This window comes from Microbacterium hominis (assembly GCF_013282805.1).
In the GTDB taxonomy this organism is placed as follows: domain Bacteria; phylum Actinomycetota; class Actinomycetes; order Actinomycetales; family Microbacteriaceae; genus Microbacterium; species Microbacterium hominis_B.
The window spans coordinates 3,839,288-3,894,212 of record NZ_CP054038.1; the positions used below are offsets into that span (position 1 = coordinate 3,839,288).

General features: G+C 70.6%; 59 protein-coding genes (2 of these 59 cut by a window edge). 15 read left to right on the forward strand and 44 right to left on the reverse strand.

Going from position 1 to position 54,925, the window contains the following annotated elements; all coding sequences use genetic code 11:
* Window positions 1–283 carry the beginning of a S8 family serine peptidase gene (locus tag HQM25_RS17210; RefSeq protein ID WP_172991348.1) on the reverse strand. 3,425 nt of this gene lie to the left of the window's left edge, so 283 of the gene's 3,708 nt are visible here — the first part of the coding sequence; it begins with the start codon at window positions 281–283; its stop codon lies off the left edge, out of view.
* A 148-nt stretch (window positions 284–431) separates the two neighbouring features.
* On the opposite strand from HQM25_RS17210, the gene HQM25_RS17215 reads away from it, so the two are divergent.
* Entirely contained in the window at window positions 432–1,505 is a 1,074-nt protein-coding gene (locus HQM25_RS17215) for a hypothetical protein (protein ID WP_172991349.1), read from the forward strand.
* Here HQM25_RS17215 and HQM25_RS17220 read toward each other — a convergent pair.
* From HQM25_RS17220 to HQM25_RS17230, 3 genes are all read right to left on the reverse strand, one after another.
* Window positions 1,490–2,893 carry a hypothetical protein gene (locus HQM25_RS17220; protein ID WP_172991350.1) on the reverse strand — a complete coding sequence of 468 codons (1,404 nt, stop codon included), beginning with the start codon at window positions 2,891–2,893 and terminating at the stop codon, window positions 1,490–1,492. The two genes, HQM25_RS17215 and HQM25_RS17220, sit on opposite strands and share 16 nt — an antisense overlap.
* On the reverse strand, window positions 2,890–3,186 hold the full coding sequence (locus tag HQM25_RS17225; protein ID WP_172991351.1) for a hypothetical protein: 297 nt from the start codon (window positions 3,184–3,186) through the stop codon (window positions 2,890–2,892). The genes HQM25_RS17220 and HQM25_RS17225 overlap by 4 nt, the downstream gene beginning before the upstream one ends.
* Before the next feature lie 109 nt (window positions 3,187–3,295).
* On the reverse strand, window positions 3,296–6,616 hold the full coding sequence (locus HQM25_RS17230) for an ExeM/NucH family extracellular endonuclease (RefSeq protein ID WP_172991352.1): 3,321 nt from the start codon (window positions 6,614–6,616) through the stop codon (window positions 3,296–3,298).
* A gap of 198 nt (window positions 6,617–6,814) precedes the next feature.
* Between HQM25_RS17230 and HQM25_RS17235 the strand changes: the two genes are divergently transcribed.
* On the forward strand, window positions 6,815–7,321 hold the full coding sequence (locus HQM25_RS17235; protein WP_172991353.1) for a low molecular weight protein-tyrosine-phosphatase: 507 nt from the start codon (window positions 6,815–6,817) through the stop codon (window positions 7,319–7,321).
* Window positions 7,322–7,369: 48 nt separating this feature from the next.
* Complete coding sequence (purB, locus tag HQM25_RS17240) at window positions 7,370–8,752, forward strand: adenylosuccinate lyase (RefSeq protein ID WP_172991354.1); 1,383 nt, start codon at window positions 7,370–7,372, stop codon at window positions 8,750–8,752.
* Between the two features lie 196 nt (window positions 8,753–8,948).
* Here purB and HQM25_RS17245 read toward each other — a convergent pair whose 3' ends face one another.
* From HQM25_RS17245 to HQM25_RS17265, 5 genes are all read right to left on the reverse strand, one after another.
* Complete coding sequence (locus HQM25_RS17245) at window positions 8,949–9,254, reverse strand: amino acid transporter (RefSeq protein WP_172991355.1); 306 nt, start codon at window positions 9,252–9,254, stop codon at window positions 8,949–8,951.
* Entirely contained in the window at window positions 9,251–9,973 is a 723-nt protein-coding gene (locus HQM25_RS17250; protein WP_172991356.1) for an acyl-CoA synthetase, read from the reverse strand. Before HQM25_RS17250 ends, HQM25_RS17245 begins: the two co-directional genes overlap by 4 nt.
* A gap of 147 nt (window positions 9,974–10,120) precedes the next feature.
* Window positions 10,121–10,474 carry a VOC family protein gene (locus tag HQM25_RS17255; RefSeq protein WP_172991357.1) on the reverse strand — a complete coding sequence of 118 codons (354 nt, stop codon included), beginning with the start codon at window positions 10,472–10,474 and terminating at the stop codon, window positions 10,121–10,123.
* Between the two features lie 3 nt (window positions 10,475–10,477).
* Window positions 10,478–11,278, reverse strand: coding sequence for an alpha/beta fold hydrolase (locus HQM25_RS17260; protein ID WP_172991358.1), 801 nt, complete (start codon window positions 11,276–11,278; stop codon window positions 10,478–10,480).
* A 166-nt stretch (window positions 11,279–11,444) separates the two neighbouring features.
* On the reverse strand, window positions 11,445–11,684 hold the full coding sequence (locus HQM25_RS17265; protein WP_172991359.1) for a hypothetical protein: 240 nt from the start codon (window positions 11,682–11,684) through the stop codon (window positions 11,445–11,447).
* A 31-nt stretch (window positions 11,685–11,715) separates the two neighbouring features.
* On the opposite strand from HQM25_RS17265, the gene HQM25_RS17270 reads away from it, so the two are divergent.
* Window positions 11,716–12,165: a MarR family winged helix-turn-helix transcriptional regulator gene (locus HQM25_RS17270; RefSeq protein ID WP_172991360.1), complete on the forward strand. Its 450-nt coding sequence runs from the start codon at window positions 11,716–11,718 to the stop codon at window positions 12,163–12,165.
* Between the two features lie 186 nt (window positions 12,166–12,351).
* On the opposite strand, the gene HQM25_RS17275 is transcribed toward HQM25_RS17270, so the two are convergent.
* The 3 genes from HQM25_RS17275 to HQM25_RS17285 all read right to left on the reverse strand — a co-directional run bounded on the left by HQM25_RS17275 (window position 12,352) and on the right by HQM25_RS17285 (window position 13,880).
* A complete protein-coding gene (locus HQM25_RS17275) occupies window positions 12,352–12,639 on the reverse strand; it encodes a SelT/SelW/SelH family protein (RefSeq protein WP_172991361.1) in 288 nt (95 codons plus the stop codon).
* 53 nt (window positions 12,640–12,692) lie between these two features.
* On the reverse strand, window positions 12,693–13,298 hold the full coding sequence (locus HQM25_RS17280) for a DUF305 domain-containing protein (protein ID WP_172991362.1): 606 nt from the start codon (window positions 13,296–13,298) through the stop codon (window positions 12,693–12,695).
* A gap of 87 nt (window positions 13,299–13,385) precedes the next feature.
* Window positions 13,386–13,880, reverse strand: coding sequence for a hypothetical protein (locus HQM25_RS17285; protein WP_172991363.1), 495 nt, complete (start codon window positions 13,878–13,880; stop codon window positions 13,386–13,388).
* Between the two features lie 419 nt (window positions 13,881–14,299).
* On the opposite strand from HQM25_RS17285, the gene HQM25_RS17290 reads away from it, so the two are divergent.
* Window positions 14,300–15,319 carry a zinc-dependent alcohol dehydrogenase family protein gene (locus tag HQM25_RS17290; RefSeq protein ID WP_172991364.1) on the forward strand — a complete coding sequence of 340 codons (1,020 nt, stop codon included), beginning with the start codon at window positions 14,300–14,302 and terminating at the stop codon, window positions 15,317–15,319.
* Between the two features lie 356 nt (window positions 15,320–15,675).
* On the opposite strand, the gene HQM25_RS17295 is transcribed toward HQM25_RS17290, so the two are convergent.
* Complete coding sequence (locus HQM25_RS17295; RefSeq protein ID WP_172991365.1) at window positions 15,676–17,160, reverse strand: MATE family efflux transporter; 1,485 nt, start codon at window positions 17,158–17,160, stop codon at window positions 15,676–15,678.
* Window positions 17,161–17,325: 165 nt separating this feature from the next.
* Here HQM25_RS17295 and HQM25_RS17300 point away from each other — a divergent pair, with 165 nt between their 5' ends.
* On the forward strand, window positions 17,326–18,165 hold the full coding sequence (locus HQM25_RS17300; protein WP_172991366.1) for an SDR family NAD(P)-dependent oxidoreductase: 840 nt from the start codon (window positions 17,326–17,328) through the stop codon (window positions 18,163–18,165).
* Between the two features lie 231 nt (window positions 18,166–18,396).
* Here the strand turns inward: HQM25_RS17300 and HQM25_RS17305 are convergent, their stop codons facing one another.
* The 9 genes from HQM25_RS17305 to HQM25_RS17345 all read right to left on the reverse strand — a co-directional run bounded on the left by HQM25_RS17305 (window position 18,397) and on the right by HQM25_RS17345 (window position 24,679).
* Complete coding sequence (locus tag HQM25_RS17305) at window positions 18,397–18,819, reverse strand: GIY-YIG nuclease family protein (RefSeq protein ID WP_172991367.1); 423 nt, start codon at window positions 18,817–18,819, stop codon at window positions 18,397–18,399.
* Complete coding sequence (locus tag HQM25_RS17310; protein WP_172991368.1) at window positions 18,812–19,864, reverse strand: zinc-ribbon domain-containing protein; 1,053 nt, start codon at window positions 19,862–19,864, stop codon at window positions 18,812–18,814. The genes HQM25_RS17305 and HQM25_RS17310 overlap by 8 nt, the downstream gene beginning before the upstream one ends.
* A 71-nt stretch (window positions 19,865–19,935) precedes the next feature.
* Window positions 19,936–20,364, reverse strand: coding sequence for a TA system VapC family ribonuclease toxin (locus HQM25_RS17315; protein WP_172991369.1), 429 nt, complete (start codon window positions 20,362–20,364; stop codon window positions 19,936–19,938).
* Window positions 20,361–20,591 (reverse strand): hypothetical protein, encoded by a 231-nt coding sequence (locus tag HQM25_RS17320; protein ID WP_217275165.1) that lies wholly within the window; start codon window positions 20,589–20,591, stop codon window positions 20,361–20,363. The genes HQM25_RS17315 and HQM25_RS17320 overlap by 4 nt, the downstream gene beginning before the upstream one ends.
* Window positions 20,592–20,615: 24 nt before the next feature.
* Window positions 20,616–21,344: a Pr6Pr family membrane protein gene (locus tag HQM25_RS17325; RefSeq protein WP_172991371.1), complete on the reverse strand. Its 729-nt coding sequence runs from the start codon at window positions 21,342–21,344 to the stop codon at window positions 20,616–20,618.
* A gap of 10 nt (window positions 21,345–21,354) precedes the next feature.
* Window positions 21,355–22,314: an NAD(P)-dependent alcohol dehydrogenase gene (locus tag HQM25_RS17330; RefSeq protein ID WP_172991372.1), complete on the reverse strand. Its 960-nt coding sequence runs from the start codon at window positions 22,312–22,314 to the stop codon at window positions 21,355–21,357.
* 624 nt (window positions 22,315–22,938) lie between these two features.
* Window positions 22,939–23,625: a Type 1 glutamine amidotransferase-like domain-containing protein gene (locus HQM25_RS17335; RefSeq protein WP_172991373.1), complete on the reverse strand. Its 687-nt coding sequence runs from the start codon at window positions 23,623–23,625 to the stop codon at window positions 22,939–22,941.
* Window positions 23,622–23,873, reverse strand: a complete 252-nt coding sequence (locus tag HQM25_RS17340; protein ID WP_172991374.1) for a YkvA family protein — start codon at window positions 23,871–23,873, stop codon at window positions 23,622–23,624. Before HQM25_RS17340 ends, HQM25_RS17335 begins: the two co-directional genes overlap by 4 nt.
* A gap of 110 nt (window positions 23,874–23,983) precedes the next feature.
* The gene (locus HQM25_RS17345; protein WP_172991375.1) at window positions 23,984–24,679 is read right to left on the reverse strand and encodes a Pr6Pr family membrane protein; all 696 of its coding nucleotides are present in this window, start codon (window positions 24,677–24,679) and stop codon (window positions 23,984–23,986) included.
* Window positions 24,680–24,963: 284 nt separating this feature from the next.
* Between HQM25_RS17345 and HQM25_RS17350 the strand changes: the two genes are divergently transcribed.
* The gene (locus tag HQM25_RS17350; RefSeq protein WP_172991376.1) at window positions 24,964–27,417 is read left to right on the forward strand and encodes a transglycosylase domain-containing protein; all 2,454 of its coding nucleotides are present in this window, start codon (window positions 24,964–24,966) and stop codon (window positions 27,415–27,417) included.
* 15 nt (window positions 27,418–27,432) lie between these two features.
* Here HQM25_RS17350 and HQM25_RS17355 read toward each other — a convergent pair whose 3' ends face one another.
* The 4 genes from HQM25_RS17355 to HQM25_RS17370 are packed head-to-tail and all read right to left on the reverse strand — an operon-like array spanning window position 27,433 to window position 29,839.
* Window positions 27,433–28,209 carry an MBL fold metallo-hydrolase gene (locus tag HQM25_RS17355; RefSeq protein WP_254359435.1) on the reverse strand — a complete coding sequence of 259 codons (777 nt, stop codon included), beginning with the start codon at window positions 28,207–28,209 and terminating at the stop codon, window positions 27,433–27,435.
* A gap of 7 nt (window positions 28,210–28,216) precedes the next feature.
* A complete protein-coding gene (locus tag HQM25_RS17360; RefSeq protein ID WP_172991378.1) occupies window positions 28,217–28,876 on the reverse strand; it encodes a VOC family protein in 660 nt (219 codons plus the stop codon).
* A gap of 17 nt (window positions 28,877–28,893) precedes the next feature.
* The gene (locus tag HQM25_RS17365; protein WP_172991379.1) at window positions 28,894–29,481 is read right to left on the reverse strand and encodes a GNAT family N-acetyltransferase; all 588 of its coding nucleotides are present in this window, start codon (window positions 29,479–29,481) and stop codon (window positions 28,894–28,896) included.
* Window positions 29,482–29,500: 19 nt separating this feature from the next.
* On the reverse strand, window positions 29,501–29,839 hold the full coding sequence (locus tag HQM25_RS17370; RefSeq protein ID WP_172991380.1) for a hypothetical protein: 339 nt from the start codon (window positions 29,837–29,839) through the stop codon (window positions 29,501–29,503).
* A 121-nt stretch (window positions 29,840–29,960) separates the two neighbouring features.
* Between HQM25_RS17370 and HQM25_RS17375 the strand changes: the two genes are divergently transcribed.
* Complete coding sequence (locus tag HQM25_RS17375; protein WP_172991381.1) at window positions 29,961–30,599, forward strand: hypothetical protein; 639 nt, start codon at window positions 29,961–29,963, stop codon at window positions 30,597–30,599.
* Between the two features lie 6 nt (window positions 30,600–30,605).
* On the opposite strand, the gene HQM25_RS17380 is transcribed toward HQM25_RS17375, so the two are convergent.
* The 3 genes from HQM25_RS17380 to HQM25_RS17390 form a co-directional block, all read right to left on the reverse strand.
* On the reverse strand, window positions 30,606–31,307 hold the full coding sequence (locus HQM25_RS17380) for a hypothetical protein (RefSeq protein ID WP_172991382.1): 702 nt from the start codon (window positions 31,305–31,307) through the stop codon (window positions 30,606–30,608).
* Window positions 31,297–31,818, reverse strand: coding sequence for an RNA polymerase sigma factor (locus HQM25_RS17385; protein ID WP_172991383.1), 522 nt, complete (start codon window positions 31,816–31,818; stop codon window positions 31,297–31,299). Before HQM25_RS17385 ends, HQM25_RS17380 begins: the two co-directional genes overlap by 11 nt.
* 63 nt (window positions 31,819–31,881) lie before the next feature.
* Window positions 31,882–33,462 (reverse strand): DHA2 family efflux MFS transporter permease subunit, encoded by a 1,581-nt coding sequence (locus HQM25_RS17390; protein WP_217275166.1) that lies wholly within the window; start codon window positions 33,460–33,462, stop codon window positions 31,882–31,884.
* A 91-nt stretch (window positions 33,463–33,553) separates the two neighbouring features.
* On the opposite strand from HQM25_RS17390, the gene HQM25_RS17395 reads away from it, so the two are divergent.
* Window positions 33,554–34,132 carry a TetR/AcrR family transcriptional regulator gene (locus HQM25_RS17395; protein ID WP_172991385.1) on the forward strand — a complete coding sequence of 193 codons (579 nt, stop codon included), beginning with the start codon at window positions 33,554–33,556 and terminating at the stop codon, window positions 34,130–34,132.
* Window positions 34,133–34,172: 40 nt separating this feature from the next.
* Complete coding sequence (locus HQM25_RS17400) at window positions 34,173–34,535, forward strand: hypothetical protein (RefSeq protein ID WP_172991386.1); 363 nt, start codon at window positions 34,173–34,175, stop codon at window positions 34,533–34,535.
* On the opposite strand, the gene HQM25_RS17405 is transcribed toward HQM25_RS17400, so the two are convergent.
* Window positions 34,532–35,785 carry an ROK family protein gene (locus HQM25_RS17405; protein ID WP_172991387.1) on the reverse strand — a complete coding sequence of 418 codons (1,254 nt, stop codon included), beginning with the start codon at window positions 35,783–35,785 and terminating at the stop codon, window positions 34,532–34,534. The genes HQM25_RS17400 and HQM25_RS17405 overlap by 4 nt on opposite strands.
* Before the next feature lie 122 nt (window positions 35,786–35,907).
* Here HQM25_RS17405 and HQM25_RS17410 point away from each other — a divergent pair, with 122 nt between their 5' ends.
* The 4 genes from HQM25_RS17410 to HQM25_RS17425 are packed head-to-tail and all read left to right on the forward strand — an operon-like array spanning window position 35,908 to window position 40,748.
* On the forward strand, window positions 35,908–37,212 hold the full coding sequence (locus HQM25_RS17410) for an ABC transporter substrate-binding protein (RefSeq protein ID WP_172991740.1): 1,305 nt from the start codon (window positions 35,908–35,910) through the stop codon (window positions 37,210–37,212).
* Window positions 37,209–38,120, forward strand: a complete 912-nt coding sequence (locus HQM25_RS17415) for a carbohydrate ABC transporter permease (RefSeq protein WP_172991388.1) — start codon at window positions 37,209–37,211, stop codon at window positions 38,118–38,120. The genes HQM25_RS17410 and HQM25_RS17415 overlap by 4 nt, the downstream gene beginning before the upstream one ends.
* Window positions 38,120–39,031 (forward strand): carbohydrate ABC transporter permease, encoded by a 912-nt coding sequence (locus tag HQM25_RS17420; RefSeq protein WP_172991389.1) that lies wholly within the window; start codon window positions 38,120–38,122, stop codon window positions 39,029–39,031. The genes HQM25_RS17415 and HQM25_RS17420 overlap by 1 nt, the downstream gene beginning before the upstream one ends.
* A 34-nt stretch (window positions 39,032–39,065) precedes the next feature.
* The gene (locus tag HQM25_RS17425; RefSeq protein WP_172991390.1) at window positions 39,066–40,748 is read left to right on the forward strand and encodes a glycoside hydrolase family 13 protein; all 1,683 of its coding nucleotides are present in this window, start codon (window positions 39,066–39,068) and stop codon (window positions 40,746–40,748) included.
* A gap of 87 nt (window positions 40,749–40,835) precedes the next feature.
* Here the strand turns inward: HQM25_RS17425 and HQM25_RS17430 are convergent, their stop codons facing one another.
* The 12 genes from HQM25_RS17430 to HQM25_RS17485 form a co-directional block, all read right to left on the reverse strand.
* Window positions 40,836–41,063, reverse strand: a complete 228-nt coding sequence (locus HQM25_RS17430; RefSeq protein WP_172991391.1) for an RNA-binding S4 domain-containing protein — start codon at window positions 41,061–41,063, stop codon at window positions 40,836–40,838.
* Window positions 41,064–41,101: 38 nt separating this feature from the next.
* Entirely contained in the window at window positions 41,102–42,475 is a 1,374-nt protein-coding gene (gene dnaB / locus HQM25_RS17435; protein ID WP_172991392.1) for a replicative DNA helicase, read from the reverse strand.
* A 441-nt stretch (window positions 42,476–42,916) separates the two neighbouring features.
* A complete protein-coding gene (gene rplI / locus HQM25_RS17440) occupies window positions 42,917–43,369 on the reverse strand; it encodes a 50S ribosomal protein L9 (protein WP_172991393.1) in 453 nt (150 codons plus the stop codon).
* Window positions 43,370–43,380: 11 nt separating this feature from the next.
* Window positions 43,381–43,635: a 30S ribosomal protein S18 gene (gene rpsR / locus HQM25_RS17445; RefSeq protein ID WP_005054609.1), complete on the reverse strand. Its 255-nt coding sequence runs from the start codon at window positions 43,633–43,635 to the stop codon at window positions 43,381–43,383.
* Window positions 43,636–43,704: 69 nt separating this feature from the next.
* Window positions 43,705–44,208, reverse strand: a complete 504-nt coding sequence (locus tag HQM25_RS17450; protein ID WP_172991394.1) for a single-stranded DNA-binding protein — start codon at window positions 44,206–44,208, stop codon at window positions 43,705–43,707.
* A 4-nt stretch (window positions 44,209–44,212) separates the two neighbouring features.
* Window positions 44,213–44,581: a 30S ribosomal protein S6 gene (gene rpsF / locus HQM25_RS17455; protein ID WP_172991395.1), complete on the reverse strand. Its 369-nt coding sequence runs from the start codon at window positions 44,579–44,581 to the stop codon at window positions 44,213–44,215.
* 163 nt (window positions 44,582–44,744) lie between these two features.
* Complete coding sequence (locus tag HQM25_RS17460; RefSeq protein ID WP_172991396.1) at window positions 44,745–45,878, reverse strand: CaiB/BaiF CoA transferase family protein; 1,134 nt, start codon at window positions 45,876–45,878, stop codon at window positions 44,745–44,747.
* Window positions 45,875–47,074 (reverse strand): acyl-CoA dehydrogenase family protein, encoded by a 1,200-nt coding sequence (locus tag HQM25_RS17465; protein WP_172991397.1) that lies wholly within the window; start codon window positions 47,072–47,074, stop codon window positions 45,875–45,877. The genes HQM25_RS17460 and HQM25_RS17465 overlap by 4 nt, the downstream gene beginning before the upstream one ends.
* Window positions 47,075–47,214: 140 nt before the next feature.
* The gene (locus HQM25_RS17470; protein ID WP_172991398.1) at window positions 47,215–47,616 is read right to left on the reverse strand and encodes a DUF779 domain-containing protein; all 402 of its coding nucleotides are present in this window, start codon (window positions 47,614–47,616) and stop codon (window positions 47,215–47,217) included.
* 4 nt (window positions 47,617–47,620) lie between these two features.
* Window positions 47,621–49,168: an acetaldehyde dehydrogenase ExaC gene (exaC, locus tag HQM25_RS17475; RefSeq protein ID WP_172991399.1), complete on the reverse strand. Its 1,548-nt coding sequence runs from the start codon at window positions 49,166–49,168 to the stop codon at window positions 47,621–47,623.
* 185 nt (window positions 49,169–49,353) lie between these two features.
* Entirely contained in the window at window positions 49,354–50,676 is a 1,323-nt protein-coding gene (locus tag HQM25_RS17480) for a transcriptional regulator (protein WP_172991400.1), read from the reverse strand.
* Window positions 50,677–51,081: 405 nt separating this feature from the next.
* Window positions 51,082–52,275 (reverse strand): mechanosensitive ion channel family protein, encoded by a 1,194-nt coding sequence (locus HQM25_RS17485; RefSeq protein ID WP_172991401.1) that lies wholly within the window; start codon window positions 52,273–52,275, stop codon window positions 51,082–51,084.
* Window positions 52,276–52,390: 115 nt separating this feature from the next.
* On the opposite strand from HQM25_RS17485, the gene HQM25_RS17490 reads away from it, so the two are divergent.
* Entirely contained in the window at window positions 52,391–52,747 is a 357-nt protein-coding gene (locus HQM25_RS17490; protein WP_172991402.1) for a hypothetical protein, read from the forward strand.
* A gap of 51 nt (window positions 52,748–52,798) precedes the next feature.
* On the opposite strand, the gene HQM25_RS17495 is transcribed toward HQM25_RS17490, so the two are convergent.
* Both HQM25_RS17495 and HQM25_RS17500 read right to left on the reverse strand, forming a co-directional pair.
* On the reverse strand, window positions 52,799–54,226 hold the full coding sequence (locus tag HQM25_RS17495; protein ID WP_172991403.1) for a CCA tRNA nucleotidyltransferase: 1,428 nt from the start codon (window positions 54,224–54,226) through the stop codon (window positions 52,799–52,801).
* 24 nt (window positions 54,227–54,250) lie between these two features.
* Window positions 54,251–54,925: the final stretch of a DUF7059 domain-containing protein gene (locus tag HQM25_RS17500; RefSeq protein WP_172991404.1), read on the reverse strand. Its footprint extends 852 nt past the window's final position; the window shows 675 of its 1,527 coding nt (coding positions 853–1,527); the start codon falls outside the window, past its right edge; the stop codon is at window positions 54,251–54,253.

Genomic DNA, 54,925 nt, shown 5'->3' on the forward strand with positions numbered 1-54,925 from the left:
CGTCGGGGATCACGTACAGGTCGCCGCCGATCTCGGCGGTCTCGTACGACGTCGGGTCGCCGGAGACGGTGTCGACGTCGACCGTCTCGCGGCCGGCGATCGCGCGCACACGCACGACGTCGCCGGTGATCAGGGTGACGGTGGTCTCCGCGGGGGCGGCGGATTCGTCTGGGACGGCCGGCTCGTCGGAGCCGGTGCTCGCGGAGGCGGGGGCGATCGCCCCCAGCACGAGCGCCGCGGTGGCCGCGGCCGCGGCGATCCCGGCACGAGGGGAAGAAAGCATCGTGATGCCTTTCCTGGGGAGGGGTGGGGGTGCGGCAACTTTTCCATGGAGGCCCTCCTCGGAGGTACGGTTCTGCGTGGCGGATACGCGCCATGACGGGAACCCGCACTGGGGGCGGCAGCCCGGCCGAAGCAGAAGGCAGTGAGAGATGACACGCAACCCCAGGCCATCCCCCCTCGACCTCCTCGTGGGCGCCCCCGGGCTGTCCGAGCCCCTGCTGCGCGCATATCGCACGCTCGTCGCGGCGTCGTCCGCCGATGCCGCCCAGCTCGCCGCCGTCCTGGATGCGACCCCGGATGCCGCGCACGGCTGGCTCGCCGAGCTGCAGCGCCTCGGGTTCGTCACCGCCCTCCCGGTCGATCCGTCGGCCCCGTCGACGGCGCCGCGCTTCGTGGCCGTGCCCCCGACCGTCGCGCTCGGCCCCACCGTCGCCGCCCACGAGGAGGCGGTGCGACGCGCGCAGAGCGAGCTCGGCCGCCTCGAGGAGCTCTACCGCAACGTCTCGATGGAGGGCGGCGCCGACGACGTGGTGCAGGTGGTCCGAGGCGCCGACGCCGTCGCGCAGTGGTTCACCCGCGTGCAGGCGGGGGCTCGCCGCGAGGTATGCGCCTTCGTGCAGCATCCGGTCGCCGTCACCTCGGCGGACCAGAACGCCGTCGAAGATGAGCTCGTCGCTCGTGGCGTGCAGTACCGCGTGCTCCTGGAGCGGCCGATGCTCGAGGAGCACCCCGGCGGCCTCGACGGCTTCGCCGCCTCGCTCGCCGCCGGCGAGCAGGCGCGCGTCGTCGACGCGCTTCCGCTGCGCATGATCCTCGTCGACCGGGAGGTCGCCTTCATGCCGGTGCTCTCCGACCGCGAGCGCGCCTTCGCGGCGGCGCTCGTCGTGCGCCCGAGCGCCCTGCTCACCGGCCTGAGCGCGCTCTTCGACGCCCTGTGGGCGACGGCGGCCCCCGTGGTGCTCGACGCGTCGGTCGCCGATCCCGCCGTCGGCGTGACCGACGACCTCGACGCACGCCTGCTCTCGCTGCTGTTGGCCGGCCAGACCGACGAGGCCGCGGCGTCGTATCTCGGTGTGTCGCTGCGCACCGTGCAGCGACGTGCGCGCGAACTGATGGACCGCGCCGGGGTGCGCACGCGCATGCAGCTGGGCTGGCACGCCGCGCGCGCCGGGTGGAACGCCGGGCCGGGCCCCTCGCCCTCGACCGCTCATCCGGCCCCCTGAGCGGGACCGCTGATGCGACCTCCGCCGGCATCACCCCCGCCGGTGTCGCCCTCGCGCGTGCGCGTGGCGACGTACTCCGTCACCTCCACCGACACGGCCTCGTCGAGCCCGGCGAGCATGCTGTGCACGGCGCTCACCCGCGGGTCGCCCGTCTCGTCGACCTGCGAGGCCGTGGCCGTGTACGCGTCGAGCGAGTGCGCCGGGATGCCGGTGGCCGCGGCGACCGGGCTGAGCTCACCCGTCTCGCGCTCGGCGATGAACCCGCCGGGCGCGCCGACGCCGGCCGCATGCCCGCCCCCGGCGAGCGCCGAGACCGGATCGTCGGTGTGTCTGACCGCGATGCTCAGCGTCGATGCGTCGACGTCGGCTTCGACGGGCGATCCGAACGACACGAGCGTGCGGGTGTCGTAGGTCTCGTCGAGTGTGAGGTGCGCAGCGATCATCGCACCCTGCGAGTGCCCGACCGCGTGCACCACGTCTCCGGGCCTCGCCCCGGCCGCCTCGAGCGCCGCCACCGTCGCCGCATACGACGCCGACTCGCGCCGCGTGTACAGCTCGACGTTGGACTGGTTGTCCCACGGGTCGTCACCACCCGCGCTCCACTCGCGCATGCCCGAGACGTATACCGCGTACTGCCGGCTGCCGTCGGTCATCGTGTAGCGCTCGACGCGCACCTGCTCGGCGCGACCGGAAGGGATGCGCGCGGCGACCGCGGCCAGGGACTGCGGCGCGCGCGTGGCCTTCTCGACCGTCGTCGGTCGCAGGGTCACGCGCGCTCCCGTGTCGGTCAGGCGGGCGTCGCGCGGAACGCGCCCCCATCCGCCCACCCCCAGCGCGGTGACGACCGCCGCTCCGGCCCCGGCGCCGACCGCGGCCCCGATGAGGTCGGCGCCGGGCCGCTTGAACAGGCCGCCGACGTCGTGCCCGGCGAGGGTCGCCGCGCGCACGTACGGATCGCCCCAGAGCAGCGCCCGCCCGGCCTCCAGGGCTCGAGCCGCGTCCATCGCGTGCGGGTGATCGGCCATGAGGGCGGCGCGCATTCCGCTGAGCCGCTCCAGCTCGCCGCGGTCGCCGGCCGCGAAGGCGGCGGCGTGGCGTGCGTTCAGCTCGACGAGCTCGTAGATCGCCGCGACCTCGCCGAGCCGTTCGGCGATGCGCTGCGCACCGCGCACGACCTCCTGCAGGGCGAAATGAAGGGTGGATGCCGCGCCCGCCGCGCTCCACGCACGGTCTCGCTCGATGAGCAGCATGTTCTGCAGCGCGCCGAGCCGCTCGCCGATGTCGGCGAGGTCGGAGGACGCGCGGCGGAACAGCCCCGCGGTCTGCCACAGCGTGGCGGTGTCTACCGCGATCACCCCGCCTCCGCGCAGGTCGAGGTCGTCGCTCACCCGCAGAGCTCCCCGCCGAGGGTGGCGCGCCATGCGAGGTCGTCGCGTGCACGCAGGGCCTCATCGCGGGCCCACTGCGCCTGCACCCAGACCGCGCCGACCTCGTCGGACCATCGTCCTGCGCGGCTGTGGAACTCGCGCGCACTCGGCGAATGCCAGTCGGTCTGGTCGCCGAGCCCCCGGGCGACGGCCGCAGCATCCATCAGCCGGTGCACGAGCGTCGACAGCTCCCGCGCGACGATGTCGAGCTGGTGGGCGGAATGGGCCAGATCGGGGTTGCAGATGAGCGGCATGCGCCCATCGTCGCGACCTCGACGGTCGCGGAACGAGGGATGCCGCCCGATGTGGTGAATCGGGCGGCATCCCGTGGCTGGGGAGGAGACTCGCCCCCCGATCAGCCGATCAGAACAGGCTCGGCCCGCGCGCCGGGCCGACCGTCACCACCACCTGGGCCGTTGCGGTGTTGCCCGCGGCATCCATCGCCTCGTAGGTGATCGTGTAGATCGCTCCGATCGCCGCGACGACCCGGAAGGTCGTATCGTCGATCGTCTGGATCGCGGCCTTGTGCGAGCCCGCGGCCTCGGCCCCGGTCAGGGTGACCGTGACCTCGCCGCTGTCGTCGGTCGCCTCGATGGACACCGTGACGTCGGTCCACTTGTTGTTCGGCGGGAAGATCGACGACGGCGTGGCCGTCGCGCTGATCTCCGGCGCCGTCGTGTCGGGCGTCATGTCCAGACCGACCACGACGGGATCGTGGTCGCTCGACCGGTACGGGTCTGCCGCGAACAGCGCGTCCTGGGCCGGCTGCTTGAACGACATGTCGTAGTCGAGGATGTCGGCCTCGTCGGCGTTGATGTGCCAGACGGCGGTGCCCGTCACGTCACCGGCCAGCGCGGTGCCGGCCAGGGCGTAGTCGAGGTAGCCGAGCATGCCGTCGAACACGTACGAGTACGCGTTCTCGCCGCCGAACCGCGCCACGAGGTCGGTGTACCCGGCCGCCACCAGCGCGTCGATCGGGTCCTCCTTGTCGTAGGAGTTGAGGTCGCCGATGATCAGCTCGCGGCCCGCGCCCTGACCGGTGGGGTCGCCCGCCAGCCAGTCGGCCATCGCCAGCGCCGCCCGCGTGCGCACGCCGTTGCAGTTGCCCTGACCGTCACCGGCGTCGGGATCCTGCACGTCGGTGCAGGCGGAGCCCTTCGACTTGAGGTGGTTCACCACGACGGTGACCGTCTCGCCCGTCTCCACGTCGGCGAACGTCTGCGCGAGAGCGGGACGGTTCTTGTCATCGAGCCAGCGCGGGTCGTCGGCCTGCGTGAGCGTCGCGAACGCGCCGACGGGCTGCACCGCGGCGGGCTTGTAGACCATCGCCGTGGTGATCGCGTCGGTTCCCACCGGCCCGGTCGCGAGGTACTCATAGGTGCCCGCACCCACCGCGGCGTTCAGCGCCTCCGTGAGCGTCGCCACTGCCGTGTCGGGAGCCGCGGTGCTGTCCTCGAAGCCCACGACTCCGCTGTTCTCGATCTCGATCAGGCCGTAGACGTCGGCGTCGATCGCGGCGAGCGCCGCCACGATCTTCGCCTGCTGGCGCGCGAGCTCCTCCGCCGTGTCCGCACCGCGCGTGTAGTCGTCGTCGTTGCTGTTCGTGGGCGTCGGATCGATGGTGGTGAAGTAGTTGAGCACGTTGAAGCTCGCCACCGTCACGTCGCCGCCGACCTCGGGCACCTCCGGCCGCGGGTTCACCACGGTGAACTCCGCCCCCTGCGTGGGCTGCACGGCCCACGTCGAGAAGCGCCAGTCGAGCACGCCCGTGACGTTCTTCACCTGGTCGCCGCCTCGGAACGTGTTCGACAGCGTGAACTCGTCGCCGTTGGGGTGGATCGCGGGGTCGGGGTTCTGGCTGGAGCGACCATCGTCGATGGTGATGCGCTCGGCGAGGTTCTTCTCCAGAAGCGCCGTGTACTCGGCGGAGCCGGGCTCGACCACGGCGGTCGGCGTCATCTGGCGGCCGAGGCCCACCTCGATGGTGCCGAAGCGGTCGAAGTCGAAGTACTCGAGGATCGACAGCGACTGCGGCAGCGTGACGCGCATGCCCTCGAGCGGCTCATACGCGGCCGGGTCGACCGGCAGCTCCAGCGCGACCGGCTCGGGCAGAGCCACGCCGCTCGCACAGATCGCCACGTCGGCGGCGGTGATCTCCGTGAGCCCGTTGAACTCGCTCACCTCGCCGAGCACGTGCACCTCGTCGCCGGTGGCTACCTCCGCGCCGCCGGGGGCGAAGACGAAGATGCCGTCGGAAGTCGCGGGATCGCCGTCACCGGCATCCTGCACGTAGTACCCCTGGAACCCGCCGACCTGGAAGTCTCCGGTGACGACACCCTCGACGCGCACGGTCTGACCCTGCACCGGGGATGCCGCACCCGACCCCTGCACCGAGCCGATGGTCACCGGCGCGATGTCGCAGTCGGCCTGCTCCTCGGGCTCGGGGTCCGGGGGCAACGTCAGTGCGTTCGCCGTCCCGGGCGTGTTCACGGCTTCGCCGTCGACCAGCGTTCCTGTGAACATCGGGATGCCGGCCAGGTCGAAGTCGTTGACCACCCAGTCCGCGGACGTGTCGGTGTCGGTCCCGTCCGGGAAGCGCGAGGCTCCGCCCGGCGCGAACGCACCCCCGGCGAACGCGGGGTCGAGCACCGGGATGCCGTAGGTGAGGTCTCCGGCGCCGTTGTCGCTGATGGCGACGGCATCCACGATCTCGAACGAGAATCCGTCGTCGAGCACGCCGTCGTTGTCGACGTCGAGGTCGGTGCCGGCGGTCGGGGCCGTGCCGGTCACCAGCAGGAGCGTCATGGTGCCGTTCTCGAGTGCGTTGTTGCGGAAGCCCGTCCAGGAGCGACCTTCCGCGTCGGGGGCGCCGAAGGTGAAGGCGGCGTCGACGACGCCCGTCGGCGAGTTGGTGGCCGTCGCGTCGCCTTCGATCGAGAGCACGGAGTAGCCCGAGAGATCGGTGGCGCCGGAGGTCACGAGCAGCTCGATGTACTCGTTCGTGTCGGTCCCGACGTGGTTGGCGACGAACTCGTTGATCACCACGGTCGGCGGGTTGTCGCCGCAGACCGCGGTGTGCGCACCCAGACCGTCGAAGTTGTCCGTGGGGAACCCGGTCCACTCGGCCGAGGGGACGAAGACGTCGGCGCCGTTCGGGTCGCCGACGCAGATGTCGGCGTTGCGGCGGAGGGTGCTGTTGAGCGTCGAGACGCCGTTGCTCACCCACGCCGTTCCGGGGTCGAAGCCGATCTGTCCGATGACGTCCACCAGCGCGCCGGCCTTGGCGAGCGCGACAGCGTCGTCGCCGTTGAAGAAACCGCCACCGGCGGTCTGATCGACGACCCCGTTGGGGTCTGGAATCTCGGGGTTCGCACCGAAAACGGCCGAGGAGTGCGCGAAGACGTAGACGTCGCCGGGCGCCACGGTTCCCGTGAGTGCGATCGTGAGACCGGCCGTCGTCGACCCGTTGAAGTACTGCTGCAGCGCGTACCCGCCCGCGGCGAGGTCGATCGGCGCAGTGGTCGGGTTGTAGATCTCGATGGCCTTGTTGTTCGACGAACCTTCGACGTACTCGCTGATGAACAGTTCGGTGGGCTCTGCTGCCGATGCCACGGGTGCCACCAGGCCGACCAGGCCCAGGGATGCGACGACGACGGCGGCCGCGGGGCGGATGGATCTGCGCACGAAACCTCCTGATGAATGAAGGAGGCCTTCTGGGCCTCCACCCGCTCACGCTAGGGGAGGACGGCGCCCGTGTCAGGAGGTGCACGTGAGATTTCTGTGAACTCTTCGCGACGACCAGGAACTTTCGCCCGCCGAGAGGGGAGATCTGCAGGAATCTGCATCTGTGCAGAACGGCGCGACCGTCACAGAATGGTGTCCATGACCGCCAGCGCCGCCGAGCCCTTCCGGGTGGTGTTCGTGTGCACGGGAAACATCTGCCGCTCGCCCATGGCGGATGTGGTGTTCCGCGAGTTCGCCGCCACGGCCGGGCTCGCCTCGCGTGTGGCCTCCACCAGCGCCGGCACGGGCGACTGGCATGTGGGGGAACGCGCCGACCAGCGCACCCTCGAGGCGCTCGACCGCCGCGGCTACGACGGCAGCCACCATCGGGCGCGGCAGTTCACCCACGGCGACTTCGCGCGCAGCGACCTGGTCATCGCGCTCGACCGCACCCACGAGCGGATCCTCCGCGGCTGGGCCCACGACGAGGTCGACGCGGACAAGATCGCACTGCTGCTCTCCTTCGACCCGTCCGCCCGCTCGCTGGACGTGCCCGACCCCTACTACGCCGGTCCGGGAATGTTCGACGAGGTGCTCGGTATGATCGAAAGCGCGAGCCGGGCGCTCTTCCGGCAGCTCGAACCAGCGATCCGGCCGGCGATGTGACGTCGGCGGCATCCCGCGCGCGCCGCGCGTCCTCACGACGGGAGCACCGTGACCTCTCTCCCCCCTCAGCCCCTGAGCCCCCTCGACGGCCGTTACCGAGCCGCCGTGACCGGACTCGCCGACTACCTCTCCGAGGCGGGCCTCAACCGCGCCCGCGTGGAGGTGGAGGTCGAGTGGCTCATCGCCCTCACCGATCGCTCGCTCTTCGGCTCGTCGCCGCTCAGCGATGACGACAAGGCGCGCCTGCGGGCGCTCTACCTCGAGTTCGGACAGGACGAGATCGACTGGCTCGCAGCCAAGGAGGCGGTGACCCGCCACGACGTCAAGGCCGTCGAGTACCTGGTGCGCGACCGGCTGTCGACCCTGGGCCTGGACGGCATCGCCGAGCTCACCCACTTCGCCTGCACGAGCGAGGACATCAACTCCACCTCGTATGCGCTCACCGTCAAGCGCGCGGTCGAGGGCGTGTGGCTCCCGAAGCTGCGCGAGGTCATCGCCGCCCTCACGGCGCTGGCCGTCGAGCATCGGGATGCCGCCATGCTCAGCCGCACGCACGGCCAGCCGGCCACGCCCTCGACGATGGGCAAGGAGATCGGCGTGTTCGCCTGGCGTCTGGAGCGCGTGGCCGCCCAGATCGCGGGCGGCGAGTACCTCGCGAAGTTCTCCGGCGCGACCGGCACCTGGTCGGCGCACCTTTCGGCGGCGCCCGACGTGGACTGGCCGGAGCTGTCGCGCTCGTTCATCGAGGGCCTCGACCTCGACTTCAACATCTTCACGACCCAGATCGAGTCGCACGACTGGCAGGTGGAGCTGTACGACCGCGTGCGGCACGCCGGCGGCATCCTCCACAATCTCGCCACCGACGTGTGGACCTACATCTCGCTCGGGTACTTCTCACAGATCCCCGTGGCCGGCGCCACCGGATCTTCGACGATGCCGCACAAGATCAACCCGATCCGCTTCGAGAACGCCGAGGCGAACCTGGAGATCTCGGGCGGCCTGCTGGCCACGCTCTCGCAGACGCTCGTCACGAGCCGCCTGCAGCGCGACCTCACCGACTCGACCACGCAGCGCAACATCGGCGTCGCGTTCGGCCACTCGCTGCTCGCGCTCGACAACCTGCTGCGCGGGCTCGGCGAGATCGCCCTGGCGCAGCCGGTGCTCGACGCCGACCTCGACGGCAACTGGGAGGTTCTCGCCGAGGCGATCCAGACCGTCGTGCGCGCGGAGATCGCCGCCGGTCGCTCGCAGATCACCGACCCCTACGCGCTGCTGAAGGACCTCACCCGCGGCCGCCGCGTCGGCGCTCCGGAGCTGGCCGAGTTCGTGCGCGGGCTCGACATCGGCGACGAGGCTAAGGAGCGCCTCATCGCCCTCACGCCCGCGACCTACGCCGGCCTCGCGTCGAAGCTGGTCGACGAACTGGCCTGATCCCCGCCCTTCGCAGAAGCCGTCCCACGTCTCGTGGGGCGGCTTCTGCGGCATCCAGGCCCTGCAACCCGCGCACAGCGCCCCACGAACGCCGGGCCTCCCGCTTCGTGGGGCGCGTTGCGCGGCATCCACCGCCCGGAAACGGCGAAAGGCGCCCCACGAAACGCGGGACGCCTTCCAAAGAGTGGATGCCGCGTCAGGGCTTGTCGGCGGGATCGGTGTCGTCGTCGAGCAGCACGGGCTTGTCGATCTGCTTCGTGATGTCGGCGGGGTCGACCGCCAGCAGCAGCAGCGCCATGATCAGCAGCACGGCGATGAACGAGACCCCCGCGATCACCAGGGCGAGCACGATCGCCGCCTGCGCCTCTTCAGCGGTGCGCTGCTGGAAGAAGCCCATCGAGACGAGCGTGACGATGCCGGCGAAGATCGCGGCGCCGAAGGCGAGCCCGAGCAGCTGGACGGGCTTCATGAGGTCGCGGCGGGTGGGGCGTTCGTCGGTCACGGGTGGTTCTCCTGATCGGCACGGGCGACAGCCGGCGCCTCTGCGGGGGTGGTGGGTCGCGGCGAGAAGCCGGCGATGGCGAGATAGACGGCGATGATCGCGGCGTAGCCGCCGAAGATCCCGACGCCGATCGTGATGCCCGTCAAGGTGAAGCTCTGTCCGGCTTCGGCGATCGTGTAGTCCAGCGCGTAGGTCTGGGGCACGAGCAGCATCGCGGCGGCGAGCACGAGGGTGAGGATGCCGACGGTGAGCGCATCGCGGGACTGGCTGCGCGGGATGGCCGCGGCGGCGGCGAGCGCCTCCTCCTGGGACGGGTGTGCCGCCTCGAGCGTCCCCTTGTCGGCGCGGGATGCCAGACGCAGCCCCCGCACGCCGGCGACGAGCTCGATCACGCCGGTCGCGGCCGCCCACAGGATGACCATCCAGAAGTAGCCGTCGATCGTGCGCAGCGGCGGCAGGCCGCCTGCCATGCCCGCCGCGAGGGTCGCGAGAGCCATCAGCCCAGGGATGACCCGCTGCCCGGCGGGGTAGACGAGCCAGAGCGACACCGCCCACACGAGACCGGTCGCGATCGCGAATCCGCTGAAGACCGCGGCGCCGACGGCGGCGGAGTGGTCGGGCGAGAACGTGATCATGATCGCCGCGAGTGCCGCGAAGGCGGCGCGCGCGAACTGCACGTGGCGCACCTCGAAAGTGCGGGCGGCGGGGGAAGGGGTCACGGCGTTCCTACGCGGGCAGACGGGTGCCCGGAAGGGCACAGGGATGCCTCCAGTCTACGTCGGGTCTCCCTGAGCGAACGCGCCGCCGATCAGGCGGTTCTTGTGCAGGAGCGGCCGGTCGCGCGATCGGCGGGGTGCGGCATCCGCTCAGCCCGCGTCGATGACGCAGAAGCGGTTGCCCTCGGGGTCTTCCATGATCACGTAGTCGGCGTCGGCGGGGCGCCCCGCCCACTCGACACGCGCCGCGCCCAGCGCCTCCAGTCGCGCGATCTCGGCCACCTGGTCATCGGCGTACAGGTCGAGATGGATGCGCGGAGGGAGCACCCGCGGTGCAGGGACCGCGTCGAGCGACACGTTCGGCCCCGCGCCCTCGCGCGGGCGCAGCAGGGCGAAGTCGGCCGCGTGAGGCTCGCGGGCGACGTAGTCGAGCGCCTGTGTCCAGAACGCGATCTCGCGCTCGAGGTCGTCGACGCGGATCACGATCGAGCCGACGGTCAGCATCGCTCAGTCCTCAGCGAGGAATGCGAGCGCCGCCTGCCGGAAGTCCCGCGATCCGGGCGCATTGAAGTGGTGCCGACCGGGCAGCTCGATGAATCTGCCGTGGGGAGTGGATGCCGCGAGCGCGCGCGAGCGCTCGAGGATCGCGTCTTCGCTGCCGGTGGCGAACAGCGCCCGCTGCTGGGGCGGACTGGCCGGATCGGGGTCGGAGTCGCCGAGACGCATACCTTCGGCGAGAGCGACGAGAGCGCGCAGGTCGTTGCCGGCAACACGCTCGGCGAGGGTCACGTAATTGCGCGTGACCGGGTCTTCCACGGGTATTCCGCTTTCGGCATAGGCGCGGGCCTGTGCGATCTGAAGCCGGGCGAGCGGCCGCCCGTCGGGGATGCCGCCGAGCACCGCGCGATCCACGTGCTCGGGCGCGTCGAGCGCGAACTGCCAGCCGACGCGCGCACCGAGCGAGTATCCGACGTAGCGCACGTCGCCGACCAGATAGGTGTCGAGCACGACGAGCAGGTCGGCGACGAAGGCATCCATCGTGTAGTCGCGGGGGTCGTGCGGCTTGTCGCTCGCGCCGTGTCCGCGCTGGTCGACCCCGATCACGCGGAACCCGGCGCGCGTGAGATCTCGCACCCAGCCGGTGCTCACCCAGTTGTCACGGCAGCTCGACGCGAAGCCGTGCACGCACAGCACCGGCTCCCCGTCGTCGGGCCCCCACGTGTAGGTCGCGATGCGGTGCCCCTCCTGCGACATCACGAACTGCGGTGCGGGCATCTCGGTCAGATCGAGGCGGGGCGCGGCATCCATGCCCCCATTCTGGCCCCGCTGTCACAGCGGGGGCGGGCACCCGGCCGGATCGGTCGGCGGCCGGCCCTTCGTCTCGCTTCGCTCGCTCAGGGACCTCGGTTCCTCGACATCGGCCCCTGAGCGAGGGAGCGCAGCGAGCGAGAGGAAGGGCGGTTGTCACGCCGCCCTAGGGGCAGAACATCCGCGGCTTCGGGCCCGAGCGGTCGAACGTGTGCGCCGACATCGCGTGCCCGCACAGCGGGCACGCGCGCTCGGTGCGCACGGGCTCCGGCTCGGTGTCGTACGGGCCGACCGACGCCGGGCCGGCAAGCGAGATGAGCCGCGCGTTGACGTAGGCGTACCAGCCGCCGGCATCCCGCACCCGCTCGCGCAGCGGAGGTCGATCGGATCGGTTATCGCGTGGCATGATGATTAGTGTACTAACAGTTAGGGATCTGATGGACCAGTCGGCCGACGACCTGCTCGCACTCGACAACCAGGTGTGCTTCGCCATCGTCACGGCGGCGCGAAACGTCGTCGCGCTGTACCGTCCCGTGCTGGAGCCGCTGGGGCTCACGCACCCGCAGTACCTCGTGATGCTCGCGCTGTGGGAGCGATCGCCGCGGTCGCTGACCGACCTGGCCGACGAGCTCGCCCTCGAGCCGGCCACCGTCTCACCTCTGGTGAAGCGCCTCGAAGCGGCGGGGAACGTGGCGCGCACCCGGCGCCCTGGAAACGAGCGGATGCTCGACATCGCCCTGACGCCGCAGGGCGTGGCGCTGCGGGAGCGGGCCCTCGCCGTGCCCGGCCAGATCATGGCGCGCGTCGGGGTCGCGGCATCCGATCTGCTCGCCCTCCGCGACGCGCTGCAGCCCTTCGCGGGCAGGAGTCCGGTGTTCGCGGACTGACGCGGCGGCGCCCGGCGCCCGGCGCCCGGCGCCCCGCGCCCCGCCCGCTGGCCGATCCGGAAACCGGAGGTCCGCATGTTTTCCGGACCGGTACGCGGATTCCATCCGGAAAGAGGGCCCGGGTCCGATTTCCGGAGAGTGGATGCCGCGGGCACGGGCACCTCAAGGGCACTACGGGCCGCGCGGCTATGCGCGCGTGGCGTCGGTGTGGCCGAGAGTGCGATCGGGGGCGATGCGGTCGCGCACGCGCCGCTTGAGCACCGTCACCTCGGGGAACCCGCCGTCGACCTTCCGCGACCACACGAGCTCGTCGTCGGCGTGTACCTCGAAGATCCCACCGGTGCCCGGGACGAGGGTGACCCCGCCGCCGCGCAGCTCCTCCTGGAAGGTCGTGAGCAGTTCCTGCGCGGCCCACGCCGCGCGCAGCAGCCAGCCGCACTGGGTGCAGTACGTGATGCGAACGTGGTGGGACATGCGCTCCAGTGTAGGAAGGCGGGACGCACCCCGGGCGCGCCCCGCCTCGCGGCCTACTCGGCGAGCATCTCGCGCATCGTCTGGATCTCCGCCGTCTGCCCCGTGATGACGTCCTCCGCCAGCGCGATCACGCCGGGATGGATGCCGCGCTCGACCTCGCGCTCGGCCATGTCGATCGCCCCCTCGTGGTGCTCGATCATCTGCTCGAGGAAGAGCCGCTCGGCCTCGGCGCCGGTCGCCGCCTCGAGCGCTTCCATGTCGGCTCCGCTCATCATGCCGTCGCCGTGGTGCATGTCCTCGGAGCCGCCGGTCATCGGCAGGCCCCACTCCTCGAGCCAGTCCTCCATCTGCGCGATCTCCGGCCCCTGCGCGGCCTCGATCTGCTGAGCGAGCTCGCGAGCCTGGGCGCTGATGCCGTCCTTCCCGAGCAGCACGGCGCTCATCTCGAGCGCCTGCTCGTGGTGGGGGATCATCATGGCGGTGAACATGGCGTCGGCGCCGTTGAAGCCGGTGGCGGGGGGCGACGCGGATGCCCCGCCCTCGTGCATGGTCGCGGGCATCGTGCCGCCCGCTCCGGTCTGCGCCGCGCAGCCGGTGATCGCGAGCGCGGCGGTGAGCAGCAGTGCCGCGGAGGTCGCGGCAAGCGTGCGTGTGTTCATGGATCTGTCCTTGTCTCGTGTGAGGGTGAGCGCCCCGCGGCGCGGGGCGTGCGCATGCCGGCCGCACGGAAGCGGCCGTCAGGCGCCTCACGTGCGCAGGAGGGACAGTTCTTCGAGGGTGAGAGCCCAGCGGCGGGCGGGCGTCGCGGGCGGACCGCTCGACGCAGGCAGAACTGCGGCGCGGCGCAGGACGAGCTCCGAGCCCGGGCGGATCGCCAGCAGCATCGCCGACAGAAGGGCGAGGACGCACAGCATCGCCAGGGCGTGGGCGTCGGCGGGCGCCGGATCCCCGTCGAGGTCCGCGCCGCCGTGGTGCGCGCCGTCGGCGCCGTGGTCCGGGCCGTGGGCGCCGTGGTGCGCGCCGTGGGCGTCTCCGGCGTGCACAGCCACGGGGTCGGCGGCTTCGGCGGAGCCGCCGGTGACCGCGACCGCGGCCGGCGCGGCATCCATCGGCATGCCGACGTGCCCGACCGACAGCGCGTGCATCCCCACGAGACCCACGACCACGGCGAGCGCGAACAGCGCGGACAGCGCCCAGCGCACAGTGGCGGCGGCGCGGCGAGGGTCGGTCGATGCGATCATGGGTACGCGCCCAGCATACCCCCGGCGGGTATCCCGTGGAACGTTCAGCATCCCCGTCCACCGCGGCAGCAGCGCCGTCAGTGCGTCGGATACCCGGCCGCTCCGCGTGGCGGCGCGCCCCCGGTGGGCACCGCGGGGGCCTTCACCCTCCTGCCCCTGGGCATCGTGACCCTCGCGGCGGTGACCCTGGCGGCCGTATCGTTCTTCGTGCTCGTCCCCCGCAGTGCCGGCGGCGCTCACGCCGCCCGGCCGGACGCGGCGCCCGAGGCATCCCTGGTCACCGAGCCCTGGTCACCGAGCCCTGGTCACCGAGCCCTGATCCCCGGAACCCTCACCCCCGGGCCCGATCCGCAGGACCCGCACTCGAACCTCGATCCGACCCCGACCCCGACCCCGACCCCGACCGAAGGAGACACTCCATGCGTGGAGTCATCATGTACGCACCCGGCGACGTCCGCGTCGAAGACCGCGAGATGCCCGCCATCGTCGAGCCGACCGACGCGATCCTGAAGCTCTCAGCCACCTGCATCTGCGGATCCGACCTGTGGCCGTACCGCGGCGCGGAGCGCGTCGACCACACCCCGATGGGCCACGAGTACGTCGGCATCGTGCACGAGATCGGTTCGGACGTGAAGAACGTGCAGGTCGGCGACTTCGTCGTCGGATCGTTCTTCGCGAGCGACAACACGTGCGAGATCTGCCTCGCCGGCTATCAGACGCACTGCGTGCACCGTCAGCCCGGCGCGGCCACCGGCGCGCAGTCGGAGTACGTGCGCGTGCCGCTGGCCGACGGCACGCTCGTCGCGACGCCGGGGCAGCCCGATCCCGACCTCATCCCGTCGCTGCTGGCGGCCTCCGACGTGCTCGGCACCGGCTGGTTCGCCGCGGTCGCGGCGGAGGTCGGCCCCGGCAAGACGGTCGCGGTCGTCGGCGACGGCGCGGTGGGCCTGCTCGGCATCCTCGCCGCGAAGCAGCTGGGCGCGGAGCGCATCATCGCGATGAGCCGTCACGCCGACCGCCAGGCGCTCGCGCGCAGATTCGGCGCGAACGACATCGTCGAGGAGCGGGGTGCGGAGTGCGTCGCGCGCATCAAGGAGCTCACCGACGGGCTCGGCGCGCACTCGACCATCGAGGCCGTGGGCACCCAGGAAGCCATGGACCAGGCCCTGCGCGCCACCCGCGCCGGTGGTCACGTCGGCTTCGTCGGCGTCTCGCACGGCGTCGAGATCGAGGGCCGTCAGCTGTTCTTCTCGGGCGTGCACCTGCACGGCGGGCCGGCGCCCGTGCGCCGGTTCCTGCCCGAGCTGATCGACCTCATCTGGCGGCGCGAGATCGACCCGGGCGTCGTATTCGACCTCGTGCTCCCCCTCGAAGAGGCCGCCGAGGGCTACCGCGCCATGGACGAGCGTCGCGCCACGAAGGTGCTGCTCACCGTCTGAGTCCCGCCCGCCCCGCAGCCCCGGCCCGCTCGCGCCCCAGCGCCGGCACCCCCGCGCCCGCACCCCCGCGCGCGTGCCCGCACCCCCGCGCCCGCACCCCCACGCCCGCGTGCCCGCACCCCGCGCCCGCACGATCCGGAAACCGGAGGTCGCGGCGTTTCCCGGACTCACGTGGGCGTTGAGTCCGGAGAGCGTCCCGGGGTCCGGTTTCCGGATCGTGCAGGCGCGGCGGGGCCGCGGAGCCAGCGGGGCCTGGGCGCCCGCGGGGCCACGGGGCCGCGGGCCGGGGCCGCGGCCGGGCGGAGAAACGACAGAAGAGTGGATGCCGCGTCTGCGGCATCCACTCTTCTGTCGTCTCAGCGGCGGACGGTGATCCGCTCGCGGAGCGTGCGCGTGACGGGCCGGGGCAGCGGGATGGGCGCGGTCACCACGGCGTCGACGGTCATCGACCCGTCGACCGGCCCGACGATCGCGATCGGGGTGGTCGGGGTCACCACGTTCGGCGCGACAGGCGCCCGGCCGAGGCGACGGTGTGCGGCGATGTAGGCGGGCACGAGGATCACGACCGCGCCGATCCAGGCGAGCGGGTTCGACCAGACGACGCCGACATATCCGAAGGACGCGCCGAGCGCGACGGCCGCTCCCACCCGCGCGACGAGCTCGACGACGCCGGTGATCGTCGGGGTGATCGCGTCGCCAAGGCCCTGGAGGGCTCCGCGCAGCACGAAGAGGATGCCGAGCACCCAGTAGGTGAGGCCGTTGATGACGAGCATGAGCGCCGCCAGGTCGACGACCTCGTCGGAGCCCTCGCCGACGAACAGGCGCACCATCGCCGCGCCGCCGAAGATCAGCGCCGCGCCGAGCACGACCGAGACGCCGACCGCCAGCCAGGTCGCCTGCACGACACCGCGGCGGATGCGGTCGGGGCGTCCCGCGCCGAAGTTCTGCGCCACATACATCGAGGCGGCGAGTCCGATCGACTGCAGCAGCGCGACGGCCAGGCCGTCGACGCGGGAGGCGGTCGTGTACGCGGCGACCGCGTCGGCCCCGAGATCGTTGAGCGCGATCTGCACGACGAGGGTGCCGAGGCCGATGATCGACGCCTGGAACCCCATCGGCAGACCGAGCCGCAGGTGGGCGACGTGGTCGGCCCTGGTGACCTTCCAGTCGGCGCGCCGCACGCGCAGCACCGGGATGCGCCGGCGCACATAGGCGAGCGTAAGCGCGACCGACACGGCCTGCGAGATCACGGTCGCCCACGCGGCCCCGCCCACGCCGCCCTCGAGCGCGGCGACGATGACCACGACGAGCACGATGTTGAGCACGCACGCGATCGTGAGGAACACCAGCGGTGTGCGGGAGTCCCCGATCGCGCGGATCACCGCGGAGAGGTAGTTGAAGAACAGCATCGTCGAGATGCCGACGAGGCTCACCTGCGCGAACACGGTCGCGTCGTCCATGAGCTCGGCGGGCGTGTTCATGAGCTCGAGGGCGGGACGCGCCAGGAGCGGTCCCGCGATCGTGACGAGGGCGCTGGCGACCGCCGTGAGGATCGTGCCGGTCGCGACGGAGCGGCGAACCGCCGCGATGTCGCCCGCCCCGAAGGCCTGCGCGGTCGGGATCGCGAAGCCGCTCGTCATGCCCCACACGAACCCGAACAGCAGGAAGATCAGGCTCCCGGTCGCCCCGACCGCGGCGAGCGCGTCGACGCCGAGATGCCGCCCGACGACGACCGCATCGGCGAAGTGGTAGAGCTGCTGCACGACGTTGCCGATGAGCAGGGGCACCGAGAACGCGAGGATGACCCGCCACGGGCTGCCGGTGATGAGGGATCGGGACACAGCGATTCCTAGGAGAACGAGAAGAGTGGATGCCGGTGGCCGGCCGAAGATCGTGGGCGGCGTCGAATCGATTCGACGCACGGCATCCATTCTCGCACGCGCGAGCCGGGAACCACCACTCGCAGGGTCGCCTGTGGCGACCCGCGCGCCGGATACGATCACCACATGAGCCCCCACCCGGTCGCCGGCGCCCTCGTCCTCGTCACCGGAGGCGCGCGCGGAATGGGCGAGATCTACGTGCGCCGCGCCATCGCCGCGGGAGCGCGTGCGGTGGCGATCTGGGACATCGACGCCCCCGCAGCCGAGTCCCTCGCCGCATCGCTCCGGCCCTCGGGAGTCGACGTGCGCGCCTATCGGATCGACGTCGGCGACCTCGACGACATCCGCAGGGGAGTGGATGCCGTGCGCGCCGACCTCGGCGACCCCGACGTGCTGGTCAACAACGCCGGGATCGTGCGGGGCGCGCCCTTCTGGGAGCACGACCCGGTCGCCGACATCGAGGCGACGATGCGCATCAACACCCTCGCCGCGATGTGGCTGACCCGCGAGCTGCTCCCCGCGATGATCGCCGACGCCTCGCGGCCCAAGCGCGTGCTCACCATCGCCTCCGCCGCCGGAACGGTCGCGAACCCCGGAATGAGCGTCTACGCCGCCTCGAAGTGGGCGCTCATCGGCTGGAGCGAGTCGATGCGGCTGGATCTCGCGAAGGCGGGGCACCGGCACGTCGGGGTGACCGTGTTCTGCCCGAGCTTCGTCTCGACGGGCATGTTCGAGGGTGCGCGCGGTCCGCTGCTGACTCCGATCCTCGCCCCGCGGACGGCGACCTCGGCCGCGTGGCGCGGGATGCTGCGCGCGAAGCCCGTGGTCATGCGCCCGTGGACTGTGAAGCTCGGTGCGGCCCTGCGCGGCATCCTCCCCACCCGCGTGTGGGATGCGATCGCCGGCCCCGTCTTCGGCGTCTATCGCTCGATGGACCGCTTCACCGGCCGCGCCGGCGCCCGCTGACGCTCCCGGCCGCGGGCCTTGCTCGTGCGCGGTGCCGCGCGCCCGAGCGTGCGCGGTGCCGCGCGCCCGAGGCTTCGTGGGGCGCTTCGCGCGGCATCCATCACGGCGAAGCCACAGTTCTCGCCCCACATACCCCGCGCCCGACCGAGACGGGATGCCACACCAAAGGGGATGCCACAACAAGGGGATGCCGCGCTCAGCCGCGCTCGGAGCCCGGGCGGGATGCGGCGCTCAGCTCACCGTGCGGCGGAGCTCCTCGGCCATCCACCGGGCGTACTGACGCCAGGGGTCGGCGGTGCCGGGAATCGACGCGATGTGGCTCAGCAGAGACTCGTCGGCGAGGAACCACTCCCCGCCTTCGCGGAGCTCGGCGAACTGGCGGTGACGCTCACGCTCGAGGGTGCGGCCACCGCGCTCGAAGGCGAGCAGCTCCTGATGCCAGATGGCCGCGAGCCGCTGGCGCGGCCGCGATGAGGTTCCGATCTTGATGCGCTGCTCCCAGCGGAGGTAGTAGACAACCTCCACGCGGGGCGGGGGCAACTCGGGGTCGGGGCTGTCGCCGACGCGCCACCCGCACGCGGCGCAGCAGCGACCATCCGCGCCGCTGACGACCTCGCCCGCGCCGCACAGCACACATGCCTCCGACTCAGACAAGGTAGGCGTCCACCATCAGGGGGCCTCGGATCGACCGCAGCTCATCCACGAGCCGGTCGATCCCCCCGCGCCCGACCGTCGGGAGTTGGAGGTCGTGCGGTCCGAGCGGCCGGAGTTTCCCGGTGCGCAGGCGCACGACCTCCCACCCGGCCTCGCGCAGCAGGCGGTCCTTGCGGCGGTCCGTCTCCTCCCGGGGGCCGACATGCTCGAGCCCGTGGCGGCCGACGGTGTCGTACTCGACCGCCACCCGCAGCTCGGGGAGCAGAAAGTCGGGCCACACCTCGAGGTGCCCGAAGAAGGGCCGGTTGACGCGCACGGCGTTCATCCCGGGGGTCACGCACAGCCGCGCGAACAGCGCCGCTCGCACCCGCGCCTCGGCGGCCGAGGCCGGCTTCGGCGCGCACGCGCTCACGAAGGGCTCACCAGCCGGCAGCTCCGGCGTCTTCTTGCAGAGCGGCCGCGCGGTTCGGCGCGCACGGCCGGCCCGCCGCGGCGCCACCCCCGGGCTCATCGGCCGGCCCGCCCGCACCGGCTCCCCCGAGCCCGCCGAACGCGTCCCATCCCCTCGCGGCGCATCCACCCGCACCCCCGAAGGCGCCCCCTCCGCCCCCGCGGGCACCGCCTCCGCCCACGCGGGCGCCCCCTCCGCCCCCGCGCGCACCCCCTCCGCCCCCGGTGCACCCGCCCCCGGCGCGGCAAGGCGGCCCGCCCGCATCGGCGCCGCCGGCGCGCCCCGCCCGGGCCGCGCTCCGCTCGTACACTCCGGGCACCACGCCGACCGGCGGCGGCGCCCCTCGGGCCGCGAGCGCTGCTCGCTCGGCGTCGCCACGAACAGATGGCCGGCCTCGCACTGCCACAGCAGCAGCACGTCGGCGGCGGGAGGGATCTGCGACAGCACGATCCCGGCGTTGAGGTCGGGGTGGTACTGGCGCACGAGCATCGGGTACGACGCCCAGGCATCGCGGTAGGTGCCGACCTCGTAGGGCACGTCGAGGCCACGCGAGAACTGCCGTCGCGCCCACCAGGCCTCGATCCGCTCCGCCATGTGCCGAACGCTACCCGGGGCTTCCGACGTCGATCACGGAACCGAACGCTATCCGGGGCCTCCGACGTCGATCACGGGATCGCGAAGACGACCTTCGAGCCCGACGGCACAGCCGAGGTCACGATCCTCGTGTCGAAGGTCGCCAGCAGCGCGTCGTGCGAGGCGGCGAGGTGCAGGAGGTACGAGTCGGTGACCTGCGCGCTCGCGAGCAGCCGCTCGGTGTGGATCGAACTGTCGAGCAGGCTCACAGAATCGGGGAGGAACACGTGTCCGTCGCGGGCGGCGAGGCTGGCCAGGGATGCCAGCACGACCGGCGCCGGCTGATGGTTCGGGTACTTCGGGTGGCTCACCACGCGAACGACCCCGTTCTGCACGATCGGGCACGTGTGCCAGGTGGCCTCGCTGCGGGTCGCGAACCAGCGATGCGCACGGTCGTGATGCACGTGCAGCGGGTCGATGAGCGCGACGACCGTGTTGACGTCGAGCAGGTGCGCACTCACGCGAGGTCGTCCCGCAGTGCGTTCACATCGTCGAGCGTCGGCCTGTCGGCGATCGGCGGCGCGGGCAGAAGCATGATGCCGTTGCGGGTTCCGCCATGGCGCTGGCGCTCGGTGAGCGTCGCGCGCGCGAGCTGCGAGAGGGCTTCGCCCAGGGTGATCCCTCGGGCGTCGGCGAACTGCTTCGCCGCCGCGAGGACGTCGTCGTCGATCGTGACCGTCGTGCGCATGCACCAAGCATCACGCATCACGCATCAGGTCGCAACGGTCTCCGTGGTGCGGCGGGGCGCGGCATCCATCCCGGTCTCGTCACGCGCGCGCCGGCCCACCCGGAACAGCGCCCTGTCGACGGCGACGTAGACGAAGCCGACGGCCTCGAGCGCCACCGTGAGCGCGACGATCCACAGCGCGACACCGCCGAGGCCGAGTGCGGCGACGTCCATGAACGGGTACGGGAAGGACTTGCCCGGCGCGAACTCCCCGCCCAGCGCTCCGAACACGAATGCGAACGCGAGGTAGCCCCACGGGATGAGCCCCCACAGGAGCGGGTCGACCCAGCGCATGCGACCCTTCGGCGTGAACAGCAGCCAGTCCGCGACGACGAGGATCGGCGTGATCACGTGCACCAGCGAGTCCGTGAGCGTATATGGCACGTAGGAGCCGCCAGCCGTGAGGCTCGGCACGAGGACCACCGTGTACACGAGCATCGTGACGGTGATCGCCATCATCACCGCGCCGTGGAACTCCGGCGAGGGGTTCGACAGCCCGCGCGCTCCGCGGCGGACGAGGTCGCGGGCGGTCGCGAGCGCCACCACCGTCATCCACACCAGGGCGAGCACGTTGCTCAGCGCCGTGAAATAGAGGAGCGTCGACCAGCTCGGGTCGGGGGAGAACAGGCCGAGCAGGCGGATGATGCCCGCGGCGATCAGCACGACCGCGACGATGCGGTACGCGAGGGCGAGCGGACGCAGGGGGATGGCCACGGGAGTGACCTTATCCGGGGCGCACCTCCACCACGACCTTTCCGCGCGCGCGCCCCTCGCCGTGTCGGGCCAGGGCGATCGCGGCCTGGTCGAGCGGATACCGCGCATCGATGTGCACCGCGACGTCGCCGGCGAGGATCCGCTCGGCGAGCGGCGTGAAGTGCTCCGGCCCCTCCCGGATCGCCGCCACACCCAGCCGGCGCCCCGTGACCGCACCGGCGAGCGCGCCGATCGTGAGCACCCGCGCGATCGCGCGCACCGTGCCGCCGACCATCAGGTAGCGCCCGCCCGGGGCGAGCGCGCGCCGGTAGGCGAACACCGAGCGGTGCGCGACCAGATCGACGATGAGGTCGTACGGGCCGGTGCGGGTGAAGTCGGCGGTGCGGTAGTCGATGACCTCGTCGGCCCCGAGGCTGCGCACGAAGTCGAGCTTTCCGGCGTTGTCGACCGCGGTGACATGGATGCCGGCGGCCGCGGCCAGCTGGATCGCGAACATCCCCGTCCCGCCGCCGGCCCCGTTGATCAGCAGCCTCTCTCCCGGATTCGCGCGCGCGACCGTCTGGAGGGCGATGGCCCCGGCCTGGGGAATGGTGGATGCCTCGGCGAAGGCGATGCCGGGCGGCTTCGCCGCCAGCGCGGTCTCCGGCGCCACGGCGAATTCGGCCAGGCCGCCCATGAGCCGCAGGTTGTCGCCGTACACCTCGTCGCCGACGCGGAACCGCCCGACCCCGGTGCCGACGGCGGCCACCCGCCCCGCGATGTCGGACCCGAGGGTGCGGCGGGCCGGCCGACGCAGCCCGCCGATCCGCGCATACGCCGGACTGCCGTGGAGCCCCTCCCAGTCCGAGAGGTTGATGGCCGTGGCGACGACCTCGACCAGCACCTGGCCCGGGCCGGGCAGCGGCATCGGCACCTGCGCGAGCCGCAGCTGCTCGACGCCGCCGTAGCGGTCGTACACGATCGCTCTCACGCCGTCAGTGTGCCTGGGGTTCCCGCCCGCCGCCAGGGGCGCGGTTGCCGGCGGCGCGGTTGCCGGCGGGGCGGTTGCCGGCGGGGCCGCGGGCGTGGCATCCACTCGCCCGGATCAGGTGATCTGCCCAGAACAGCACAATCCAGCCCGCCAACGACCTGTCTCCGCCGGATCACCTGTTCTCAGCAAGAGGGACAGTGCTCAGCAAGAGGGACAGCGCTCAGTTAGAGGGACAGTGCTCAGTTAGAGGGACAGTGCTCAGCAAGAGGGAGAGCGACGTGAGCAGGCCCGCGGCATCCACTCGCCCGGATCAGGTGATCTGCCCAGAACAGGACAATCCAGCCCACCAACAGCCTGTCTCCGCCGGATCACCTGTTCTCAGCAAGAGGGGCAGCGCTCAGCAAGAGGGACAGCGACGTGAGCGGGCCCGTGGCATCCACTCGCCCGGATCAGGTGATCTGCCCAGAACAGGACAATCCAGCCCACCAACAGCCTGTCTCCGCCGGATCACCTGTTCTCAGCAAGAGGGACAGCGCCTCAGCAAGAGGGACAGCGCTCAGCAAGAGGGAGAGGGACGCGAACGGGCCGCGGCGACGCGAATCGCCGAGCACTGCCGCCCATTCGTCACCCCGCCACGACGGGGGCGTTCAGCAGCTCCCAGTTCCCCTCCGAGACAACCTCGACCCGCCCGTCCACCACCGCGATCGCGGTCTGGTCGTCGATCGCATAGGCCGGCCCGTCGATGCGGGTCGCCCACTCCCGCGCGCGTTCGAGCGTGTTCGACGCCCAGCCCGGGTAGTCGAGGTGGGGGAAGATCGAGAAGTCGACGACGCCCAGCGTCTCGTCGGTGCCGTCGGGATGCCAGTCGACGAACTCCCGGCCGATGCGCGGTGTCATGACCATGCTCCCCGCGCTCACCCCGACCCAGACGGTGTCGCTCAGCGAGGGCAGCAGCTGCGCGAACCCGGACTCCCGCATCCAGTGGGCGAGATAGATCGCCTCGCCGCCGTCGACCAGCAGCACATCTGCGTCGCGCACCCACGGCACCCATCGATCGCCGCCGATCGAGGGGAGCGCCGCGAGTTCGAGCACGCCGACCGACTTCCAGCCGAGCTCGGTGAGCCCCTCCATGCCGTCCCATGCCCCGGCGGTGGACATGAACACCGTCTCCGGCGAACAGGCGGGCTGGCCCCACTGCGCGGTGGGGATGAACAGCGCCTTTGCCTCGGAGAGCGGCTTGCCCAGCATCCCGACCAAGGCCTGTCGAATGCTCGCGTTCGTGACCCCGCCCGACGTCAGCAGCAGCTTCACGAAGCGTCCCCGCGACGGGCGTCCGCGCCCAGGCTCTCCTGCCAGCGGCGCTTCTCGCGGGCAAAGAGCACGGCGAAGATGCCCCAGACTCCGAGGTCGTCGACGAAACCGAGCGGACCGAGCACCAGTTCGGGGATCAGATCGATCGGCACGACCGTGTAGACGACCGCCGCGATCGCGACGACCCACGTCGTGGGCGCGACGCGGTGCTCGCGGTTCTTGACCGCCTTGAGGAAACTCCACCACATGCGTCCAGTGTGCGGCACGTCGCCGACATCGTGGAGGGGGTTGCGGAAAGCGGAATTTCCCGCCCCTGCCGCACCATCCGGCGAGCGCGGCAGCTCCGTGAGGTCCCCGATCAGCGGCTCTCCGCGCGGCGAGCGCCCGCGCGGCGAGCGCCCGCGCGGCGAGCGCCCGGCCGGCCGACGAGACGGTCCACTCCCCACAGGAGGGCCGCGACCGCGAAGACCAGTGCGACCAGCGGCAGCAGCGCCAGCACGACCCCGCCCCAGCCGTTCACGGCGGGATCCAGGAAGTCGACGGGGTAGCGCGCCCACACGTCGGGGAACGCGATCGAGCGCGCGATCATCACGAGCGCATACCCGAGCGGGAACGCCACCCACCACAGCGCCCGCCGCCAGCTCACCGCCCGATGCGGCCCGAAGGCGATCCAGTCGACGAGCATCAGGGCGGGCACGACCCAGTGGATCAGGAACGCTGAGCGATTCACGAGCGCCAGCGCGGGGTCTGCGGCCACCAGTCCCGGCAGAGGGTTCTCGCCACCGCCGTAGACCCAGGGCGAGATCAGTCCGACGAAGATGATCGCGACGGTGACGATCCCGCGGAGCATCGGCGCCGGCGCATCGGCCGTGCCGCGCCGCACCATCCAGTACAGCGCGGCGGCGATGTAGCCGAAGACCAGCAGATTGGCCTGAACGGAGAGGAAGGGCAGACCCCACGCGTTGGTCAGCAGCCCGACCCCGCAGCACACGAGGGTCGCCCCGCGGCACAGCAGCGCCGCGATGAACCGTGACCTCGTCGGGCCGGCCGACATGGCACCCACCCTACTCAGCGTCGCCCCGGGCGCGGCACCCACCCTACTCAGCGTCGCCCCGGGCGCGGCACCCACCCTACTCAGCGTCGCGCTGGGCCGGGCATCCCCGGCTCGCGTCTTACGAATTCGCAACACCTGCCGATGGACCGGTGTCGAACCGGAGACAACCCTGCAGGCCTCGGGGTACCATGCCAGCGTTCGGCACATTCGGCCGGACGCCCGGCTCACGGCAGATCGGGAGTGTCGTGGGGGCGGGCACCACGACCGCTCCTGCGCCTCACGCCATGCAGCGATACAGACGGACCTTCGCCGGAGTCCTCGGCGGCCTCATCGGGCTGATCGCGCTCAGCATCGTCGCGGGACTGCTCGTGGTCGCCCCCCTGGCGCCGGCCATCGCGCTGAGCGGACACGCGGCCAGCACCGCCGTGTCGCTGTTCGACCACCTGCCCGGCTATCTCGCGATCGACCGGCTCATGCTGCCGACGACGATCTACGCGAAAGACCCCGAAACCGGCGAAGACGTCGAGCTCACGACCTTCTACGACCAGAACCGCGTACCGGTCCAGTTCGACGAGGTCTCGGCGGTCATGTACGACGCGATCCTGTCGTCGGAGGATCCCCGCTACTACGAGCACGGGGGCATCGACATCTTCGGCACGACCCGCGCGATCCTGAGCAACGCGCAGGGCGGGGAGACGCAGGGCGGCTCGACGATCAGCCAGCAGTACGTCAAGAACGTGCTCGTGCAGCGATGCGAGCGCGACGCGACCGACACCGAGACCGAGACCCGCGAAGAGGTGCTGCTGTCGTGCTGGGAGGATGCCACCACCGCGGCGGGTGTGGAGGGCTACGAGCGCAAGCTGCAGGAGATGCGGTACGCGATCCAGCTGGAGCGCCGGTACGCGAAGAACGACATCCTGCTCGGCTACCTCAACATCGCGAACTTCGGCGGCACGACCTACGGCATCGAGGCGGCGGCGCGCTACTACTTCAACACGACGGCCGCCCGGCTCACCCTCGGGCAGGCGGCGACGCTCGCCGGGATCGTGCAGAACCCGAACACGTACCGCATCGACCGCGCGGGCGGCTCGATCATCGGGTCGGACGGCGTGGGGTTCAACAAAGCCGCCGACGGCAGCGTCGACGACGTCGCCCGGGGCACGCTCGCGGGGCTGGACACCCTCCTCGCCCGAGGGGAGATCACGCCCGAGCAGCACCTGGCCGCGGGCGACCCGTACAGCGCCACGAAGGGTCGCCAGCTGTACGTGCTGGACCGGATGCTGCAGGAGGGCCGCATCACCGAGGAGCAGTACCTCGCGGCAGTCGTCGAGCCCATCACCCCGACCATCAGGCAGGCGAACACGGGCTGCGCCGCCACGGCCGCCGCCTTCTTCTGCCAGTACGTGGTCAACACCGTGAGATCCGATCCGGCGTACGCGAGCACGTTCGGCGAGGATGCGACCTCGCGCCGGCAGTCCCTCACGCGCGACGGTCTGCACATCTACACGACGCTCGACTGGCGGCTGCAGAACGCGGCGCGCGACGCGATGAGCGCCCACGTCCCCGAGACGGTGGGGGGCATGAGCTTCGGCGCAGCATCGGTCAGCATCGAGGCGACCACCGGACGCATCCTCGCCATCGGCCAGAACAACCGCTTCAGCGAAGACCGCGATGTGACGGCATCCAATTCCGCCTACACCTCCCTCGTGTACGCCGGCGACACGATGCACGGGGTCTCGGGCGGGTTCCAGACGGGATCGACGTTCAAGCTCTTCACGCTCGTCGACTGGCTCGAGAAGGGGCACTCGCTGTTCGAGCGGGTCAACGGCACCCTGCGAGTGATCCCGCGTCTCGCCGACCGGTGCGAAGGCCCGTGGATCAATCTCGAGAACGACATCGTCGGCAACTTCGGAAAGGTGCCGGGATACGCCGGCAACCCCATGCAGTTCACCGCTCAGTCGCTGAACAGCGGCTATCTCGGCATGGCCGAGCAGCTCGACCTCTGCGACATCGAGGAGGTGGCCGCCCGCATGGGGGTGACCCGCGGCAACGGCGACGCGGTGGATGTCGATGGCGCGGCGGCGGTGATCGGCACGAACAACATCGCCCCGGTCGCGATGGCCGCCGCGTACGCGACGATCGCGAACAACGGCAAGTACTGCGTGCCCCGCGCGATCGAGCGCGTCGTGAACGCCGATGGCGTCGAGCTGCCGGTTCCCGGCAACCGCTGCTCGCAGGTGATCGACCCGGAGGTCGCCGCCGCCACCGCGTTCGCCCTGCAGGGCGTGATGCGGCCCGGTGGCACCGGATCGTTCGGCAATCCGAACGACGGCACCCCGATGATCGGCAAGACCGGCACGCACGAGGCCTTCCAGACGTGGCTCATCCAGTCGAGCACGCGGGTGGCCACCGCGGTGTGGGTGGGCAACTCCATCGGGGAGGGCGACGTGTTCCGCGCCTTCCACAACGGGCTGCAGCTGTCGCAGGCCCGTCATCCGATCGGGCGCGAGATCCAGGCCGTGGCGAACCGGCTGTACCCGGGAGGCGAGTTCGCGGCTCCGCCGTCGGACCTCGTGCGCGTGCCGTTCGTGCCCCGTGCCCCCGCACCCGACGAGGACGAGGAGGAGCCGGATGCCGGCACTCCGGCCGGCGGCGGCAACGGAGGCGGCGGCAACGGCAACGGAGGCGGCAACGGAGGCGGCGGCAACGGCAACGGAGGCGGCGGCAACGGCGATTGACCCGGCGCCGGCACGTCACCCGGGATGGGAGACGAGCCTCTTCAGGTGCGCGTGCTCCGCGTCCATGCCGGGGTTGCGCACGCGCGGGTCGGCGGAGTCGCCGCGTCGCATCATGTCATCGAGGTAGCGCCGGTCCGCGTCCAGCCGTGCGCGCGCGTCGCGGCCCACGCTGCCATGGCCCGGAATGACGAGGGATGCCTGTGCCGCGGCATCCACGAGCAGATCGAGCCCCGCGAGGTAGGCCGGGAGGTCGTCGGGGTCGAACGGCAGCGGCAGCTCGATGTCGCTGAGCATGTCGCCCGCGATGAGCACGCGGGGCCCCGGCGGCCAGAGCGCGGTGTGCCCGGGGGCGTGGCCATCGTGGACCAGCAGCTCGATCTCCACCCCCGGCGGTGCCGATTCCTCGGGGATGCGATCGACGAGGGGAGCGACCCGGCCCATGAGCTCGACGAGGTCGGGCGGGAATCCGGGATCGAGGGCGTCCACCAGCTCCCGCCGACGGGCGGCCGCGGTGCGCGCCGTCGCCGCCGACGCCCAGCGCGGTGCCCTTCCGAACCGCGGATGCCAGAGGAGGTGGTCGTGGTGTGCGTGGGTCGCGAACCCGCCGATCACCCGCAGTCCGCGGCGGTGGAGAGCCGTGGCGAGGCGGTCGAGCTCGTCGGGCAGCCACGCGGGGTCGACCAGCAGCGCGTCACGGCCGCCGACCAGCACCGTGGAGGTCGTGGACATGACCCGGCTCGTCGCGACCAGCACTCCCGGTGCGACCTCCTCCAGCTCGCGCCCTCCGCTCACCCGTAGCTCACCCGTAGGTGTCGGGCCACGACGCGATGTCGACGCCGTGGTTGTCGGGCGAGGCGAGCGACCACCACGCCGGCGCATGGGAGTCGTCGGCCAGTCGTCCGCCCGCCGCGAGTGCCGCATCCACCCTCGCCTGGGCCTGATCGGCCGGCACGTACACGTCGAAGTGGGTTCGGCCGCGGCGCGGCGCGTCGTGCCGCAGGGGATTGAAGGCCAGCTGCGGGCCGCAGCGCATCGGGTCGATGGCGTCGGTGTCGCCGAGCGGCTCGTAGCCGAGCGCGGCGAGGAAGAAGGGCCTCGCGTCGGCCTCGGAGTGCTGGGCGACGTAGATGCCCACCGTCTGCGGGCGGGTCGGGTCGGGCTCGAGGCCCAGCTCGGCCGCCGCGCGCGACACGGCGGCCGCGAACTCCGCGACCGCGGCCGGGATGTCGTCGAAGTCGAAGCACGGCACCCGCACGACGACGCCTTCGGGCCGCACGTCGAGGTCGGGGTGGATGCCGGTGCGCTCGGCCTCCGCGACGACCGGCCCGACGAGCCCGGCCGCGTGCGCGAGCGATGTCGCGGTGAACACCGCCTGCGGGCCGACGCCGGTGACCCTCCACGCGCCGACGCCGGGCGCGCGGTGGAACTCGGCGGGGGTCAGGGTCCGTTCACTCGTCATCGCGTGCACCTCTCTCGTCAGGCTCGGGCGTCGGGCACCGTCATGCGCATGACGGTCTTGCTCTTGCCGATGTGGCGCTCGAACGTGAATCCCGCCTTCTCGAACATGGCCCGCGTGCCGTTGTGGAGGAACGACGATGACGTGCGCTTGCCGGGTTCGAGCTCGTTCGGGAACGAGACCACCTCGCCGCCGCCGGCCTCGGCGATCAGCGCGAGCGCACCCTCGAGCGCCTCCCGAGCCACCCCCGATCTGCGGTGATCGCGGTCGACGAAGAAGCACGTGATGCGCCACGGAGCCGGATTCTCCTCGCCCGCGTCGTACTGCTTGCGGTGGTAGATGTTCGGCAGCTCGACCGGGCTCCCGTACTCGCACCACGCGATGGCGTCGTCGCCGTCGAAGACGAGCGCGGCGTGGGCGACGCCCTCGTCGACCAGGCGCTTCTTGAATGTCGCCCGGTCGTAGTCGTCCTTGACGGTGTGCTCGGTGTCGCCGTGGAAGTACGAGCAGTAGCATCCGCCCCACACGCCGTTGTGCTTCTCGGCGAGGGCCAGCCACGCCGGAAAGGTCTCCGGCGTGAGCGGCTTGATCACGTACGAGGTCGTCATGTGCTCCCGGACCCGGCTGCTACCAGGGCCACGCGCCGCCCCAGAAGTACACCGCGTACAGGTGGTACGCGAAGCATCCGCCGGCGATCACGGCGAACACCGTCGACACGGTGCCCCACGCGCCGCGGATGCCCGCGACGACGAAGCTCACCGTGAGGCTCGCCCACATGGCGGCGTGCGCGATGGCCGATGTGCGCTGGCGCGTGAGCTCGCTGACGTCGAAGTCCACGCGGTCACCCGGCGCGACGTACAGGACCGTGGTCAGCAGCGCGATCGCCGCTGCCACGAAGAACAGGATGCGAGCGACCGTGCGGGCGCCGGTGCCGGTGGGTTCAGTCCCGGTCTCGGTCTGGGGCATCGATGCCGCCTTCCTCTGTGGATGCCGCGGTGCGGCCGACCCGTGTGCGACCAGCATGGCACCGATGCCGCCGGGAAGACACGGTTTCCTCCGGCCCGTTCGCCTGCCAGACTGGCCGCCTATGCTCACGCGTCGATCACGTCGCGCCTCGGCCGTCGCATCCGGGGTCGTGGCCGCCGCCCTCCTCGGAGGGATGCTGAGCGGCTGCGCCACCGCCGCTTCGGGTGCCGCAGCCGATCCCGCGACGATCGCCGAACGGGCGAGCGTCGTGGGCATCGCACCTGATCTCGTCTACACGACCAGCGTCGACGGCTACGACCTGGCGCCGCAGTCCGTCGGGCCGGGAGCCGCCGACGGAATGTCGGCCACGTGGTTCCACAACGGCACCGGCGCGATGGTCACGATCCGCACGGATCGCGGTGAGCTCACGGCGGAGTCCTGCGCCGAGATGCCGCTGTGGGATGGCTCCGACGGCGCGGTCACCTGCACCGAGCAAGACGGCGTGTGGCATCGGACCGCGGGCGGCGCCGAGGAGTACATCGCCGTCCTCGACGGCGCCATGATCCGGGTGACCGGCCTCAACGAAGCCCCGACGGAGGATCTTCGAGCCGCGGCGCAGGCGGTGCACGTCCCCTCGGAGGCCGAGCTCGCGCTGCTGTTCTCCGACCTGCCGACCGAGCCCCCGCAGCCGGTCGAGCGCGGCGACCTCCCCGACAATGGCGACGGCGCTCCGATCGACCCGGTCGGCCCCGGCGGCTGAGCCTCGCTACGGCGACACGTCGCCGTCGACGACCTGCCAGGTGAGCACGGCCCGGGCGACGATCGTCGTCTCGCAGGTGCCTTCTTCGGCGCCGGGCGCGAAGGCGGCGAGGTCGAACTCGCGCAGCGCGGTCCAGGGGATGTCGTGTTCGCTCCCGACGACCAGCCACGTGTAGGTGCCGTAGACGGTGTCGAACGAGCCGAACTCGACGGCGGGGGCGGCGGTGTCGAGGCAGAGACGATCCAGGCCGGGCATCAGCTCTCCGGTCGCGATGAGCTCGTCGTGGATGGCGTCGAGGTCGATGAGCCGGACCGTGATCGAATCGCCTTCGACGTCGACCTCGACCTCCCCGCTGGTGGACCCGTCGAGGGAGAGGAGCGTCCCGGTCGCCTGCGCGGAGACCGGTTGCGTCCCGTCGGTGGGAGCGGGGCCCGGCACCGGCACTCCCGCGGTGTCCGGTGCCGCGGCGCGGCCGAGACCGGTGACCACCGGGACCGCGACAGCGAGGATGGCGACCACGGAGGCGACCGCGATCGCGGAGGCCGCCCAGGCCCACGTACGGCGGGTCGGTCGTGCCGGGGCGACGGTTCGGCCCTCCAGCATCCGGTGCAGGTCGGTCTCAGCCCGCATGCTGATGCCTTCGCCCGGGTCGCGGAGGTAGGGACTGGATGCCTCCAGCAGCCGATCCAGTTCGCCGTCAGTGATCATCTGCCCGCCCAACGGTCACCATCTCCTCCCACGTGTCGCGATCATCCGGCGCCGGCCAGGCCGCACGCAGCATCGCCTTCGCCCGGCTGATCCGCTTCCACACTGCGGGCACCGAGCACCCGAGCACGACGCCGACGTCGGCGGCGCTCAACCTGTCCCAATACGTGAGCTGCAGCACTTCGCGCTGAGCCGCCGGGAGCATCTCGAGCAGACGCAGCAGCACATCGACGTCGCTGTCTGCGGCATCCACTTCGGTGTCGGCGATCACACCGGCATCCCGCAGCATGCGGATCTCCCGCGCCTGGCGCGTGACCTCCGCCTTGCACAGGTTGTCCGCGGCGCGGAAGAGCCAGCCCGTCGGATGCGGATGCCGCGCCGGCAGCCGGTGCAGCGCGAGCTCGAAGGTCGACGCGACGATGTCATCGGCGGCCGCAGCTCCCACCCGCCGGGTCGCGAATCGTCTGACCGCGGCATGGTGGGAGCGGAACAGCTCCTCGAACCCGTCGCGCATGGGATCCCTCCGCCTGCACCCGAGGGCCGGTCGGCCCTTCTCACTTATAGATGCACGGCGGGCTCACATCCTGACATCTGCGGTCAGCGATTCCCGCGCCGGCCGCAGCGACATCGACGCGGCGAGAGCGATCGCGAGGAACCCGGCGGCCGTGAACGCGGCGTACGAGCTGGCCGTCGTGAAGCTCTCGGCCGCGATGTCGCCGACCCGAGCGGTCGCGGCATCGGCCTGGAGTGCGGGAATGCTCGCACCGGCGCTGTCGGTGACGACTGCCACCACCTGCTCCCGCTGGTCGGCGGGAAGGTCGGCGAGCCGGCTGTCGAGGTCGAGGCCGAGGGTGCCGAAGAGCACGGTGCCCAAAACGGCGATGCCCAGCGCCGAGCCGATCTGGCGGGCGGTGCTCTGGGTGCCCGACGCCTGGCCGCTGCGATCGACCGGCACATCGGCGAGCACGACGTTGGTGACCTGAGAGCTCGCGAGACCGATGCCGAGCCCGTAGACGAAGAGCATCCCCGCGATGAGCTGCCAGCCCGTGTCCGTCGAGAGCAGCAGGCCGAGCACGAGGACGCCGATCAGTTCGAGCGCGACGCCGAGCCGCAGCATCCCGACCGGGGTCATGCGACGGGAGAGGCCGCTCACCATCCCGGTCGCCAGGAACGAGCCGACCGCGAGGGAGACGAGCGCGAGGCCGGCCTGCAGCGCGTCGTATCCGAGCACGTTCTGCATCCACATGGGCAGCACGAACAGGAGACCGAGCTCGCCGAGGCTCACGATCATCGCCACGAGGTTTCCGTTGCGGAAGCTCGTGAGCGAGAACAGGTGCAGCGGGAGGAGCGTCGACCGGCCGACCCGCTCCCGGCGGCGCTCCCACAGCAGGAAGCCGGTCAGCGCGGCGACCGCCAGTGCGAACAGCACCGGCGTCGGGGAGATGTCCCATGGCCAGTCCCCGTCGGCAAGCGCGCCGCTCTCGTTGACGAAGACCCACCCGAACGAGCGCCCCTCGATCAGGGTGAAGACGAGCAGGCCCGCAGCGAGAACGCCGAGCACCGCGCCGATCGCATCGAACCCCTCGCGCTGCTCCGACTTCGACTCCCGGATCGTGAAGACGGCGAGGATCAGCACGATAAGCCCGAACGGCACGTTGACGCCGAATGCCCAGCGCCAGGAGAACTCGGTGATGAGCCAGCCGCCGAGCAGGGGTCCGACCGCGGCCATGCCGCCGATGATCGAGCCCCAGACCGCGAAGGCGATCGTGCGATCGCGTCCGCGGAAGCCCGCGTTGATGAGCGACATCGTGGCGGGCAGCACCATGGCGCCGCCGACGCCCTGCGCCACGCGAGCGGCGATGAGGGCGACGCCGTCGGGTGCGAGACCGGCGGCGATGGATGCGGCGGTGAACACCCCCACGCCGATCATGAGCAGGGCGCGCCGGCCGATGCGGTCGCCGAGCGTGCCGAACGCGATGAGGAGCGCGGCGAAGACCAGCGTGTAGGACTCCTGGATCCACTGCACCTCGGTGGACGAGACGCCGAGGTCGGCGACGATCGCGGGGATGGCGACGTTGACGACGGTGGTGTCGACGATGATGAGCGAGACGGCGATGCCGATGACGACGAGGCCGAGCCAGCGGCGGGTGGCGGACATGCCGATCATCATACCGACGACTTGTCGGCATGAAGACGTCGGATGCCACGGACCTCCCTCGTCGGCGGACGCCCCGTGGGATGATGACGGGATGCCGAGGATCTCTGCGCCGACCGTCGCCGCGCACCGCGCCGCCCAGCGGGCGGCGCTGCTGGGGGCCGCCGCGACGATCGTGACCGAAGAGGGCGTCGACGCCGTGAAGCCGGCTACGGTGACGGCTCGCGCAGGACTCGCGCGTTCGAGCTTCTACGAGTACTTCTCCTCGCGCGAGGACATCCTCGTCGCGATCACCGTCGACGCCTTCGAGGACTGGGCGCGGGATCTCGAGGCGCAGCTGGCCGGCGTGGAGCCCGGATTGCCGCGATTGCGCCGCTTCATCGAGGCGACGATGGAGATGAGCGCCGATGGCAAGCACGACCTCGCCACCGTTCTGCAGCAGGCGGAGATCTCGCCGCAGCGCATGGAGGACATCATGGCCCTCCACGACTCCGTGCTCCTGCCGCTGATGAGCGTGCTGCGCGACGTCGGGGTGCAGGACCTCCGCGCCACCGTGCCGCTCATCAACGGCATCCTCGGCGCGGCGGTCAAGCAGGTGTCGGAGGGCGCCGACGCGGCATCCGTCGCGGCATCCGTCTATCTCATGCTCACGGAGGGCGTGCTCCCGCGCTGACGATTCTGTTTGTCGACAGTGTGTCGGTATGATCGCCGGCATGGAAATCCTGAAGTACGTCATCCTCGGCGTTCACATCATCGGCGTCGCCAGCCTCCTCGGCGGCGCCCTCATCGAAATGACCGCCAAGCGCGAGGGTGGGAAGCGCGTCGTCCCGGCTGTCCTGCACGGCGCGTGGACGATGCTCGTCACCGGGATCCTGCTCGTCGGCATGAACTACGCGATCGACGACCCGGTCGACAACGCCAAGATCACGGTCAAGCTCGGCGTGCTCGTCGCGATCATCGTGATCGCCCTGATCAACCGCAAGAAGGTGCCGGTCGCCACGTGGGTGCTGCCGACCATCTCCCTGCTCACGGTGGTCAACATCTTCCTCGCGACCGTCTGGCGCTCCTACAGCTAGCCCGCTTCGGCCCGTTCGACGGCGGCGGCGAGCTCCGGGTCGTCGCGTAGCCGTCGTTCGGCCAGTGCCGGGAGTGCGATGTGGCGAGCGTTCTGCAGCGCACGCGACACCGCTCCCTGCGTGACGATGTCTCCCCCGAGCCGTGACGGGATCAGCACGGGTGCGGGCAGGTGCAGATACGGGGCTATGCTGCGCCGCGCGGCTTCGAGGACCGGCTCGATCCCCTCGGCGATCGCTCCGCACACGATGATCTGCTCCGGGTCGAACATGCTGCCGAGCACTCCGACCATCCGTGCGAACGCCTCTCCGACAGCCGCCGCGATGCGCAGCGCGTCGTCGTCGCCGGCGGCCGCCAGGGCGAGGATCCGCCGCGGGTCGAGCTCGTCTGCCGCGAGCGCGGCGAGGCGTCCCGCGGGGTCCGCGGTGCCGTCGGCGAGCATCTCTCGCGCCCGTCGCTCGATCACCGGGCCCAGTCCGAAGGCAGAATCGACGCCGCGCACGAAGTCGAAGGCGAACATCTCGCCGACGCCGCCGTGGGCACCGTGCAGCAGGTGGCCGTCGACGACGACGCCGGCACCGAGGCGCTCGCCCGCGAGGAGTGCGATGTAGTCGCGGCTGCCGACAGCTGCTCCGAGCGCTCCCTCGGCCGCAGCGGCCAGCTGGGCGTCGTTCTTCACCTCGACCACCTCGGCGCGGTCGGCGAGGAGGTGGACGAGGCCGGCGTTCGTGCGCTCCCAGAACCCCTCGGGATGCGGCGGCGACTGACCGTCGCGGCTGACGGGGGCGGCGACGCCGACGCAGATCGACAGGAGCGGCTTCGCCGCGATGCCGCGCTCGGCACATCCGGTGTCGAGCTGTTCGAGGATGGCCTTCTGCCGCTCCGCGATCGTCTGGGCGGGGTCTACGGTCACGCGACGATGCCACACCGTCCGTCCGCCCAGATCCGCGATCCGCAGGGTCAGGTGCGTGTCACCGGCGTCGAGGCCGGCGACCATGCCGAGGTCGGCGGGAAGCTCGAACCGGCGCGCCGGTCGACCGGCACGGTACTGACCGGCCGCTCGCGCGTTGGGCAACTCGCGGAGCACGTCGGCCGCGACGAGCGAATCGATGGCGTCGATCGTCGTCGAGCGCGTCAGCGACGCCGCCGCCATCGCGTCGGTGGCGGTGAACGCACCGGTCGTCCAGGCGAAGTCCAGCACCGCGCCGAGGCTCGCACGCCCCGTGCCGAGGTCCCCGGCTGTTTTCGACATCGACTCTTGACCTTTCGGTTCGCCTTTGAGAGAGTTTGCCTCAGTCGAATTGATTTGGCGAGTAGATTTACTCTTCGAGTTTAGCGCCCGCCCCCCGGGGCGGTCGTGACGGAAGGACAATGATGTCACTGAGAACGACAAGGGCTTGGCGGGGTTTCGCAGCGTGCACCGCACTCGTGCTCGCCGGTTCCGCGCTCGCGGGCTGCTCGGCCGACGGCCGCGAGACCGTCCGTTTCACGTTCAGCAAACGTGAGGCCATCGAGTTCATGACCGCCGTGGTCGACGAGTACAACGCGGCCCAGGACGACGTGCGGGTCGAGATCGACACCTCGGGCGTCGATGTCGTGTCGGCGAGCTTCGTGCGCGGGAATCCGCCCGACCTCATGCTCGCGAACTACAACTACGAGATCGCCCGGTTCGTACAGCGCTGCGCGCTCACCGACCTGTCGGGAACCGATGCCGCGGCGGCAGTGCGCGACGACCTCCAGCCGCTCATGGACCAGTACGGGACGTGCGAGGGGAGGGTGAGCGCGCTTCCGTACTCGGTGATGGCGGCATCCGTCATCTACAACAAGGAGATCTTCGACGAGCTGGGGCTCGAGGTGCCGCAGACGTGGAGCGAGCTGATCGAGGTCTGCGAGCAGTTGGAGGCCGCCGGCGTCACCCCCTTCTACGCAACGTTCAAGGATGACTGGACTGTCGGTCAGGGTTGGTACGACTACTCGGTCGGCGGATCGCTCGACGTGCTCTCCTTCTTCGACGAGCTCGCCGCGGAAGGCGTCGATGTCGGCCCGGACTCCGCTGTCTCCTTCGAAGAGGACTTCGCCGAGCCGACGGACCGGATGGTCGAGCTCAGCTCCACCTACGTCAACGACGATGCGCCCAGTCGTGGCTACGGCGACGGCAATCTCGCCTTCGCCAACGGCGAGGCGGGCATGTACCTGCAGGGACCGTGGGCGTTCGGCGAGATCGCGAAGACCGCGCCTGACCTCGAACTCGGCACCTTCCCGCTCCCGATGACCGAAGACCCCGGCGACCTCGCGGTGCGAGTCAACATGGACCTCGCCGCGATGATCCCGGAGGGATCGCGGCATCAGGAAGCCGCGCGCGACTTCCTCGAGTTCCTCTACCTGCCGGAAAACATCGAGGCGTACAACACCTCGCAGCTCGGCTTCGCGCCGACCACCGACGCGGCGCCGCCGGACGATCCGCGGATCGCCGGGATGATCCCGTATTACGACTCCGGGGCGGTGTACCAGGGACCGTCGGTGCTCGTCCCGCGGACCATGCCGATCTTCAACTATTCCCAGGCGATCGTGCTCGGCGCGGACGCCGACGCGACCCTGCGGACGATGGACGCGGACTGGGCGCGCATCGCCTTCCGCGCCCCGGTCACGAATGACGAGACGAAGGAGTCCTCGAGATGACCACGACGACCACGATCGTGACCGGCGGCGACCGGCGCGTGCGGCGCAGCGCCCGCAAGGTGGAGCCGATCTACTATCTGTTCCTGCTGCCCAGCCTCGTGCTGTTCACCCTCGCCATCACCGTCCCCGGCGCGATCGGCATCTTCTTCAGCTTCACCGACTCGATCGGCATCGGATCGTGGAGCTTCAACGGGCTCACGAACTACATCGCGCTGTTCAGCGACCCCGCGATCCTGCAGAGCTACCTGTTCACCTTCGGGTTCTCGGTCGCGACCGTGATCGCCGTGAACGTCGTCGCGTTCCTCCTCGCGGTCGGTCTCACCTCCCGCATCCGGTTGAAGACGGGCCTTCGGACAGTCTTCGTGATCCCGATGGTGATCTCGGGAATCATCATCGCCTACGTCTTCAACTTCCTGTTCTCGAACTCGCTGCCGTCGCTGGGCGCCGCCATCGGCATCCCGTGGCTGGAGACGAGTCTGCTGGCCAACCCCGACCTGGCCTGGGTGGCCATCGTCATCGTGACCGCCTGGCAGGCGGTGCCGGGCACGATGCTGATCTACATCGCCGGACTGCTGGCTGTGCCCGGAGACGTGTACGAGGCAGCCGACATCGACGGGGCCAGCAAGACGCAGCAGCTGCTGCGGATCACACTTCCGCTGGTCGCCGGCTACGTCGTGATCAACGTGATCCTCGGATTCAAGGGCTTCCTCAACGCGTACGACATCATCGTCGGACTCACCAACGGCGGCCCCGGAACCTCGACCCGCAGCATCGCGATGACCATCATCGCCGGCTTCAACGGCGGCGACTACGCCTACCAGATGGCGAACGCGACGATCTTCTTCATCGTCGCCATCCTCATCTCGCTGCTCCAACTGTCTCTCACTCGCGGAAGGAACACGATCTGATGTCCACGCAACCCGCCCTCGTCGCCGAGTCCACGACGGCTGCCCTCGCCGCGGAGCAGCCGGTTCGGCGCAAGCCCCTCCGCGTGCGCATGGAACGCCCCAACTGGTCGGCGACGATCATCCTCATCCTGTGCGCGGTCACCGTGCTGCTCCCGCTGTACGTGACGATCTCCATGTCGCTGAAGACCACCGCGCAGGCGGTCGACGGCAACGCGTTCTCGCTCCCCGCGCCGTTCAGCATCGACGGGTTCATCGAAGCATGGACTCTCACGCGGTTCCCCGTGGGAGCGGCGATCTCGCTGTTCGTCACCGCCGGCACGGTAGGCCTCACGATCCTGCTGGCCGCGTTCGCGTCGTACGCCATCGTGCGCAACTGGGACCGGCGCCTGTTCCGGTACTCGTTCTTCTACCTGCTCGCGGCGATGTTCATCCCGTTCCCGGTGGTCGCGCTGCCGCAGATCCAGCTCACGGGCCGGGTCGGACTGGACAACCCGGTCGGCGTCATCCTGCTCGCCACGATGTTCCAGCTCAGCTTCAGCGTGCTGCTGTTCACCGCGTTCCTGCGGTCTATCCCGCTCGAGCTCGAGGAGAGCGCACGGATCGACGGCGCGACGACCTGGCAGACCTTCTGGAAGCTCATCTTCCCCCTGCTCGCACCGATGAGCGCGACGGTCGGGATCTTCGCGTTCCTCTACGCCTGGAATGACTTCATGATGCCGTCGCTGATCATCTCCGACCCGGCCCTGCAGACGCTGCCGGTGCGGCAGAACCTCTTCCAGAACCAGTTCAGCAACAACTACAACGTGTCGTTCGCCTCGTACCTGATGGCGATGGCGCCCGCGATCGTCGCCTACCTGTTCACGCAGCGCTGGGTGATGGAAGGCGTCACGCAAGGTGCCGTCAAGGGCTGACCGACCCGCACACCTCCACCATGAAAGGCCCCGAATGACCACCCCACTGCCCCTCGAGACCGACGCCGCGACTCCCGCCGCCACGTGGTGGCGACAGGCGACCGTCTACCAGATCTACCCCCGCAGCTTCGCCGACGCCAACGGCGACGGGATCGGCGACATCCCCGGCATCCTGTCCCGCATCGACTACCTCGCCGAGCTCGGCATCGACGCGGTCTGGCTGAGCCCCTTCTACCCGTCCGCGCTCGCGGACGGCGGGTACGACGTCGCGGACTACCGCAACGTCGACCCCCGCCTGGGAACGCTCGACGACTTCGATGCGATGGTCGACGCGCTCCACCGGCGCGGCATCCGGGTCGTCGTCGACATCGTCCCCAATCACACCTCCGACCTGCACCCCTGGTTCCAGGAGGCCCTCGCCGCCGGTCGCGGCTCGGCGGCCCGCGACCGGTACATCTTCCGCGACGGCACCGGGCCCGACGGCTCCGAGCCGCCCGCCGACTGGGTGTCGGTGTTCGGCGGCCCCGCGTGGCATCGGGTCGAGGACGGCCAGTGGTACTTCCACAACTTCGCCAAGGAGCAGCCCGACCTCAACTGGGACAACCCGGAGGTGCACGAGGACTTCATCACCACCCTGCGCTTCTGGTCGGATCGGGGCGTCGACGGATTCCGCATCGACGTCGCGCACATGCTCACCAAGGACCTGACCGACCCGCTGCCCACGCGGGATGAACTCGCGCTGATCCCGATCGACGGCAACCACCCGCTCATCGATCGCGACGACGTGCACGAGATCTACGCCGAGTGGCGCGCCGTCTTCAACTCGTACGACCCGCCCCGCACGGCCGTCGCCGAAGCATGGGTCGCGACCGACCGGGTGCCCCGGTACGCGAGCCCGGAGAGCCTCGGACAGTCCTTCAACTTCGCGCTCCTGCAGGCGGACTTCGATGCGGCGCAGTTCCGGCGCATCGTCACCGACAGCCTCGAGCTCGCCAGCCGGTCAGGATCCTCGAGCACGTGGGTGCTCTCCAACCATGACGTCGTCCGGCACGCGACCCGGTACGGCCTCCGCGTTCCCGACGGGGGCACGAAGGAGCTCATCGAGCACGTGGGCGAGTGGCTCGTCGACGGCGGGGACGAGGCGCGGCTCGACCGCGCACGCGGGCGACGTCGTGCGGCGGCGGCCTCCCTCTTCATGCTCGCGCTGCCCGGCTCGGCATACCTCTACCAGGGCGAAGAGCTCGGGCTGTACGAGGTGACGACCATCCCCGCCGACGAGCGCCAGGACCCGACCTTCTTCCGCACCGCCGGCGCCGAGATCGGAAGGGACGGATGCCGCGTGCCGCTGCCGTGGACCTCTGCCGGGTCGTCGTTCGGCTTCGGGGACGACAGTGCTCACCTGCCGCAGCCCGAGTGGTTCTCCGATCTCGCGGTCGAGGCCCAGACCGCCGACGCCTCCTCCATGCTCTCGCTGTATCGACGCGCGCTCTCCCTGCGTCACGAGCTGCAGTCGGACGAAGAGCTGGAGTGGATCGACACCGGTCGCAGCGACGTGCTTCGATTCGCCCGGCCCAACGGCTGGCAGGTGATCACGAACTTCGGCTCGGAGCCGTACTCCATGTCGGCGGATGACGACGTGCTGCTGTCGAGCTCCCCTCTCGCCGGCACGTCGGTGCCCGCGGAGTCGACCGTGTGGATCGGCGGTCATCGCGGCTGACTTCGGATCGCGGACGATCGTCGCGGGCACGGATAACGTGCTCGCGACGACGTACCGCGGGGTCGCGGGCCCGGACGGCGGGCTCCGTCACGGGCAGACGCGGACTCGCCGTCCCTGATAGGTGACGACGTCGCCGAGTTGCAACTGACGTCCGCGGCGGCGATCGACCTCACCGTTGACGAGCACGTAGCCGTCGATGATGGCCTCCTTGCCGTCACCGCCCGAGTCGAGGAGTCCGGCGAACTTCACGAACTGCCCGAGACGGATGCCGTCGCCGCCGATCGGGACGTCTTCGATGGGTGGCTCGTTCGTCACCCCCGAATGCTAGCCGAATTGTAAGTTCCCGCTGTCCACTACCCGAAGTCGCCCGGGGCCATATCGGTGAAGCGGGAGAAGTGGCCCTGGAACGCGATCTCGAGCGTCGCGGTGGGGCCGTTTCGGTGCTTGGCCACGATCAGGTCGGCCTCACCCGGCCGGGTTTCCTTGTCGTAGACGGAGTCGCGGTGCAGAAGCACCACCATGTCGGCATCCTGCTCGATCGAGCCCGACTCGCGGAGGTCGCTCACCTGCGGACGCTTGTCGGTGCGCTGCTCGGGTCCACGGTTCAGCTGCGAGAGCGCGATGACCGGAACCTGCAGCTCCTTGGCGAGGAGCTTGAGCGCGCGGGAGAACTCGCTGACCTCCTGCTGACGCGATTCGACCTTCTTGCCGCTCGTCATGAGCTGGAGGTAGTCGATGATCACCATCTTGAGGCCGACGCGCTGTTTGAGGCGCCGGCACTTGGCGCGGATCTCCACCAGCGTCATGTTCGGGCTGTCGTCGATATACAGGGGCGCGTCGTTGATGCGGCCGCGGGTGGAGGCGATCGTCGTCCAGTCCCGCGAATCGAGCGTGCCCTTGCGCATGTTCTGCAGGGGCACGGAGCCTTCCGCGCTCATCAGGCGCATCGCGATCTCGCTGCGCCCCATCTCGAGCGAGAAGAAGATCGTGGGCATGTTGTGCTTGATCGCCGCCGCACGCGCGAAGTCCAGAGCCAGCGTTGACTTGCCCATCGCGGGCCTGGCCGCCACGACGATCATCTGTCCGCCGTGCAGGCCGTTGGTGAGTTCGTCGAACTGCTGGAAACCGGTCGGGATGCCGGTCATCGAGCCGTCACGGCCGCGTGCGGCTTCGATCTCATCGACGGCGGCGTCGACGGCGATCGTGAGGGGCACGTAGTCCTCAGCAGTCTCGGCGCCGGTGACCCCGTAGATCTCGGCCTGGGCGTTGTTGACGAGGTCGACCGCGTCGCCTTCGCCCCGGTAGCCCATCTGCACGATCCGCGTGCCGGCTTCGACGAGCCGGCGCAGCAGCGCCCGCTCCGAGACGATCGAGGCGTAGTACCCCGCGTTGGCCGCCGTCGGCACGATCGAGGTCAACGAGTGGAGATAGTCGGCGCCGCCCGCGCGCTGCAGGTCACCGGTCTTGATGAGCTCGTCGGTGACCGCGACGACATCGGTCGGCTCGCCGTGCGAGTACAGGCTGAGGATCGCCTCGAAGATGATCTCGTGCTTGGGGATGTAGAAGTCGGCGCCGCGCAGTGTCTCCATGACATCGGCGACGGCGTCAGGGGAGAGGAGCATTCCGCCCAGCGCACTCTGCTCGGCCAGAAGATCGTGGGGAGGGGTGCGCTCGTGCTCGCGGGGAGCGCCGCCCATGCGGTCTTCGGAGATGTCAGCGATCGACATTGAAGCGGTGCTCTCCTCACATACACGGACGGATTTCCGGCCGGGGTCAACGGTATGGAGGGCCTCGGACAGTCGCAACAGTGCCTGTGGATAACTCTGTGGATTGATTGCGTGAAACGCCGTCGGACCTGTGTACAACTGCTGTGGACAACATGCCGACTTTCTCCCCGGGTGTGCCTCGAAAAGCACCTTGACCTGGAGTTTGAGTTTTCACACCCTGTGGATGAACCTGGGGTTTAATCTTCGGTTGAAGGTTGTGTGTGACTCGTCGACCTGTGCACAGTTCCAGCGATCGCGCAAGTCCATCCCGTGCCGCGCGCGTCGCGCCGGCGCGCCGGCCTGCGAACCCGGAAACTCCCGCACTCCCCGGAAACCCCGACCCCGGAAACAGCAGAATGCCGCGGACCCGAAGGTCCGCGGCATCCCGAGATCGAACGCGCCTTACTTGGCGGCGACCACCTGAAGCGTGATCACAGCGGTGAGGTCGTCACGCAGGCGAATGGTCGCCTCGTGCTCGCCCACGGCCTTGATCGGCGAGGTGATGTGGATCTTGCGCTTGTCGAGGTCACCCAGACCCGCAGCCTTGACGGCATCGGCGATCGCCTCGGTCTTGACCGAGCCGAACAGGCGGCCCTCGGCGCCGGCCTTGACCGACAGCTTGACCTTGTTGGACTCGAGGGCGCCCTTGAGGGCGACGGCCTCTTCGTGGTCGTGGATCGCGCGCGCCTCGCGGGCGGCGCGGATCGACGCCACCTGCTTCTCGCCACCGCGGGTCCACGCGACCGCGAAGCCCTGGGGGATGAGGTAGTTACGGGCGTACCCGTTCTTGACCTCGACAACGTCACCGGCGCTACCGAGCCCGGCGACCTCGTTCGTGAGAATGAGCTTTGCCATGTGGGTACTCCTTAGCGGCCAGCGCCGGCGTAAGGCAGGAGCGCCATTTCGCGCGCGTTCTTGATCGCCTTGGCGATCAGACGCTGCTCCTGCACCGAGACACCGGTGATACGACGGGCACGGATCTTGCCGCGCTCCGAGATGAACTTGCGAAGAGTGGCGACGTCCTTGTAGTCGATGACGCCGACACGGATCGCCTTCGCGGGGGCGGCGTTCTTCGCGCCCTTCCGCGGCTTCCGGCGGTCGCCGGTTGCCTTTCCAGCCATGATTGGTCCTTTACTGAGATTTCGAGATTCGACGGGATGCCGCGCGAGCGGCATCCGGAGCGCTGTCGCTTAGAACGGGGTGTCGTCGCCGTAGGCGCCGGGGGCGCTCCAGGCGTCGGCACCGCCGGTGTTCGACGAACCGGGGGTCGACCACGGCTCGTCCGCGACCTGCGCGGGGCGAGACTGTCCGCCACCGCCACCACCGCCACCTGCGGCACGCGTGACCTGGGCGGTCGCGTAGCGGAGCGAGGGGCCGATCTCGTCGACCTCCAGCTCGATCGCGGTGCGGTTGTTGCCCTCGCGGTCCTGGTAGGAACGCTGCTTCAGGCGACCGGTCGCGATGACGCGCATACCCTTGGTCATCGAGCCCGCGACGTGCTCGGCGAACTCGCGCCACACGCTCGCGCGGAGGAACAGCGCTTCGCCGTCCTTCCACTCGTTCGCCTGACGGTCGAAGTTGCGAGGCGTCGACGCGATGGTGAAGTTCGCGACGGGGAGGCCGTTCTGCGTGTAGCGCAGTTCGGGATCAGCCGTGAGGTTTCCCACGACGGTGATGATCGTCTCGCCGGCCATGGGATCAGGCCTTCGCAGCCTTGGCGGACTTGCGAGCAGCCTTCTCGTCGGCGCGCTTGGCCTCGGCGGCGACCATGGCCTGCGCCTCTTCGGCGCGGAGCACCTTGGTGCGCATGATCTGCTCGCTGAGCTTCAGCTGGCGGTCGAGCTCCTGCGTGGCCTCGCTGGTCGCGGTGAAGTTGACGACGGCGTAGATGCCCTCGGTCTTCTTCTGGATCTCGTAGGCGAGACGGCGGCGACCCCAGATGTCGACGTTGTCGATCGAGCCACCATCATTCGTGATGACCTTCAGGAACTTGTCGAGGTTCGGGGCGACCTGGCGCTCGTCGATCTCAGGGTTCAGAATGACCATGAGTTCGTACTGGTGCGTCACTAACCCACCTCCTTCGGACTAGAACGGCTCCCGGGCATTTCCCGGAAGCAGGAGGGTGTGTTGCACGTCGTCCGTCACGCACGCAGGCGCGTTCGTGCACAGACAACCCTCCTATGGTACCGGATGCCACCTCCGGCGCCCAATCCCGGCAACCCGTCCCGGATCAGCGCCCCAGGAACTCCCGCACCCACGCGCCGTCGTGATCGGGGGGCGGGGGTGCCAGCGGGTAGGCGACTGGAGTCGCCGAGAGCGTGATCGGGTTGCGCACGCTGCGGGTCTGCTCCGGCCCGGCGGTCACGACCGGGTCGAGGCCGGCGTCGCGTGCCCACTCGAACGCCCTCCCGAGGTCGAGGATCGGCGCGCACGGCACACCGGCTGCCGTGCACAGGTCGAACCACTCCTGCGCCCCGCGACCGGCGAGGGCCGCAGTGAGAAGCGGCCGCAACGCGGATCGATGGATGCTGCGCTCTGCCGCGCTCGCGAAGCGCTCGTCGCCCGCCACCGCCGGCCCCAGCCCCAGCACTGCGCACAGGCGGGCGAACTGGGCGTCGTTGCCGACGGCGAGCACGATGTCGCCCTCGGCCGTGGGGAAGGGGCCGTAGGGGTAGATGCTCGGATGGTCGTTTCCCAGGCGCCCGGGCACGACTCCGGCGATCGCCGCGGCGCCCGACTGATTCGCCAGGGCCGACAGCGCCGAGGAGAGCAGGTTCACCTCGACACGCTGACCCGCGCCGGTCTGGTCGCGGTGGCGCAGCGCCGCCAGCGCGCCCAGGCCCGCGTGCAGCCCGGTGACGACGTCGACGATGGCGACGCCTGCCTTCATCGGCGGCCCGTCGGGAGACCCGGTCACGCTCATGAGCCCCGACAGCGCCTGGGCGAGCACATCGTAGCCGGGCAGCGACGACTCCGGCCCGAATCCCGTGATCGACACGTAGACGACGGCCGGATTTCCGGCGCGCACGGCGTCGTAGTCGAGCCCGTAGGCGGCGAGGCCGCCGGGCTTGAAGTTCTCGATGACCACGTCGGCTCGCGCGGCGAGAGCCTTCGCCACCTCGAGGTCGTCGGGCTCGGCGAAGTCGAGCGTGATCGCGCGCTTGCCCCGGTTGGCGGACAGGTAATAGGTCGCCTCGCCGTCGTGCACCGGCGGCCGGAACTGCCGGGTCTCGTCGCCGACGGGTGACTCCACCTTGATCACGGTCGCGCCGAGGTCGGCGAGCAGCATCGTGCAGTACGGCCCGGCGAGCACGCGCGTGAAGTCGGCGACGACGAGTCCGGCGAGGGGGCCGGCGCCGGTCATCGGAACGCGCCGATGCCGGTGAGGTGCTGGCCGAGGATCAGCGTGTGCACCTCATCGGTGCCCTCGTACGTCCGCACCGCCTCCAGGTTCTGCGCGTGCCGGATGGGGGAGTTCTCCAACAGCACGCCGTCGCCGCCGAGCACCGTGCGCGCCTCGCGCGCGATGGCGATGGCCTCGCGCACGTTGTTTAGCTTGCCGACCGAGATCTGCTCGGGGCGGAGGGTGCCGGCATCCTTCGCCCGACCGATGTGAAGGGCCAGCAGCGCCCCCTTCTGCAGCTCGAGCACCATGTCGACGAGCTTCTGCTGCGTGAGCTGGAACCCCGCGACCTTCCGCCCGAACTGCTCGCGGCGCAGTGCATGGCGCAGCGCCGCCTCGTACGAGTCGCGCGCCGCCCCGAGCGCGCCCCACACGATCCCGTAGCGCGCCTCGTTGAGCGCGGCGAACGGTCCGCGCAGTCCGCGCGCCTCCGGCAGCATGGCCGACGCGGGCACGCGCACCTCGTCGAACTCGAGTCCGCACTGGATCGATGCGCGCATCGACCCCTTGGGCTCGAGCACGTGGATGCCGAGCCCGGCCGCATCGGCCGGCACGAGGAATCCGCGCACGCCCTCGTCGGTCTGCGCCCACACCACGACGATCTGCGCGATCGAGGCCAGACCGATCCAGCGCTTCGCGCCGCTGATCACCCAGTCCGCGCCGTCGCGGCGGGCGAAGGTCTTCATGCTCGCCGGGTCCGAGCCCGCGGTGGGCTCGGTGAGCCCGAACGCGCCGATGATCTCGCCGCGCGCCATGCCCGGGAGCCATTCGCGCTTCTGCTCCTCGCTGCCCCAGCGATGGATCGACCCCATCGCGAGCGAGCCCTGCACCGACACGAAGGTGCGCAGCCCCGAATCGCCCGCCTCGAGTTCGAGCGCGGCGAGGCCGTACTCCACGGCGCTGCGGCCCGGGCATCCATATCCCTCCAGGTGCATGCCGAGCACGCCCAGCTCGCCGAAGGCCGGCGCGAGCTCGCGCGGGAAGTGCGCCCGGTCGTACCAGCCGGCGATGTGCGGACGGATCTCCGCGTCGACGAATGCCCGCACGCGCTCGCGCGTCGCCCGCTCCTGGTCGGTCAGCAGGGAATCGATCCCCAGGACGTCGGATGCCGCACGCAGCGCAGCGAGATCGTCGGGGTTCCGCGGGTGATCGGCCATGGTGCCTCCTCTTCGAGCCACCCCATGTTCTCGCGGTGGGGGCTCGCGACACGAACCGGCCCGTTGCTGAGAACAGGTGTTCCGGCGAAGACAGGACGATTGGCCGGCGGATTCTCCTGTTCCCGACAGATCACCTGATCTCAGCGAGCGGTGGGCACGAGGCCGAAGTGCTCCAGCTCGGCGTCGTCGAGCATGCGCGACCGGATGATGAAGCGCTTGCCGGTCGGACCCTCGACGCTGAAGCCGGCGCCGCGGCCGGGCACGACGTCGATGGTGAGGTGCGTGTACTTCCAGTACTCGAACTGCGCCTCGGAGATGAACACGTCGATCGGCGCCCCCCGCCCGACCTCGAGCACACCCAGGTGCACATCCGACGGGCCGGTGAGGAACATGCCGACGGGGTAGCACATCGGGGCGCTGCCGTCGCAGCATCCACCCGATTGATGGAACATGAGCGGCCCGTGCTGCGCGGTGAGGTCGCGCAGCAGGGCGGCGGCGTCTGGGGTCACCGCCACCCTGCTGAACATCGTCGATTCGGACATCGGCCTAGAAGAAGCCCATCGCGCCTTCGGCGTACGAGACGAGCAGGTTCTTGGTCTGCTGGTAGTGGTCGAGCATCTTGAGGTGGTTCTCGCGGCCGATGCCCGACTGCTTGTACCCGCCGAACGCGGCGTGCGCCGGGTACTGGTGGTAGGTGTTCGTCCAGACGCGGCCGGCCTCGATCGCGCGGCCGGCGCGGTACGCGGTGTCGCCCGAGCGGCTCCACACCCCCGCGCCCAGACCGTAGAGCGTGTCGTTGGCGATCGAGATCGCGTCGTCGAAGTCGTCGAAGCTCGTGACGGAGACGACCGGGCCGAAGATCTCCTCCTGGAAGATGCGCATGTCGTTCGTGCCCTCGAACACGGTCGGCGCGACGTAGTAGCCGTCGCTGAGGTCGCCGCCGAGGTCGACGCGGTGACCGCCGGCCAGCAGCTTCGCGCCGCCCGCCTTGCCGATGTCGATGTAGCTCAGGATCTTCTCGAGCTGGTCGTTGGATGCCTGTGCCCCGATCATCGTCGCCGGGTCGAGGGGGTTGCCCTGCACGATCTTCGAGACGCGCTCGAGACCGTCGCCGAGGAACCGGTCGTAGATCGACCGCTGGATGAGCGCGCGGCTCGGGCATGTGCACACCTCGCCCTGGTTCAGCGCGAAGAAGCTGAAGCCCTCGAGCGCCTTGTCGTAGTAGGCGTCGTCGGCCCGCGCGACATCCTCGAAGAAGACGTTGGCACTCTTGCCGCCGAGCTCGAGGGTGACGGGGATGAGGTTCTGCGACGCGTACTGCATGATGAGGCGGCCGGTCGTGGTCTCGCCCGTGAACGCGACCTTGCGGATGCGCTTGTGCTGCGCGAGCGGTGCGCCCGCCTCGATGCCGAAGCCGTTGACGATGTTCACGACGCCCGCCGGGAGCAGGTCGCCGATGATCTCGAACAGGAACAGGATCGACGCCGGGGTCTGCTCGGCGGGCTTGAGCACCACGCAGTTGCCGGCGGCGAGGGCGGGTGCGAGCTTCCACGTGGCCATGAGGATCGGGAAGTTCCACGGGATGATCTGGCCCACCACGCCCAGCGGCTCGTGGAAGTGGTACGCGACGGTGTCGTCGTCGAGCTGGCTGAGCGTGCCCTCCTGGGCGCGCAGCACGCCGGCGAAGTAGCGGAAGTGATCGACGGCGAGGGGGATGTCGGCGGCGAGGGTCTCGCGCACCGGCTTGCCGTTCTCCCACGTCTCGGCGACGGCGATCTTCTCGAGGTTCTGCTCGATGCGGTCGGCGATCTTGTTGAGAATGTTCGCGCGCTCGGCGGGCGTCGTGCGCTTCCACGACTCGAATGCCTGCCACGCGACATCCACCGCGCGGTCGATGTCTTCGACGGTGCCGCGGCCGACCTCGCAGAACGGCTTGCCGTTGACCGGCGAGATGTTCTCGAAGTACTGGCCTTTGGCGGGCTCGACGAACTCGCCGCCGATGTAGTGGCCGTAGCGGCTGCGGTAGTCGGCGATCGAGCCGCGCTGCCCGGGGGCGGCGTAGACGCTCGAGACGCCTTCTTCGACGATGGTCATGGTGGTCTCCTTCGACGCTTTCGCGACGGTCCTCGTCGCGTGCCGCCGACGGTACGCCGCGCAACGTTGCATCCCGTTGCGCCCTTCGTCTCGGTCGCTCCGCGGTCCCTGAGCGACGGAGCGCAGCGACCGAGACGAAGGGCTCCCTCGCTCAGGGACCGCCGGTGCGAGACGAACGGCCGGGTTCAGGCCTGGAGCCGCTCGATGCGCGCGACCAGGCCCGCGCGCCGCGGTGACCGGGCGGGCAGCATCGACAGGCAGAGCGTCAGCACCTCGACGTCGTCGGCCGCGGCGGCGGTGTCGGCGAAGGCCAGGAGCACGTCGAGGGATGCCTCGGCCATCAGCGCCTCCCGCAGTGCGATCCGCACCGAGTCGCGGTACTCCTCCACGCCCGGCGCGGTCGAGTCGGGCAGCACGTCGCCGTGATACGCCGCGAGCGCCACCCGGTGCGCGCCGCGGTCGAGCAGCGACAGCACCTGGTGCGCGTCGGTTTCGAGCTCGATCGGCATTCGGTACGGACGCGAGACCGGCACGAGAGCAGGCGCGACCTTCTCGAGGGCGCGGCGCAGCCGCACCATCTCCGCGCGCAGGGTCACCAGCGCGTCGGGATCGCCGTAGACGAGCTCCGCGAGGCGCTCCGCCGAGACGCCTTGGCGGTGCACGGCGAGCATGAGCAGCAGCTCGGCGTGCCGGGCGCCCAGCTCCGACACCGTCTCGCCGAGCTCCCCGGCCAGCTCCAGCAGCGCACGGTCGCGCCCCAGCACACGCAGGGTCGCGCGCGTCGCGACGACGGGCTTGGTCGTGCGGCGCCGGGCGGGCCGGGACTCGGCCCGTGCGCGCAGTCGCGAGACCAGCAGTTCGCCCTCGATCGCGCGAGCCGTGGCATCCACCAGCAGCTGCGCCTGAGGAGTGGCGGCCTCGATGCCGCCGGTCACGTCGATGACGCCCAGCAACGCGCGGGTCTCGGGATCGTGCACCGGTGCGGCCGTGCACGACCACGGCTGCACCAGCCTGTTGAAGTGCTCGGCGCCGTGAATCTGCAGCGACCGGTCGAGCGTGAGCGCGGTTCCGGGGGCGGAGGTGCCGATGGCGGCCTCGGACCAGTTCGCGCCCTCGACGAACCCCATGTCTCCGGTGAGCGTGCGCACGCGGTGGTCGCCCTCGACCCACAGCAGCCGGCCGGATGCATCCCCGACCGCGACGATCACTCCCGACTCGTCGGGTCCGCCGGGGAGCAGCAGCCCCCGCACCATCTCGATCACCCCGCCGAGCGGATGCGTGCGGCGATACTCCTCGATCGCCGCGGCGTCGAGCTCCAGCGGCGGAAGCGCCTCGGCGCCGACGAGTCCGTCGAGCGAGCGCCGCCACGACTCGCGCACGAGCGCCCGTACGTCGCGCAGCCGGTCGTCACCGAGGTTGCCGGCGAGCAGCTCCTCGTGGGCACGCTCGATCAGCAGGCGCGAGGTCTCGGGCGACAGGTCGCGCCGCTGCGACCACGGTGATGTCATGCCGGCTCCGATCGGCGTCGGTGGAGCGTGGGTCTCAGTGTACGGCCGGGTTCCGGCATCCACCCCTGCGCTCTGGCGGACGCGCGATCGCTGAGAACAGGTGATCCGGCGCAGGCGGGAGTGGATGCCGCGCACGGCGAGTTGCTGAGAACAGGTGATCCGGCGCACACAGGACGCTCGGCGGCCACATCCCCCTGTTCCCGGCAGATCACCTGATCTCGGCAAATGGCGGCGCCGTATTGTGGCCGGCGGCGACGGCGGGGCGGTGACAAGAGTGGATGCCGCGCACGGCGAGTTGCTGAGAACAGGTGATCCGGCGCACACAGGACGCTGGGCGGCCACATCCCCCTGTTCCCGGCAGATCACCTTTTCTCGGCAATGGCGGCGCCGCGGCACCGCCCGGCGTCAGTCGCCCGAGCCGCTCGCCTGCTCCGCGCTGTCCGGTCCGGTGCGGCCGACGACCTCCCGCCGCGGCGCACCAAGCCCGACACCGACCCCCGCGCCAGCCCCCGCGCCAGCCCCCGCGCCGGTTGAAGCATCCACGGGATCGCCGCCGGGGAACGGCGGCTCCAGCCGCACGCGCTGCAGGGGCAGGGCGTCGGGAACCTCGGTGCGCACCCAGGCGGCGATGCGCTCGCGCACGAGGCAGCGCAGGTCCCACAAGCGGCCGGAGTCGGCGGCGCTCACGACGATGCGCACCTGCAGCAGCCCGCCGACGGCGTCGGTCACCTGCACGCCCGACGAGTGGCCGTCCCACAGGTCGGTGTCGGCGAGCACGCGGTCGAGCTCGTCGCGCACGCCGTCGACCGGCACGCGCCAGTCGAGGTCGAAGTACACCGTTCCGAGCAGTGCGCGGCCGAGTTTGGTCCAGTTCTCGAACGGCGTGGTCGTGAAGTACGTGCACGGGAGCACGAGGGTGCGCTGATCCCACAGCTCGAGCACGACGTAGCTGAGGGTGATCTCGTTGATCCGGCCGAACTCCCCCTGCACGACGACGACGTCGCCGACGCGGATCGCCTCGCTGAAGGCCAGCTGCACGCCGGCGAACAGGTTGCTCAGCACCGACTGGGCGGCCAGGCCGGCGACGATCGACGCGATGCCCGCCGAAGCCAGCACGCTGGCGCCGACGGCCCGCACCGCGTCGAAGGTCATCAGGATGGTGCCGGCGGCGACCACCACGATCACCACGATCACGAGGCGCCGCACGATCTGCAGCTGGGTGCGGATCTTGCGCGCCGAGAAGGTGTCCGAATCCGCGAGCCGGTACTTGCGCGAGCCGGTGTCGACGAAGAAGAGGAACAGCTGCGCCATCAGCCATGAGCCCGACACGATGATGAAGATGACGAGGGCGTGCTGGATGACACCCCGCAGCCCGTCATCGACGGGCAGCACCACCGACGCCCCGAGCAGGGCGATGAGCAGCAGCGTGACCCGGAACGGCCAGCGCGTGCGCGCGCTGAGCGCCTTCGGCCAGGTCTTGCGGCGTCCGATGAGGGCGAGGATCACTGCGGCGACGACCGCGATCGCCAGCGCGATCCCCAGCAGGACCGCCAGCACGATCCCCCACTCCGCCCACAGCGCCCAGCTCTCCGCGTCCACATCTCTCCTCTCGTCGCCGTTCGGGTTCGACCTCCACGCTAGGTGCGACCGTGGGGGTGGATGCAAGTCCGCCGCGCCCTGCCGCCGCCATGCGATCCCGCGCTAGCGTGGTCGCGTGACCCAGAACCCGCCGTCCGCGCGCGCCCGGGCCAACGCGCGCGCCGCGGCCACCGTGTTCGTGCTGATCGGACTCCTGTTCAGCCTGGTGCTCACGCCCCTCGGCCTCATCGCAGGCCTCAATGCGCGGCCGGCGCCGCTCGACGGTTCGGGGTCGAATCCGTTCGACCTTTTCGCGATGGGCGTGTTCGCGGTCGCGGCGGTCGCGATGGTGGGCTTCGGCATCGCCGGGGCCCTACTCGGACGCAAGGGCGGAAGCCGCGTGCTGTTCGTGCTCGGACTCGTCGCGACCGCGCTGCTGGCGACCGGAGCGATCGGCATCATCTACGGCGCGATCGTGCGCGTCTCGTACTGACGCGCGCGGCCGCCGCCCGCTGCACGGGCCCGGGGCGTCAGCGGCTGCGCGTCACGCGCGCGCCGCCCACCACTCCCGCAGGCGCTGCTCCGCGGCATCCACCCCGATGATCCCCTCGTCGAGTCGGATGTCGAGCAGGTACCGGTAGGCCTCGCCGACCTCACGGCCCGGTGCGATGCCGAGCACCTCCTGGATGCGGTTGCCGTCGAGCTCGGGTCGCATCGCGTCGAGCTGCTCCTGCGCGGCGAGCTCGGTGATGCGGCGCTCGATGTCGTCGTACGCGCCGGCCAGCCGCGCGGCCTTGCGCTTGTTGCGGGTGGTGACGTCGGCGCGGGTGAGGATGTGCAGGCGCTCGAGCTCGGCCTCGGCGTCGCGCACGTAGCGGCGCACCGCCGAGTCGGTCCAGGATCCCTCGGCATAGCCGAAGAACCGCAGGTGCAGCTCGATCAGACGGGTCACGACGCGGATCGTGTCGGTGTCGAACCGCAGCGCGGTCAGGCGCTTGCGCGCCATGCGCGCGCCCTTGAGGTCGTGGTGGTAGAAGGTGACGCCGCCGCCCGGCTCGAGACGCCGCGTCGCCGGCTTGCCGATGTCGTGCAGCAGGGCCGCCAGGCGCAGCGGCACGTCGGGCGCGGCACCGGGATGGCGTTCCCGCTCGAGCTCGATCGCCTGCTGCAGCACGGTGAGGGAGTGCTCGTAGACGTCCTTGTGGTGGTGATGCTCGTCGACCTCGAGCCGCAGCGCGGGGATCTCGGGCAGGAACTGGTCGATCAAACCGGTCTCGACGAGGATCCGGATGCCGCGCACCGGGTCATCGGTCTGCAGCAGCTTCACGATCTCACCCTGCACGCGCTCGGGGCTGACGATCTCGAGCGTCTGGCGCAGGGCGGTGATCGCGGCGAGCGTGTCGACGTCGACATCGAAGCCGAGCTGGGAGGAGAAGCGCGCGGCGCGCAGCATGCGCAACGGATCGTCGCCGAAGCTGACCCGAGGGTCGGTCGGCGTGCGCAGCACCCCGCGCAGCAGGTCTTCGACCCCGCCGGTCGGATCGACCAGCGTGCGCGCCGGAACGCGCAGCGCCATCGCGTTGACGGTGAAGTCGCGGCGCACGAGGTCTCCCTCGATGCTGTCGCCGAATTCCACGGTCGGCTTGCGCGTCACCCCGTCGTAGCTGTCGGCGCGGTAGGTGGTGATCTCGACCTGCTCGCCGGCGACCTTCGCGCCGATCGTGCCGAACGCGCGCCCGATGTCCCAGTGCGCGGTGGCGATGGGCTTGACGATTCGCAGGATGTCGTCGGGCCGCGCGTCGGTCGTGAAGTCGAGGTCGTTCGTCGTGCGTCCCAGCAGCGCGTCGCGCACGGGTCCGCCCACGATGGCCAGATCGAATCCGGCGTCGGCGAATGCGGTCGCGAGCGAGGCGACCACGGGGGACTCGGCGAGCGCGCCGAGGCGCGCGACGCCCTCGGCCATGTTGAGCATGGCTTCCAGCCTACCGAGGCGGTCTCATGCGAAACGCAGGAACCCCGTGAACGCCAGCTCGCGCACCCGCGGCAGCAGATCGGCGCGCAGGGCCGCGGCATCCACCTCGAGAAGTTCCGCGATCGCATCGATGAGGGCGCCGACCGGCAGGTCGCCGTCGCACGCGCCCACGAGCGCCGCGAGACCGGGGTCGACCGCGAGCGACCGCGAGAATCCGCCGCCCTGGCGCAGCTCGATCACGGTCGGATCCTCGGCGCCCGGCAGATGATGACGCGCTTCGGTCACGTCGGGAGAGACGAGGAGAATGGATGCCGCCAGCGCCGTGTCATCGATGCCCGCAAGCCGGTCGTGGGCGGCGAGGGCGTCGGCCAGGTGCGCACCGAGGGAGTCGGCGTCGACGTGCTGCGCGATCTGCTCGTACCGCGCCAGGGTGGGTTGGGCGTCTCCGAGCGGACGCCGCAGCAGCACGTAGCCGAATCCGACGGCGGTGACCCGGCGCGCCGCGAAGTCGTCCAGCCACGCGGAGATCAGTCGCGCGTAGCGCTCGGTGCCGGGCACGGTTCCGCCGTCGCGCACCCACAGCTCGGCGTAGGCGAGCGGGTCCAGGCTCTCGCGTTCGACGACCCACGCGTCGAGAGCGACGGGCGAGGCATCCACCCATTCCCTCACCCGGTCCAGGCCCGCCACGCCCTCGCGGGT

Bases quoted from the DNA above. Each gene is read 5' to 3' on its own strand.
- HQM25_RS17215 (WP_172991349.1), top strand. From the start codon at position 432: ATGACACGCAACCCCAGGCCATCCCCCCTCGACCTCCTCGTGGGCGCC.
- HQM25_RS17225 (WP_172991351.1), bottom strand. From the start codon at position 3,186: ATGCCGCTCATCTGCAACCCCGATCTGGCCCATTCCGCCCACCAGCTC.
- HQM25_RS17235 (WP_172991353.1), top strand. From the start codon at position 6,815: ATGACCGCCAGCGCCGCCGAGCCCTTCCGGGTGGTGTTCGTGTGCACG.
- HQM25_RS17255 (WP_172991357.1), bottom strand. From the start codon at position 10,474: ATGCTGACCGTCGGCTCGATCGTGATCCGCGTCGACGACCTCGAGCGC.
- HQM25_RS17260 (WP_172991358.1), bottom strand. From the start codon at position 11,278: ATGGATGCCGCGCCCCGCCTCGATCTGACCGAGATGCCCGCACCGCAG.
- HQM25_RS17265 (WP_172991359.1), bottom strand. From the start codon at position 11,684: ATGCCACGCGATAACCGATCCGATCGACCTCCGCTGCGCGAGCGGGTG.
- HQM25_RS17270 (WP_172991360.1), top strand. From the start codon at position 11,716: ATGGACCAGTCGGCCGACGACCTGCTCGCACTCGACAACCAGGTGTGC.
- HQM25_RS17275 (WP_172991361.1), bottom strand. From the start codon at position 12,639: ATGTCCCACCACGTTCGCATCACGTACTGCACCCAGTGCGGCTGGCTG.
- HQM25_RS17280 (WP_172991362.1), bottom strand. From the start codon at position 13,298: ATGAACACACGCACGCTTGCCGCGACCTCCGCGGCACTGCTGCTCACC.
- HQM25_RS17285 (WP_172991363.1), bottom strand. From the start codon at position 13,880: ATGATCGCATCGACCGACCCTCGCCGCGCCGCCGCCACTGTGCGCTGG.
- HQM25_RS17290 (WP_172991364.1), top strand. From the start codon at position 14,300: ATGCGTGGAGTCATCATGTACGCACCCGGCGACGTCCGCGTCGAAGAC.
- HQM25_RS17300 (WP_172991366.1), top strand. From the start codon at position 17,326: ATGAGCCCCCACCCGGTCGCCGGCGCCCTCGTCCTCGTCACCGGAGGC.
- HQM25_RS17310 (WP_172991368.1), bottom strand. From the start codon at position 19,864: ATGGCGGAGCGGATCGAGGCCTGGTGGGCGCGACGGCAGTTCTCGCGT.
- HQM25_RS17320 (WP_217275165.1), bottom strand. From the start codon at position 20,591: ATGCGCACGACGGTCACGATCGACGACGACGTCCTCGCGGCGGCGAAG.
- HQM25_RS17340 (WP_172991374.1), bottom strand. From the start codon at position 23,873: ATGTGGTGGAGTTTCCTCAAGGCGGTCAAGAACCGCGAGCACCGCGTC.
- HQM25_RS17345 (WP_172991375.1), bottom strand. From the start codon at position 24,679: ATGTCGGCCGGCCCGACGAGGTCACGGTTCATCGCGGCGCTGCTGTGC.
- HQM25_RS17350 (WP_172991376.1), top strand. From the start codon at position 24,964: ATGCAGCGATACAGACGGACCTTCGCCGGAGTCCTCGGCGGCCTCATC.
- HQM25_RS17360 (WP_172991378.1), bottom strand. From the start codon at position 28,876: ATGACGAGTGAACGGACCCTGACCCCCGCCGAGTTCCACCGCGCGCCC.
- HQM25_RS17365 (WP_172991379.1), bottom strand. From the start codon at position 29,481: ATGACGACCTCGTACGTGATCAAGCCGCTCACGCCGGAGACCTTTCCG.
- HQM25_RS17370 (WP_172991380.1), bottom strand. From the start codon at position 29,839: ATGCCCCAGACCGAGACCGGGACTGAACCCACCGGCACCGGCGCCCGC.
- HQM25_RS17375 (WP_172991381.1), top strand. From the start codon at position 29,961: ATGCTCACGCGTCGATCACGTCGCGCCTCGGCCGTCGCATCCGGGGTC.
- HQM25_RS17380 (WP_172991382.1), bottom strand. From the start codon at position 31,307: ATGATCACTGACGGCGAACTGGATCGGCTGCTGGAGGCATCCAGTCCC.
- HQM25_RS17385 (WP_172991383.1), bottom strand. From the start codon at position 31,818: ATGCGCGACGGGTTCGAGGAGCTGTTCCGCTCCCACCATGCCGCGGTC.
- HQM25_RS17390 (WP_217275166.1), bottom strand. From the start codon at position 33,462: ATGTCCGCCACCCGCCGCTGGCTCGGCCTCGTCGTCATCGGCATCGCC.
- HQM25_RS17395 (WP_172991385.1), top strand. From the start codon at position 33,554: ATGCCGAGGATCTCTGCGCCGACCGTCGCCGCGCACCGCGCCGCCCAG.
- HQM25_RS17400 (WP_172991386.1), top strand. From the start codon at position 34,173: ATGGAAATCCTGAAGTACGTCATCCTCGGCGTTCACATCATCGGCGTC.
- HQM25_RS17405 (WP_172991387.1), bottom strand. From the start codon at position 35,785: ATGTCGAAAACAGCCGGGGACCTCGGCACGGGGCGTGCGAGCCTCGGC.
- HQM25_RS17410 (WP_172991740.1), top strand. From the start codon at position 35,908: ATGTCACTGAGAACGACAAGGGCTTGGCGGGGTTTCGCAGCGTGCACC.
- HQM25_RS17415 (WP_172991388.1), top strand. From the start codon at position 37,209: ATGACCACGACGACCACGATCGTGACCGGCGGCGACCGGCGCGTGCGG.
- HQM25_RS17420 (WP_172991389.1), top strand. From the start codon at position 38,120: ATGTCCACGCAACCCGCCCTCGTCGCCGAGTCCACGACGGCTGCCCTC.
- HQM25_RS17425 (WP_172991390.1), top strand. From the start codon at position 39,066: ATGACCACCCCACTGCCCCTCGAGACCGACGCCGCGACTCCCGCCGCC.
- dnaB (WP_172991392.1), bottom strand. From the start codon at position 42,475: ATGTCGATCGCTGACATCTCCGAAGACCGCATGGGCGGCGCTCCCCGC.
- rplI (WP_172991393.1), bottom strand. From the start codon at position 43,369: ATGGCAAAGCTCATTCTCACGAACGAGGTCGCCGGGCTCGGTAGCGCC.
- rpsR (WP_005054609.1), bottom strand. From the start codon at position 43,635: ATGGCTGGAAAGGCAACCGGCGACCGCCGGAAGCCGCGGAAGGGCGCG.
- HQM25_RS17450 (WP_172991394.1), bottom strand. From the start codon at position 44,208: ATGGCCGGCGAGACGATCATCACCGTCGTGGGAAACCTCACGGCTGAT.
- HQM25_RS17460 (WP_172991396.1), bottom strand. From the start codon at position 45,878: ATGACCGGCGCCGGCCCCCTCGCCGGACTCGTCGTCGCCGACTTCACG.
- HQM25_RS17465 (WP_172991397.1), bottom strand. From the start codon at position 47,074: ATGGCCGATCACCCGCGGAACCCCGACGATCTCGCTGCGCTGCGTGCG.
- HQM25_RS17470 (WP_172991398.1), bottom strand. From the start codon at position 47,616: ATGTCCGAATCGACGATGTTCAGCAGGGTGGCGGTGACCCCAGACGCC.
- exaC (WP_172991399.1), bottom strand. From the start codon at position 49,168: ATGACCATCGTCGAAGAAGGCGTCTCGAGCGTCTACGCCGCCCCCGGG.
- HQM25_RS17480 (WP_172991400.1), bottom strand. From the start codon at position 50,676: ATGACATCACCGTGGTCGCAGCGGCGCGACCTGTCGCCCGAGACCTCG.
- HQM25_RS17495 (WP_172991403.1), bottom strand. From the start codon at position 54,226: ATGCTCAACATGGCCGAGGGCGTCGCGCGCCTCGGCGCGCTCGCCGAG.